This window comes from Microbacterium sp. MPKO10, assembly GCF_026107415.2.
GTDB lineage: Bacteria > Actinomycetota > Actinomycetes > Actinomycetales > Microbacteriaceae > Paramicrobacterium.
Window position 1 is genome coordinate 570,567 of the sequence record NZ_JAPCHX010000001.1, and the last position, 56,143, is coordinate 626,709.

At 65.2% G+C, this 56,143-nt stretch carries 57 protein-coding genes and 1 pseudogene (2 of these 58 only partly in view); 36 read left to right on the forward strand and 22 right to left on the reverse strand.

Going from position 1 to position 56,143, the window contains the following annotated elements:
* Positions 1-731, forward strand: partial view of an MATE family efflux transporter gene (locus tag OK352_RS02705; protein WP_265140267.1) — the 3' portion only. It extends 559 nt beyond the left edge of the window; the window shows 731 of its 1,290 coding nt (coding positions 560-1,290); the start codon falls outside the window, past its left edge; it ends in the stop codon at positions 729-731.
* A 9-nt stretch (positions 732-740) separates the two neighbouring features.
* On the opposite strand, the gene OK352_RS02710 is transcribed toward OK352_RS02705, so the two are convergent.
* From OK352_RS02710 to OK352_RS02720, 3 genes are all read right to left on the reverse strand, one after another.
* Positions 741-1,079: a DUF4333 domain-containing protein gene (locus OK352_RS02710; protein ID WP_265139851.1), complete on the reverse strand. Its 339-nt coding sequence runs from the start codon at positions 1,077-1,079 to the stop codon at positions 741-743.
* 142 nt (positions 1,080-1,221) lie between these two features.
* On the reverse strand, positions 1,222-1,932 hold the full coding sequence (locus OK352_RS02715; protein ID WP_265139852.1) for a hypothetical protein: 711 nt from the start codon (positions 1,930-1,932) through the stop codon (positions 1,222-1,224).
* Positions 1,933-1,980: 48 nt separating this feature from the next.
* Positions 1,981-2,592, reverse strand: a complete 612-nt coding sequence (locus tag OK352_RS02720) for a TetR/AcrR family transcriptional regulator (RefSeq protein WP_265139853.1) — start codon at positions 2,590-2,592, stop codon at positions 1,981-1,983.
* A gap of 44 nt (positions 2,593-2,636) precedes the next feature.
* Here OK352_RS02720 and OK352_RS02725 point away from each other — a divergent pair, with 44 nt between their 5' ends.
* The 5 genes from OK352_RS02725 (at position 2,637) to OK352_RS02745 (ending at position 6,758) form a co-directional block, all read left to right on the forward strand.
* Positions 2,637-3,029 carry a hypothetical protein gene (locus OK352_RS02725; protein WP_265139854.1) on the forward strand — a complete coding sequence of 131 codons (393 nt, stop codon included), beginning with the start codon at positions 2,637-2,639 and terminating at the stop codon, positions 3,027-3,029.
* 79 nt (positions 3,030-3,108) lie between these two features.
* The gene (locus tag OK352_RS02730; protein WP_265139855.1) at positions 3,109-4,023 is read left to right on the forward strand and encodes an ABC transporter ATP-binding protein; all 915 of its coding nucleotides are present in this window, start codon (positions 3,109-3,111) and stop codon (positions 4,021-4,023) included.
* Complete coding sequence (locus tag OK352_RS02735; RefSeq protein ID WP_265139856.1) at positions 4,020-4,847, forward strand: ABC transporter permease; 828 nt, start codon at positions 4,020-4,022, stop codon at positions 4,845-4,847. Before OK352_RS02730 ends, OK352_RS02735 begins: the two co-directional genes overlap by 4 nt.
* A 22-nt stretch (positions 4,848-4,869) precedes the next feature.
* Positions 4,870-6,114 (forward strand): sensor histidine kinase, encoded by a 1,245-nt coding sequence (locus OK352_RS02740; protein WP_265139857.1) that lies wholly within the window; start codon positions 4,870-4,872, stop codon positions 6,112-6,114.
* Positions 6,111-6,758, forward strand: a complete 648-nt coding sequence (locus tag OK352_RS02745; protein ID WP_265139858.1) for a response regulator — start codon at positions 6,111-6,113, stop codon at positions 6,756-6,758. Before OK352_RS02740 ends, OK352_RS02745 begins: the two co-directional genes overlap by 4 nt.
* 177 nt (positions 6,759-6,935) lie before the next feature.
* Here the strand turns inward: OK352_RS02745 and OK352_RS02750 are convergent, their stop codons facing one another.
* From OK352_RS02750 to OK352_RS02760, 3 genes are all read right to left on the reverse strand, one after another.
* Positions 6,936-7,469 (reverse strand): GNAT family N-acetyltransferase, encoded by a 534-nt coding sequence (locus OK352_RS02750; protein ID WP_265139859.1) that lies wholly within the window; start codon positions 7,467-7,469, stop codon positions 6,936-6,938.
* The gene (locus OK352_RS02755; RefSeq protein WP_265140268.1) at positions 7,466-8,740 is read right to left on the reverse strand and encodes an amidohydrolase; all 1,275 of its coding nucleotides are present in this window, start codon (positions 8,738-8,740) and stop codon (positions 7,466-7,468) included. The genes OK352_RS02750 and OK352_RS02755 overlap by 4 nt, the downstream gene beginning before the upstream one ends.
* A 78-nt stretch (positions 8,741-8,818) precedes the next feature.
* Positions 8,819-9,883 (reverse strand): LacI family DNA-binding transcriptional regulator, encoded by a 1,065-nt coding sequence (locus OK352_RS02760; RefSeq protein ID WP_265139860.1) that lies wholly within the window; start codon positions 9,881-9,883, stop codon positions 8,819-8,821.
* A 128-nt stretch (positions 9,884-10,011) separates the two neighbouring features.
* Between OK352_RS02760 and OK352_RS02765 the strand changes: the two genes are divergently transcribed.
* Positions 10,012-11,235, forward strand: coding sequence for an MFS transporter (locus tag OK352_RS02765; RefSeq protein ID WP_265139861.1), 1,224 nt, complete (start codon positions 10,012-10,014; stop codon positions 11,233-11,235).
* A gap of 17 nt (positions 11,236-11,252) precedes the next feature.
* On the opposite strand, the gene OK352_RS02770 is transcribed toward OK352_RS02765, so the two are convergent.
* Positions 11,253-11,969, reverse strand: coding sequence for a TetR/AcrR family transcriptional regulator (locus OK352_RS02770; RefSeq protein ID WP_265139862.1), 717 nt, complete (start codon positions 11,967-11,969; stop codon positions 11,253-11,255).
* Between the two features lie 145 nt (positions 11,970-12,114).
* Here OK352_RS02770 and OK352_RS02775 point away from each other — a divergent pair, with 145 nt between their 5' ends.
* The 3 genes from OK352_RS02775 to nucS all read left to right on the forward strand — a co-directional run bounded on the left by OK352_RS02775 (position 12,115) and on the right by nucS (position 15,263).
* Positions 12,115-13,545: an MFS transporter gene (locus OK352_RS02775; protein ID WP_265139863.1), complete on the forward strand. Its 1,431-nt coding sequence runs from the start codon at positions 12,115-12,117 to the stop codon at positions 13,543-13,545.
* Between the two features lie 46 nt (positions 13,546-13,591).
* Positions 13,592-14,446: an SDR family oxidoreductase gene (locus OK352_RS02780; protein WP_265139864.1), complete on the forward strand. Its 855-nt coding sequence runs from the start codon at positions 13,592-13,594 to the stop codon at positions 14,444-14,446.
* A 121-nt stretch (positions 14,447-14,567) separates the two neighbouring features.
* Entirely contained in the window at positions 14,568-15,263 is a 696-nt protein-coding gene (nucS, locus tag OK352_RS02785; RefSeq protein ID WP_265139865.1) for an endonuclease NucS, read from the forward strand.
* Between the two features lie 13 nt (positions 15,264-15,276).
* Here the strand turns inward: nucS and OK352_RS02790 are convergent, their stop codons facing one another.
* Entirely contained in the window at positions 15,277-15,441 is a 165-nt protein-coding gene (locus OK352_RS02790; RefSeq protein ID WP_265139866.1) for a PIN domain-containing protein, read from the reverse strand.
* 46 nt (positions 15,442-15,487) lie between these two features.
* Here OK352_RS02790 and OK352_RS02795 point away from each other — a divergent pair, with 46 nt between their 5' ends.
* On the forward strand, positions 15,488-16,153 hold the full coding sequence (locus OK352_RS02795; protein ID WP_265139867.1) for an HAD hydrolase-like protein: 666 nt from the start codon (positions 15,488-15,490) through the stop codon (positions 16,151-16,153).
* 52 nt (positions 16,154-16,205) lie between these two features.
* On the forward strand, positions 16,206-17,510 hold the full coding sequence (locus tag OK352_RS02800; protein ID WP_265139868.1) for a hypothetical protein: 1,305 nt from the start codon (positions 16,206-16,208) through the stop codon (positions 17,508-17,510).
* Between the two features lie 14 nt (positions 17,511-17,524).
* Here the strand turns inward: OK352_RS02800 and OK352_RS02805 are convergent, their stop codons facing one another.
* A complete protein-coding gene (locus OK352_RS02805; protein ID WP_265139869.1) occupies positions 17,525-17,920 on the reverse strand; it encodes a VOC family protein in 396 nt (131 codons plus the stop codon).
* A 102-nt stretch (positions 17,921-18,022) separates the two neighbouring features.
* Here OK352_RS02805 and OK352_RS02810 point away from each other — a divergent pair, with 102 nt between their 5' ends.
* From OK352_RS02810 to OK352_RS02825, 4 genes are all read left to right on the forward strand, one after another.
* A complete protein-coding gene (locus tag OK352_RS02810; protein WP_265139870.1) occupies positions 18,023-18,952 on the forward strand; it encodes a helix-turn-helix transcriptional regulator in 930 nt (309 codons plus the stop codon).
* Positions 18,953-19,045: 93 nt separating this feature from the next.
* Positions 19,046-20,011 (forward strand): DsbA family protein, encoded by a 966-nt coding sequence (locus OK352_RS02815; RefSeq protein ID WP_265139871.1) that lies wholly within the window; start codon positions 19,046-19,048, stop codon positions 20,009-20,011.
* Positions 20,012-20,150: 139 nt separating this feature from the next.
* The gene (locus OK352_RS02820) at positions 20,151-21,122 is read left to right on the forward strand and encodes a DsbA family protein (RefSeq protein WP_265139872.1); all 972 of its coding nucleotides are present in this window, start codon (positions 20,151-20,153) and stop codon (positions 21,120-21,122) included.
* Between the two features lie 53 nt (positions 21,123-21,175).
* Positions 21,176-21,520: a DUF488 domain-containing protein gene (locus tag OK352_RS02825; RefSeq protein ID WP_265139873.1), complete on the forward strand. Its 345-nt coding sequence runs from the start codon at positions 21,176-21,178 to the stop codon at positions 21,518-21,520.
* Here the strand turns inward: OK352_RS02825 and OK352_RS02830 are convergent.
* Complete coding sequence (locus OK352_RS02830; RefSeq protein WP_265139874.1) at positions 21,505-21,762, reverse strand: PLDc N-terminal domain-containing protein; 258 nt, start codon at positions 21,760-21,762, stop codon at positions 21,505-21,507. The genes OK352_RS02825 and OK352_RS02830 overlap by 16 nt on opposite strands.
* A gap of 135 nt (positions 21,763-21,897) precedes the next feature.
* On the opposite strand from OK352_RS02830, the gene OK352_RS02835 reads away from it, so the two are divergent.
* From OK352_RS02835 to OK352_RS02870, 8 genes and pseudogenes are all read left to right on the forward strand, one after another.
* The gene (locus tag OK352_RS02835) at positions 21,898-22,533 is read left to right on the forward strand and encodes a PadR family transcriptional regulator (RefSeq protein WP_265139875.1); all 636 of its coding nucleotides are present in this window, start codon (positions 21,898-21,900) and stop codon (positions 22,531-22,533) included.
* Positions 22,530-23,255, forward strand: coding sequence for an ABC transporter ATP-binding protein (locus tag OK352_RS02840; RefSeq protein ID WP_265139876.1), 726 nt, complete (start codon positions 22,530-22,532; stop codon positions 23,253-23,255). Before OK352_RS02835 ends, OK352_RS02840 begins: the two co-directional genes overlap by 4 nt.
* Positions 23,252-26,098, forward strand: coding sequence for an FtsX-like permease family protein (locus OK352_RS02845; RefSeq protein WP_265139877.1), 2,847 nt, complete (start codon positions 23,252-23,254; stop codon positions 26,096-26,098). Before OK352_RS02840 ends, OK352_RS02845 begins: the two co-directional genes overlap by 4 nt.
* Before the next feature lie 24 nt (positions 26,099-26,122).
* On the forward strand, positions 26,123-26,389 hold the full coding sequence (locus tag OK352_RS02850) for a hypothetical protein (protein ID WP_265139878.1): 267 nt from the start codon (positions 26,123-26,125) through the stop codon (positions 26,387-26,389).
* A 68-nt stretch (positions 26,390-26,457) separates the two neighbouring features.
* The gene (locus OK352_RS02855) at positions 26,458-27,816 is read left to right on the forward strand and encodes an MFS transporter (protein WP_265139879.1); all 1,359 of its coding nucleotides are present in this window, start codon (positions 26,458-26,460) and stop codon (positions 27,814-27,816) included.
* Positions 27,813-29,951: a glycoside hydrolase family 2 protein gene (locus tag OK352_RS02860; RefSeq protein WP_265139880.1), complete on the forward strand. Its 2,139-nt coding sequence runs from the start codon at positions 27,813-27,815 to the stop codon at positions 29,949-29,951. The genes OK352_RS02855 and OK352_RS02860 overlap by 4 nt, the downstream gene beginning before the upstream one ends.
* A 51-nt stretch (positions 29,952-30,002) precedes the next feature.
* Complete coding sequence (locus tag OK352_RS02865; protein WP_265139881.1) at positions 30,003-31,190, forward strand: DUF2804 domain-containing protein; 1,188 nt, start codon at positions 30,003-30,005, stop codon at positions 31,188-31,190.
* Positions 31,191-31,344: 154 nt separating this feature from the next.
* Positions 31,345-31,545: pseudogene (locus OK352_RS02870) on the forward strand (hypothetical protein); the annotation flags it as partial.
* Positions 31,546-31,640: 95 nt separating this feature from the next.
* On the opposite strand, the gene OK352_RS02875 reads toward OK352_RS02870, so the two are convergent.
* The 5 genes from OK352_RS02875 to putP form a co-directional block, all read right to left on the reverse strand.
* Positions 31,641-32,141 (reverse strand): DinB family protein, encoded by a 501-nt coding sequence (locus OK352_RS02875; RefSeq protein WP_265139882.1) that lies wholly within the window; start codon positions 32,139-32,141, stop codon positions 31,641-31,643.
* A gap of 301 nt (positions 32,142-32,442) precedes the next feature.
* Complete coding sequence (locus tag OK352_RS02880) at positions 32,443-33,366, reverse strand: putative protein N(5)-glutamine methyltransferase (RefSeq protein ID WP_265139883.1); 924 nt, start codon at positions 33,364-33,366, stop codon at positions 32,443-32,445.
* A gap of 25 nt (positions 33,367-33,391) precedes the next feature.
* Positions 33,392-34,432 (reverse strand): hypothetical protein, encoded by a 1,041-nt coding sequence (locus OK352_RS02885; protein WP_265139884.1) that lies wholly within the window; start codon positions 34,430-34,432, stop codon positions 33,392-33,394.
* Positions 34,432-35,466: an alpha/beta hydrolase gene (locus OK352_RS02890; RefSeq protein WP_265139885.1), complete on the reverse strand. Its 1,035-nt coding sequence runs from the start codon at positions 35,464-35,466 to the stop codon at positions 34,432-34,434. The genes OK352_RS02885 and OK352_RS02890 overlap by 1 nt, the downstream gene beginning before the upstream one ends.
* 96 nt (positions 35,467-35,562) lie before the next feature.
* Entirely contained in the window at positions 35,563-37,125 is a 1,563-nt protein-coding gene (gene putP / locus OK352_RS02895) for a sodium/proline symporter PutP (protein WP_265139886.1), read from the reverse strand.
* Between the two features lie 580 nt (positions 37,126-37,705).
* Here putP and OK352_RS02900 point away from each other — a divergent pair.
* The 3 genes from OK352_RS02900 (at position 37,706) to OK352_RS02910 (ending at position 40,073) form a co-directional block, all read left to right on the forward strand.
* A complete protein-coding gene (locus OK352_RS02900) occupies positions 37,706-39,379 on the forward strand; it encodes a sodium:solute symporter family protein (protein ID WP_265140269.1) in 1,674 nt (557 codons plus the stop codon).
* Between the two features lie 9 nt (positions 39,380-39,388).
* Positions 39,389-39,520, forward strand: coding sequence for a putative transporter small subunit (locus OK352_RS02905; RefSeq protein ID WP_265139887.1), 132 nt, complete (start codon positions 39,389-39,391; stop codon positions 39,518-39,520).
* Between the two features lie 112 nt (positions 39,521-39,632).
* Entirely contained in the window at positions 39,633-40,073 is a 441-nt protein-coding gene (locus OK352_RS02910) for a DUF2871 family protein (protein WP_265139888.1), read from the forward strand.
* A 509-nt stretch (positions 40,074-40,582) separates the two neighbouring features.
* Here OK352_RS02910 and OK352_RS02915 read toward each other — a convergent pair.
* Both OK352_RS02915 and OK352_RS02920 read right to left on the reverse strand, forming a co-directional pair.
* Positions 40,583-42,532 (reverse strand): HNH endonuclease signature motif containing protein, encoded by a 1,950-nt coding sequence (locus OK352_RS02915; protein WP_265139889.1) that lies wholly within the window; start codon positions 42,530-42,532, stop codon positions 40,583-40,585.
* Between the two features lie 110 nt (positions 42,533-42,642).
* On the reverse strand, positions 42,643-43,092 hold the full coding sequence (locus tag OK352_RS02920; RefSeq protein ID WP_265139890.1) for an NUDIX hydrolase: 450 nt from the start codon (positions 43,090-43,092) through the stop codon (positions 42,643-42,645).
* Positions 43,093-43,365: 273 nt separating this feature from the next.
* Here OK352_RS02920 and OK352_RS02925 point away from each other — a divergent pair, with 273 nt between their 5' ends.
* The 4 genes from OK352_RS02925 to OK352_RS02940 all read left to right on the forward strand — a co-directional run bounded on the left by OK352_RS02925 (position 43,366) and on the right by OK352_RS02940 (position 47,255).
* The gene (locus OK352_RS02925; protein ID WP_265139891.1) at positions 43,366-44,022 is read left to right on the forward strand and encodes a VOC family protein; all 657 of its coding nucleotides are present in this window, start codon (positions 43,366-43,368) and stop codon (positions 44,020-44,022) included.
* 90 nt (positions 44,023-44,112) lie between these two features.
* Entirely contained in the window at positions 44,113-44,949 is an 837-nt protein-coding gene (locus OK352_RS02930) for a MerR family transcriptional regulator (RefSeq protein WP_265139892.1), read from the forward strand.
* 246 nt (positions 44,950-45,195) lie between these two features.
* Positions 45,196-46,173 carry an ABC transporter ATP-binding protein gene (locus tag OK352_RS02935; protein WP_265140271.1) on the forward strand — a complete coding sequence of 326 codons (978 nt, stop codon included), beginning with the start codon at positions 45,196-45,198 and terminating at the stop codon, positions 46,171-46,173.
* Positions 46,170-47,255 carry an ABC transporter permease gene (locus OK352_RS02940; protein WP_265139893.1) on the forward strand — a complete coding sequence of 362 codons (1,086 nt, stop codon included), beginning with the start codon at positions 46,170-46,172 and terminating at the stop codon, positions 47,253-47,255. Before OK352_RS02935 ends, OK352_RS02940 begins: the two co-directional genes overlap by 4 nt.
* 16 nt (positions 47,256-47,271) lie before the next feature.
* On the opposite strand, the gene OK352_RS02945 is transcribed toward OK352_RS02940, so the two are convergent.
* Both OK352_RS02945 and OK352_RS02950 read right to left on the reverse strand, forming a co-directional pair.
* Positions 47,272-48,513, reverse strand: coding sequence for an MFS transporter (locus OK352_RS02945; RefSeq protein ID WP_265139894.1), 1,242 nt, complete (start codon positions 48,511-48,513; stop codon positions 47,272-47,274).
* A gap of 12 nt (positions 48,514-48,525) precedes the next feature.
* On the reverse strand, positions 48,526-49,062 hold the full coding sequence (locus tag OK352_RS02950; RefSeq protein WP_265139895.1) for a TetR/AcrR family transcriptional regulator: 537 nt from the start codon (positions 49,060-49,062) through the stop codon (positions 48,526-48,528).
* Positions 49,063-49,146: 84 nt separating this feature from the next.
* Here OK352_RS02950 and OK352_RS02955 point away from each other — a divergent pair, with 84 nt between their 5' ends.
* Complete coding sequence (locus OK352_RS02955; protein ID WP_265139896.1) at positions 49,147-50,070, forward strand: SDR family NAD(P)-dependent oxidoreductase; 924 nt, start codon at positions 49,147-49,149, stop codon at positions 50,068-50,070.
* On the opposite strand, the gene OK352_RS02960 is transcribed toward OK352_RS02955, so the two are convergent.
* Positions 50,012-50,518 (reverse strand): hypothetical protein, encoded by a 507-nt coding sequence (locus OK352_RS02960; RefSeq protein ID WP_265139897.1) that lies wholly within the window; start codon positions 50,516-50,518, stop codon positions 50,012-50,014. The two genes, OK352_RS02955 and OK352_RS02960, sit on opposite strands and share 59 nt — an antisense overlap.
* A gap of 104 nt (positions 50,519-50,622) precedes the next feature.
* Here OK352_RS02960 and OK352_RS02965 point away from each other — a divergent pair, with 104 nt between their 5' ends.
* On the forward strand, positions 50,623-51,228 hold the full coding sequence (locus OK352_RS02965) for a TetR/AcrR family transcriptional regulator (RefSeq protein ID WP_265139898.1): 606 nt from the start codon (positions 50,623-50,625) through the stop codon (positions 51,226-51,228).
* Positions 51,225-52,391, forward strand: a complete 1,167-nt coding sequence (locus tag OK352_RS02970; RefSeq protein ID WP_265139899.1) for an SGNH/GDSL hydrolase family protein — start codon at positions 51,225-51,227, stop codon at positions 52,389-52,391. The genes OK352_RS02965 and OK352_RS02970 overlap by 4 nt, the downstream gene beginning before the upstream one ends.
* A gap of 66 nt (positions 52,392-52,457) precedes the next feature.
* On the opposite strand, the gene OK352_RS02975 is transcribed toward OK352_RS02970, so the two are convergent.
* Positions 52,458-53,108 carry an FMN-dependent NADH-azoreductase gene (locus OK352_RS02975; protein ID WP_265139900.1) on the reverse strand — a complete coding sequence of 217 codons (651 nt, stop codon included), beginning with the start codon at positions 53,106-53,108 and terminating at the stop codon, positions 52,458-52,460.
* 73 nt (positions 53,109-53,181) lie between these two features.
* Between OK352_RS02975 and OK352_RS02980 the strand changes: the two genes are divergently transcribed.
* Positions 53,182-53,517, forward strand: coding sequence for a winged helix-turn-helix transcriptional regulator (locus OK352_RS02980; RefSeq protein ID WP_265139901.1), 336 nt, complete (start codon positions 53,182-53,184; stop codon positions 53,515-53,517).
* An 84-nt stretch (positions 53,518-53,601) separates the two neighbouring features.
* Here the strand turns inward: OK352_RS02980 and ilvD are convergent, their stop codons facing one another.
* On the reverse strand, positions 53,602-55,539 hold the full coding sequence (gene ilvD, locus OK352_RS02985; RefSeq protein ID WP_265139902.1) for a dihydroxy-acid dehydratase: 1,938 nt from the start codon (positions 55,537-55,539) through the stop codon (positions 53,602-53,604).
* A 76-nt stretch (positions 55,540-55,615) separates the two neighbouring features.
* On the opposite strand from ilvD, the gene OK352_RS02990 reads away from it, so the two are divergent.
* On the forward strand, positions 55,616-56,143 hold the 5' portion of the coding sequence (locus OK352_RS02990) for a helix-turn-helix transcriptional regulator (protein ID WP_265139903.1). The gene runs 306 nt beyond the window's last position; the window shows 528 of its 834 coding nt (coding positions 1-528); the start codon lies at positions 55,616-55,618; its stop codon lies off the right edge, out of view.

Here is a 56,143-nt window from a genome sequence, read left to right on the forward strand (position 1 = left end):
GGGGCATGGTTGCCGCATACCTCGTGGTCGTTCTGCGCCACGCACGACGGACTCACGCGACGATCAGACCGTCGCGTGAAGGACTGCGCGGCTCAGCGCTCTCCGGCGGCTGGCTGTTCATCCGCACCGCAAGCCTCCGAGCGGCGATGCTCCTGTCGATCTTCGTCGCCACGTCGCTCGGCACGAGTGAGCTCGCGGGCTTCCAGATCATGATGACCATCTACGGCACGACGGCGTTCGCACTCGATGCCCTCGCCATCGCGGCGCAGGCGCTGATCGGCAAGGGGCTCGGCGCGGGGAACGTCGACGAAGTGAGAGCCGTTCTCGTCCGCTGCCTCGTGTGGGGCCTGGGCTCTGGAGTCGCGATCGGTGCCCTCGTCGCCGGCCTGAGCGGAGTGCTCGGTCATGCCTTCACGGGCGACGCGGATCTGGCCGCCATGATGACGCCCGCGATGATCGTTCTCGGATGCAGCGTTCCGCTCGGCGGCTTCGTCTTCGTGCTCGACGGGGTGCTGATCGGCGCTGGCGATGCGCGCTACCTCGCGCTCACCGGCATCCTGAATCTGCTGTGCTACCTGCCACTGGCCCTCTGGGTGTATTTTGCGTCCCCCTCGGGCGCATCAGGACTGGCGTGGCTGACGGCGGCGTTCAGCTTCGGCTACATCGCAGCGCGTGCGCTCACGCTCGGCATTCGCTCGCGTGGGGCGGCATGGATGCGCACGGGAGCCTGACGCGAAAGGTCAGTCGTCGGCTCGCTTGTGATCCGCCACCTTGACGGCGACGTGATACCTGCCGTCCTTGATGTCGGAGAGCGTCACGCTGGTGTCGTAGATGTCGCCTGTTGCCTCATCGATCAAATCGCACGTGATCTCGGTGCCCTCCTCGAGCGGAATCGCCTCGTCACCGCAGTCGATGGTGGGGCGCTGACCGACTTCATTTTCGAGAGCATCTGCAGCGGCCTCCGCGACGTTTTCTGGGCTCACCGTGGGAGTGACCGTGCACCCGGTTACGAGCAACGGCAACGCTGCCGCCGATATCAGTGCGCCGACGAACGACAGACGTTTTGATGATGCAGACACGGTTTTCTCCCCCTTGTTACGACGTACGGCGACGTACGATTGCTGCGTTCCGTGCGGCCGTATGTGCCGCGCGATAGTGTCACGCTAACAGCGTGCGGTCGCGTGGCCCATGGGGAGTTCTGCCCCGCCATTGCGGGCGAGTTCAGCGACGCAGACGCTCGTCCATCCGGTGCCACGCACCGATCGGCATCTCGACGAGACCGGAGATATCGGTGCCCTTGTCAGTGATGAGACCGCGCTTCTTCAGCTCTTCGAGAACCATGGCGCGGTTGCCCAGCTGCACTTTCTGCTCAGCCGTCGCGGAGCGCCACTTCACTCGTGGGCCAGGTGCCATCGGCTTCGAGACGAAGAACAAGAGGACGAGCACGACAACACCGAGCACTGCTGACACAAGGGCGATCAAGGACGTCCACGAGGCGCCGGGAAGCGGACGCACCAGCAAGTAGGCGACGAGCGAGACGACGGTCACGGGGATGGTGGTGCCGATCAGCATCATCGATCGGTCGCGAGTGCTCACCCAGAGCGCCAACTGGACGATGATCAGGACCAGGCCGATCACAAAGAAGAAGTGCGCGGGGCCGATCATATCGTCGCGCTCGGAGGGCATGTCGGCGCCGATTCCGATGATCACCAGCACGAGTCCCACGACTGGTGCCAGCAGGTACGGCACCCAGAGAAGGTAGGCGACTGCCACATTCAGCGCTCCCGGACCACCCGGGACTTCCTCTGCATCTTTCACCTGCTCGTCGGTGACGGGAAACTCCAAGATCTGCTCTTCGAGTTCGCCCCAGCGAATCGGATCCGGTAGGTCGACGGTGCGCGCCCACTCCCTGACACCCGGCTGCTGCCCCATTGCTGCTCCTCCCGCTCGATCGTGCCGCCCAGCATACCGACCCGCGGGTCACGGACCGACAACGTCGCGCGTTACGAGCGCACGCGCCGCCGCAGCCATGTACTCTTCGCTCACCTGCGGCGTGATACCGAACACGACGCCCTGGCTCAGCCCGAGCAACACGGCTCGCAATGCCGGAACGAGACGTCGCGCCTGCCGTTCGGTCACGCGTGCACCCGCGAACCCTCGGCCGGAAAGCACCGCTACGAGACGCTCTTCTTGGTCGGCGACCGATGCCGCGAGTCGTCGCCCAAGGCCCTCGTCGCGCAGAGCGACGTCGTGAACGGTCATCTGGAACTGCAGAGAGTTCCGCGCATCCGGCTCATCGCACGTGCGCCGTATGTGGCGAGCGATGGAGGCGACGGCCTCCGACAGGTCGGCGTCGGGGGGAACAGCTGCGTCGATCTCGTCATAGTGAGGTGCGAGAAAGTCGGCCACAGTCTCGACGAGCAGACCGCCCTTGCTTCCAAACAGCGAGTACACAGCCCCCGTTGTCAGGCCCGCCCGCTCGACAATGTCCTCGAGACGCACGGCAGAGCCATCACGAGCCAGGAGGGCGCGCGCCGCCGTGATCAGTGCCTCACGATTGCGCCTTTTTGCTTCTTCTCGTATTGCAAGCATAATCACATTATACTAATAATCTCATTATCAGAATGGATCAGGACATGACCACACTCCCGTCCACGCCGCGTGGAGCCACGCGAGCGGGCGTCGTCGCAGACGGCTTCTTCAAGATGACGCTCGGTCTCGTCTACCTCGTCGCGTGCGTCCCACTCGCATCCGCATTGGGGGTCCCCGTATGGCTCGCCATCCTCGCTGGCATCACCGTCGCCCTCGTCGGAATGACAGAAGCCCGACTCGCCTCCCACCGGACCACGCGCAGTCTTCTCGTCTCGCTTGCTCTGTACGACGGACTCTGGGTTCTCGTCACCATCGCCGCTCTCCTCTTGGCATCGGGGGACAGCTCACTCGGTGGCGTCCTGTGGCTGGGGTACCAGATCATCGCGGCCGTGATCTTGACGGCGACGCTCGTGTCTGGCGTCGGGCGCGCGCGCTGACAGCCTCCACCGATCGGTGGAGGCAAAATCAGCCGGTCAGGCGCTGTCGCAGAACGAGCTGTGCAACGACGCTGGAAGCATGGCAACCACAGACACTCCAGACGACGCGAATGTCGTTGTCGAGGTGCATAACCTCCGCAAGACCTACGGATCCTTCGTTGCGCTCGACGGCGTCAGCTTCGACATCCACCGGGGCGAGACCTTCGCCCTGCTGGGGCCGAACGGCGCTGGCAAATCCACGACGATCGAGATTCTCGAGGGCTACCGGCAGCGCACATCGGGCGAGGCGCGGGTGCTCGGCGTCGACCCCGGCATCGGCGGTCTGCCCTGGCGGGCACAGCTCGGCATTGTGCTGCAGTCGACGGGTGAGACGGGAAATGTCACCGTACGCGAGCTCTTGACGCAGTTCGCCGGCTACTACCCCGCGCCGCGCGACGTCGACGAGGTAATCGCTTCCGTCGGTCTCAGGGAGAAGGACAAGACCCGCATCGGCAAGCTCTCGGGCGGGCAGCGACGGCGCGTCGATGTGGCACTCGGCATCATCGGCAACCCTGCGTTGCTGTTCCTCGATGAGCCGACGACCGGTTTCGATCCCGAGGCGAGGCGGCAGTTCTGGGGGCTGATCCGCTCGCTCAAGGCGTCGGGAACCAGCATCCTGCTCACCACCCATTATCTTGACGAAGCCGCGCAGCTGGGCGACCGGGCAGCCGTCATCGCGGGAGGACGTCTCATCGACATCGGCAAAATCGACGAGATCGGCGGGGCCGCGTCACGCATGCCGGTCGTGCGGTGGACGGATGCCACTGGGCGACGCCGTGAAGAACGCACACCCGAGCCGGGCCGCGCCGTCGCCGCGCTCGTCGCCGAGGCGGGCGGCGAACCGCGAGACATCGAGATCGCACGACCGACGCTTGAGGACGTCTACCTCTCGCTCATCGGGGCCGATTCTGATGACGCGTACGATTCCGAACCCGTCGAGGAGGTCCGCGCATGACCGCCACCGCCACACTGCCCACGTTCTCGCCCGCGCGATCGCTGGCCCTCGGCATCCGTCGTGTGCCGTTCGAACTGAAGATGTACTTCCGCGCGGGCGATCAGGTGTTCTTTACATTCCTGTTTCCCACACTGATCTACTCGCTGTTCGCTGCGGTGTTCAGCGACCAGGAGCTACCGGGAGAGCTCACCATGGCGACGTACTACTTGCCCGGAATGATCGCCGGCGCGATTCTGCTCTCCGGCGTGCAGAACCTCGCCTCAGACATCGCCGTCGAGAAGAGCGACGGCACGCTCAAGCGCCTGGGCGGCTCGCCGCTCTCACCCGTTTCGTACTTCATCGGAAAGCTCGGTCAGGTCGTCGTGACGAGCGTGCTGCAGATCGGGCTTCTTGTCGGTGTAGCGGTCCTGGCGTTCGGGGCGCAGCTGCCCACGACGGCTGAAGCGTGGGGAACCATCGCCTGGGTGTACGTGCTGGGGATCGCCGCATGCGCTTTCGCCGGCATCGCTCTCTCGGCCGTGCCACGCTCGGGCAAGACAGCCACAGCCGTCATCATTCCGATTGTGCTCGTGCTGCAGTTCATCTCCGGGGTGTACCTGCAGTTCTCGATGCTCCCGAGCTGGCTGCAGACGACATCGGGACTTTTCCCGGTCCGCTGGATGGCGCAGGGCCTCCGGTCGGCGTTCCTTCCTGAATCCTGGGCAGCACAGGAGCCAACCGGCAGCTGGGACCTGTGGCTCGTCGCACTCAACCTCGGGCTCTGGATCATCGCAGCCCTCGTGCTCTCGCGGCTCACATTCCGCTGGATCCACAAGGATCGCTGATGTGGCGTGAGAACCTAGAGGCGTGAACACTCGGCGCTGGTGGGACGTGGCGGTCATTCTGGTGATCGCCACGCTCTGCGTCATTGCACTCGCCGATTCTGACAGCACGACGGTCGAGCGCTGGGGGCCCGCTGGTCTTCTCATTGCCCTCGGCGTGCTGTACGCCGCGCTGCTCCGACGCTACGTTCCCGTGCATATCGGCATCACTGATGACGAGCCACCTCTCGGCATCGGAATCGCGGCGCAGTTCACGATGATCGCGCTTGCGGCAGCATCCATCGCTCTGAACGCCGACATGATGAACACACTCGTGATCGTCCTGCCGCTGATCTGGCTGTCATCGTCGGGGACGACACAGGCGATCGTCATGAACGTCGTGACGACTGCAGCGTTCGGGGCAGCATTCGCCCAGTCGCAGGGCTGGACTCCCGGGGGAACCGTGACGGCGTTGTCGATCGCCGGCATCTCCACCGCGTTCAGTGTCGCACTCGGGCTGTGGATCTCCAGCATCGCCTCGTGGGGAAGTGAGCGCGCACGCCTCCTGGCCGAGCTGACGGCGGCGCAGGGGCAACTCGAGGCGGCACATCGCGAGTCCGGGGCGACCGGCGAGCGCGAACGGCTCGCGCGGGACATCCACGACACAATCGCGCAGAGTCTGACGAGCATTGTGATGCTCGCCGAGCGTGCATCACGCGAGACCGATCCAACGCCCACGATCGCGCTCATCGAGGACACAGCACGCGAATCATTGGACGAGGCCCGCGGGCTCGTCGCGGCAAACGCGCCCGTGACAGCATCCGCCCCGCTCGAGAGGAGCCTGACACGCCTCGGCGAGCGCTTCGCCCGTGAGACTGGTATGCGTGTGGAAACGCGCGTCGAGCTGGCCGAGCCACTGCCGCGCGAACGCGAGGTCATGCTGCTGCGCTGCGTGCAGGAGGGCCTCGCGAATGTGCGCAAGCACGCTCGTGCCGATCACGTCGCTATCGCGCTGCGGCGGATTGACGATGAGATCCGACTGACGGTCACGGACGACGGCCGTGGTCTCGGCGGCGTCACGATCGATGACGAACGCGGATTCGGGCTGTCGGGGATGCGCGAACGCGTGGGCCTGGTCGGAGGAACGCTGTCGGTGACGGATGCCGCGTCCGGCCGCTTTCCATCGGGCACGATTCTCTGCGTGACTGTTCCCGCTGTCGACCGCACATCGACCGACGGTGCTGCCCCGATGCCCGCTTCCGCATCCAGCATCCGAAAAGAGACATCGTGATCCGCGTTCTCGTCGCAGACGACCACCCCATCGTGCGTTCCGGCATTGTCGGACTGCTCGCAAACGCCGACGGCATCGAGGTCGTCGGCGAGGCGGCGACCGGGGCCGAGGCCATTGCGCGCACGCGCGCCCTGCACCCCGATCTGGTGCTCATGGATCTGCGCATGCCCGAGCTCGATGGCACAGAGGCGACGCTCGAAATCGCCACCGAACTTCCCGATACCCGGGTTTTGATTCTCACAACGTACGAGAGCGACGATCACATCCTCGGGGCGATCGAGGCGGGAGCATCCGGGTACCTGTTGAAGGCGGCACCGTCAGACGAGATCGTCGCGGGCGTCCGCGCCGTGGTTGGGGGCGAGACCGTTCTGGGGCCGTCGATCGCGGCGGCGTTGGTCAAGCGGATGCGACACACCCCTGAGCCTCAGCCGCCAGCCCCCAGCCCGCGTGAACTCGACGTCTTGAGGCTCGTCGCCGCGGGCAAGAGCAATCCGCAGATCGCGCGCGAGCTGTTCATCGGCGAGGCAACGGTGAAGACGCACCTGCTGCATGCCTACGAGAAGCTCGGGGTCTCCGATCGAACACAGGCCGTGCTGCGGGCACTCGACCTCGGCCTCATCGAGCGCCGCGACAACACTTTCTGACATCTGCGGACGTGCTGCACTGCCGCGGAGTTACAGCACGTCCGCAGAGTTACAGCAATTCACTGAGTGCGAGTGATCGCACCCGTTCTGCGCACCCGTTCTGTGCTCCTGGTCAATGGAGCATCGTCCGTCAACAGCGCGTGGTCCCCACTACCAGCCGACACCACGAGGGTGCCGTTACCGCTGCTCTGCTGGCACGAGCGACACACGTGTGCTCAGCCAGTCGTTCGCGTCTGCCTCGGCGGCGGCCGTCGTGAGCGGTTCAAAGCCGGCGCGCTCGGCGACGGAACGTGATTTCGGGTTCTCGGGGTTCACACGCGTGATCGCCTCGGAGATGCCGGGGATCTGGTCGAGGAACGACACCACCAGCATCACGGCTCGCGTCGCGATGCCGCGCCCGCGCGTGCTCGGGTACAGTCCGTAGACGATATCCGCCTGGTGCGGCTGCAGCCCCTCGTGCCCGGTCTCCGCCGTAATGGTGCCCGCGAGGGCACCGTCGGCGATGATGGCAAACTCGTAGATCGGGCCACCCGCGGCCCATGCCTCCTCGGCAGCGGCGAATCGTCGCCGCTCGACGTCGTCGGCATCATCCGACGAGTCGATCCACGTCACGTACTCGGAGTCCCGCCCCGCGATATGCGCCTCGGCATCGGCGGTGGTGACAGGCCGAATCATGACGACGCCATCGTCGGAGTACAGCACCTTGATCATCGTTCCCCCTCAGGTTGCTCAGCCGCGCGGAGCCATTCGCGCGCGGCGGTGGTGAGTGCCGCGATGCCCACGCGCAGCGTCGGCTCGGGCACGGGTGCAAAGAACGGCGAGTGGTTCGACGGCACGCCGTTGGGAAGCGCCGTCAGGGTCTCCGGCTCCGGAAAGAGCGCGGGATCGGCACCGCCGAGAAGCCAGTAGACGATGGGCGCGTCGACCGGGATGGCGAGGTTTCCGATGTCCTCACTGCCCATCACCGGCTGCACCTCGCGCACCGTGACGCCCGAGAGCCGCTCGGCGAATGCGGCAACGGTGCGACCGGTCGCAGCGGGGTCATTGACGAGCACGGGGAACGAGTCACGGCCCGTGATCTCGGGGGCGCGGTCGACACCGGATGCTGCGGCCTCGGCGTTCACGATACGGTGCGCCGCCGCGATCACGCGGTCGCGCACTCCCGGATCGTAGCTGCGGATGTTGAGCCCGAGACGCGCTTCGTCGGCGATCACGTTGCTCTTGGAGCCGGCCTGCATCGTTCCGATGGTGAGCACGGCTGTCTCGCGCCCGGCGACCTCTCGCGACACGATGGTCTGCAGCCGCATCACCGTCGCCGCGGCCATCACGACGGGATCGATCGTCGACTCCGGCTGCGATCCGTGCCCGCCGCGGCCGAACAGGCGCACCTCGAGCTCATCCGTCGCTGCGAACGCCGGCCCTGTTGACACCCCAATGAATCCGGTCGGCAGCGGCATGACATGCTGGCCCATGACGACGTCCGGTGCCGGGACGATGTCGTACAGACCGTCGTCGATCATCACCTGTGCGCCGCCGCCGTTTTCTTCGGCGGGCTGGAAAACGAGCACGAGGGTTCCAGACCAGTCGCTCTGCGCGCCAGCCAGAAGCTCGGCAGCCCCGAGCAGCGCTGTGACGTGGATGTCGTGCCCGCAGGCGTGCATCACCGGCACGTCATTTCCATCGGGATCGATGCCCCGCTCGCTCGACGCGTACGGCAGCCCGGTCTGCTCTCGCACCGGCAGGGCGTCCATGTCGGCGCGCAGCATCACGACGGGGCCCTCGCCCACCCGCAGAACGCCGACGACGCCGGTGCGGCCCACGCCCTCGTGCACGTCGTACCCGAGTTCGGCAAGCCGCGCCGCGATGATTCCCGCCGTCCGCACCTCGTGGAAGGACAGCTCGGGGTACCGGTGCAGGTCCTCATAGACCGGCAGGAGCCGTGCGGCGACAGGTGTCGCGGCATCCAGCGCGTCCGAGCTCACCGTAGTCACGTTCAGGCCTTTCGATCGTGGTGCTTCCAGGGTATCCCGGGTGCCTGGCGTCGGCACCCGCCAGATCGCTCAGGAACGCGCGGGAGCCGTTGTCTCACCGGCCACGAACTCGACGTCGAACGATGTCGACTGCGGCTCACGGCCGTCGAGAAGCGCCAGCACCGCACGCCCCGCAGCCGCGCCCTTCGCATACGTCGGCTGGCGCACAGTCGTCAGTCGCATTCCCAGATGATCGACACGGATGCCGTCAAAGCCCACGACGCTCAGATCACCGGGGACCTCGAGGCCGAGCTCACGGGCGGCGGCAATGGCACCGGCAGCGATCAGGTCGCTCTGCGCGATGATGGCGGTCGGGCGCTGCGCCGGCGCGACGTCGAGCAGGGCAAGAGCCGCACGCCGTCCCGCGTCAACGCGGCTCGCACCCGCGACCCAGCCGCCGATCTCCGGATAGACGTCTCTCGCTCCCTGCAGTCGTTCACGCGCCGGCAGCACACTGTCATGCTCGCAGTCGGGCGTCAGTCTGCGCGGCTCGCTCGGCCGTTCGAGCCCAAGGGTGATGAGGCTGACGCGCTCGTGGCCGAGTTCGCGCAGGTGCTGCGCGAGCATCCGGGTTCCACCCCTGTTGTCCACGCTGATCACCGGGCTCTGCCCCGTCGGCTCCGCCTCGATCGCGACCATGGGGATTCCGCGGCGCCGCAGCACGTCGAGCGACTGCCCGGGGTCGATGTTGCAGCCGAGCAGCACGACAGCATCCACGGGCGCATTGGCGACAGTGACCTGACTCGCGCCCTCCACCGTCTCGCTCATGAGCAGGAGGCTGGCGTCCACCGAGCTGAGCTCCTCGGCGAGCCCGTCGAGGGTCTGGATCAACACCGGGTCGCGAAACGAGACGCCGATGCGGGATGCGAGCACGGCGCCCACGATTCCGCTTCTCCCCCGACGCAGCCCGGCCGCCCGTGGATCCGGACCGACGTAGCCCAGGGCGGATGCGGCATCGAGCACCTTCTTCTTCGTCGCCGCGGACACCGGTCCCTGGCCGCTGAAGGCGATGGATGCTGTCGAGGGCGACACCCCGGCACGCGCGGCGACGTCGGCAAGCGTCGGTCGCGCACTCGCGTTCTGCGGTGTCGGCATGACAGCCTCCTCTCCTCGCTCTCCGGCGGCTTGACCGCCGAGTCGTGTCTCGGCTAGCTTAGGCTGATGCCGTTCTCGAATCGATTCGATCGGCGTTCTCCGGCCCCTCAACTCGTCGAATGGCACTCATGACTGTGACGACTTCACGCAGCGAGACCGTCGCGTGGCGCAATGCGATCTTCGTCATCTTCACGATGGCCGGTCTCAGCATGGCCACGTGGGCAGCACGCGTACCGACGATCAAGGCGAACCTTGAGATCACGACGGGCTCCGTCGGGCTGCTCGTGCTCTGCATGTCTGCCTGCTCGGTCGTGGGTCTGATCCTCGCGCCGATGATGTTCGCGCGCCTCGGGCCGCGTCGCAGCATGCTTGCATCCATGCTGCTGGTCGCGGTTGGGCTCGTCGTCATCGGGCTCGGGGCCGCCGTGTTCTACACACCCGCCGTCGTGGGCGTCGGGCTGGGCCTGTTCGGGTTTGGAAACGGCAGCTGCGACGTCGTCATGAACGTCGAGGCAGCCGATGTCGAGAAGCACCTGAAGCGCACGGTCATGCCGCTCATGCACGCCTTCTTCAGTGGCGGCACCGTCGTCGGAGCCGGCATCGCCGCGCTGACCGAACTGTTCAACGTCTCGATGCTGGTGCACGCCGTCTTCATGGCTGTGCTTATTGCCGTCACGACGCTCATCGCCGTGCGTTTCGTTCCGGCGCGCACGACGACAGAGACGCAAGAACTGAAGCGCCAGAACACGAGCTGGAGGCAGAAGGTCCGCGACAGCCTGGCCGTCTGGGCCGACCCGCGCCTGCTCGCGATCGGCCTGATCATCCTGGGCATGGCGTTCGCCGAGGGCAGTGCCAACGACTGGGTCGCGCTTGCCGTCGTCGATGGGCACGGGATGCTGGAATCTTCCGGCGCCGCAATTCTCGCCGTCTTCCTCACCGCAATGACGGTGGGCCGCGTGATCGGCGGTCCGTTCCTCGACCGATTCGGGCGCGTCCGCGTGTTGATCGGCTGCGGCGTCTCGGCCGTCCTGGGGCTGCTGCTCTTCATCATTGCGCCGAGTCTTCCGCTGCTCGTTGTCGGCGCAGTCCTGTGGGGGCTGGGCGCTTCGCTCGGCTTCCCGGTCGGCATGTCCGCTGCCGCCGATTCACCCAAGGACGCCGCGGCACGCGTGAGTGCCGTCGCCATCATCGGCTACTGCGCGTTCCTCGTGGGACCGCCGCTCATCGGGCTTCTCGCCGACCACATCGGGCTGCTGAATGCACTCTTCGTAGTGCTGGGCCTGATCGCGATCGCGGGCATCGCCTCGCCGGCAGCCCGCGAGCGCTCGGTGCGCATCGAACCGACCGACTGACAGCCGGCCGAAGAACTTTACGGGCGACGCGGTTCGCTCAGCGACTCGGCGCTGACTGTGAGAACGGCGAGTTCTGTGTCGAAGAGAGCATCGGCATCCACGCCCATCGCGGCGTATGCTCCGCCGAGCTCCAAGCTGACGAACCCGTGCAAACGCGACCACACGCGCAAAGCAAGTTGGTACTCGGGCGACGATGCACGGCGTTCTCGAAGCACTTCCTCGCTGTCAAGAACGCCGTTCACTCCCGCGCCCTTTTCGTCGACACTCTTGGATGACTCCGCGCCCAGACGACCCGTGATCACTCCCAGAACAACACCCATGACTGATCGTCCGGCCTCGGAGATCTCTGCCGAATGGGCGTCGTATCCCGGCAACGGCGGCTTGAAGAGTAGTTCATAGCGGTTCGGCCGATCTTTCGCCCACGACCTGTAGGCCCGCGCTAGAGCCTTGACGCGGTCCTCACACTGGTCATCGCGCGCCCCGGGCGCAGCCAAGAGGGCATCGCGCAGGTCATGGTAAGCATCGATGACGAGACTCTTCAGCAACTCGTCGCGGTTCGCGTAGTACCGGTAAAGTGCGGGGCCTGAAACGCCGAGCTTCTTCGCTATGGCATTGAGCGAGATCGACTCCGCACCGCCGTCGGCGAGCTGCTCAAGCGCGACGACCTTGACATCGTCGCGCACTTGCTCGCGAAACCGCTCTCGAATCGATGTACGGCGAGGTTCCGATTCCATGGTGTGCTCCGTCCCGTCCCGCTGTCGCGTATGCCCTAACACTATCAGCTCAAACAAACGCTTGACGTTCTGACGTTTAGTAACGCATACTTGCTTCTGTTAGAACTTATAACTACTCAAGAAAGTTCCTCCGAAAGGGTCAGAAATGTCATTCAGTCACTCGGCGTCCGTCACGGCGAAAGGCTCACGGCCGCCACGTCGAGGCCTGGCAATGGCGGGGCTCGCCGCCGCCATGTTCGTCGTCATCCTCGATGTCTCGATGGTGAACCTGGCCGGGCCGACGATTCGCGCGGGGCTCGGTCTTTCGAGCACGGAGCTCTCGATCGTCGTCGACAGCTACCTTGTCGCGTTCGCGGGCCTGCTGCTGCTCGGCGGACGCATCGCCGATGTCCTCGGGGGCCGACGCGTCTTTCTCACCGGCCTCCTCGTCTACATCGCCGCGTCGCTGCTGTGTGCTCTGGCTCCGTCTGGCGAGTTTCTGATCGCCGGTCGCGTCATCCAGGGAGTCGGTGCGGCGATCATCACTCCGTCTGCCCTCTCACTCGTCGTCGGGCTGTATCCCGACGGCAAGGAGCGCGCCAAGGCCCTCGGCATTTGGGGCGCGGTCGCCGGGGCCGGAAGCCTGTTGGGAGTCGTTCTCGGCGGAGTCGTGACGCAGATTCTCGGATGGCAGTCCGTGTTCTGGATTCCCGTGCCGATCACCGTGATCGTCGGTGCCATCGTTCTCCTGTCTGTTCCCGCAACACGTCCGCGCCCGGGCACATTCGACTTTCCCGGCGCAATCACCATCACCCTCGGCATCTCGGCATTGGCGCTCGGCATGATCTCGGCGCCAGAGAACGGCTGGGACTCGCCCCTCACTCTCGCCGGCCTCGCCCTCGGCGCTGCTCTTCTGGCAACGTTTGTGATCATCGAGAAGAAGTCTCGCGGGCCGCTCGTGCCGCTCGGGCTTCTGCAGAAGAGCAATGTCGTCGTGGCCAACTCCGTGATGCTGCTCGTCGGCGGCGCTTCAGTGAGTCTGTTCTTCTTCCTCCCGCAGTTCCAGCAGAACGACCTGGGCATGTCGCCGGCCCTGACCGGTCTCAGTCAGCTGCCCATCGCCGTCATGATCGTCGTCGCCAGCCTCATCGCGCCCACGATCGCGAAGCTGCTCGGGCCCTCGCGAGCGATGTCAGTGGCCCTGCTGGTTCTCATCGGAGGGTTCCTGTGGCTGGCACTCGACCAGACAGCGAACGGATTCTCCCTCTCGCTTCTCGGCTCCTTCGTCCTCATCGGCATCGGCATCGGCCTCACCTCGGTCTACGCGACGACGACGGCAGTGCGAGACGCGGTTGCGGGCGAATCAGGTCTTCTCAGCGGGCTCATCAACGCATCGCGGCAGCTCGGCGGAGCGATCGGCCTTGCAGCGCTCGTCGGTGTCGCAACGACGAACGCGACGGCGGACGGCGCCATCGACTTCACCACCGCCTTCTTCGGACTCGCGACCTTCGCGCTGATTGCACTCGGGCTCTCGTTCATCCCCACATCGCGGCAACACTCGGAAAAGAGTGCACGTGTCGACACGCTCTCGCGCTGACACCAGCCCTTCCCATCTACGTCACACGCAAAGTTAGGAACTCAGAATGACAACAACAATCCTCGTCACCGGAGCAACGGGAACCATCGGCGCAGCCCTCGTGCCCGAGCTGGTGCGTAGAGGGGCAACCGTGCGAACGATGTCTCGTCGAGAGCACGAGCTCTCGGGAACGCAGAATGCCGTCGCCGATCTGCGCGACCCCGCATCCCTCGAACGAGCCGTCGCCGGGACGGACACCGTGTTTCTCAACAGTCCGTCAGAACCGGATGCCGCCATGCTGCAGTGCCGTTTCGCCGACATTGCCGCGGCGGCAGGCGTGCGCCGGCTCGTGCTCCTGTCGCAGTATGCGGCCGACGCCGACTCGCCCGTGCGCTTTCTGCGCTGGCACGCCGAAGTCGAGCACCACGTTCGTGAACTCGGCATCGACTCCACGGTGTTGCGCCCGAACCTCTATATGCAGGGCCTCCTGCCGTTTGCGGCGAACGCCGCCCGCACCGGTGCACTCGCTGCACCGATCGAGAATGCAAGAGTAAGCGCGATCGACACGAGAGACATCGCCGAGGTCGCAGCTGCCGTTCTCACTGAGAGCGGGCACGCGGGCGCGACATACACGCTGACCGGCCCCCGCGCGGTGACGCATGCTGAGATCGCGGCAGCTCTCTCGCAGGCAACCGGCCTCGGCATCAGCTTCGCGCCGGTATCCGCCGAGCAGTTCGCTGCCGCACTCGGATCCTTCCTGCCGTCATGGCAGGTCGACGGGCTCCTCGAGGACTATGCGCACTATGACCGGGGCGAAGCCGCCGAGGTGTACTCGACGGTGAGCGATCTGCTCGGCCGCCCCGCCCGCAGCATCGAGCAGTTCGCGCACGACCACGCGACGGCGATTTCGGCAGCCGACTAACGCACTAACACCGTTGGCGGCCGCAATCACCGCCCACCAATAATCGGGGACCAACTTTCGCTATCGGAGACATCCGTGGCGTCGTGAAAGTTGGTCCCCGATTGCTGTGTACACTCGCAGGGTGCGTTTGGTGATTGCGAAGTGCCAGGTCGACTACGCCGGTCGGCTGACCTCCCACCTTCCCGAGGCGACGCGGCTGCTCATGCTGAAGAGCGATGGCAGTCTGCTTGTGCACTCGGACGGCGGCAGCTACAAGCCGCTTAACTGGATGAGCCCGCCGTGCACCTTCGAGACCGAAGAGCCCAGCGACGAGCAGCGCGAGGCCGGCATCGTCGACGTCTGGAAGGTCACGCACAAGAAGACGAGCGACCAGATCGTCGTGTCGATCTTCGAGGTGCTTCACGACAGACAGCACGAGCTGGGCATCGACCCCGGTCTGCAGAAAGACGGCGTCGAGGCCCACCTGCAGAAGCTTCTCGCCGAACAGATTGAACTTCTCGGCGACGGTCACACGCTCGTGCGGCGCGAGTACATGACAGCGATCGGCCCCGTCGACATTCTGGCGAAGGATGCTGCGGGCGCATCGGTCGCCGTCGAGCTGAAGCGCCGCGGAGACATCGACGGCGTCGAGCAGCTCACCCGCTATCTGGAGCTGATGAACCGCGACCCTCTGCTTGCCCCGGTCGAGGGAGTTTTCGCGGCACAGGAGATCAAGCCGCAGGCTCGAACGCTCGCGGAGGATCGCGGCATCCGGTGTCTTGTTCTCGATTATGACGCCATGCGTGGCATGGACATCGCCGACGGCCGCCTGTTTTAGGCAGCCGATCCGGTTACACCGCAGCTGCCGGATGGAGCGGCAGCCCTCGTTCCCGAGACGCTGCGTTCAGGTCATTGTCGAATGCGAGAAACTCCGCCAGGTCGCCCGCGATGAGGAGGGCGGTGGCGAGGTGCAGCGCGTCGAGGCCACGCAGACCCGATCGCAGACGCATGGTCACGCTACGGACCCCGTCATCAGGGCGCTCGCCTACGATGGAGAGCACAATGACTACTTCTTCCCGCCCCTGGTCGTGCGTTCTCTTCGACCTCGACGGCACCCTCACCGATTCGGCCCCCGGCATCGTCGACCGCATCGACCGCGCCCTGAAAAAGCTCGGACGCCCCGTCGCCGACAAGGCAGATCTGTTCAGCTGGGTCGGGCCGCCCATGCTTGAGTCGCTCGAACAGTACGGATTCACGCCGAACGAGGCGATCGAGGCGCTCGACGTATACCGCGCGATCTCTGAAGAGGACGGCCCGTGGTCGGGCTCGCGCGTCTACGACGGCATCCCAGAGATGCTCGCTCGCCTGAACGCGGCGGGGATTCCACTCGCCGTGGCCAGCAGCAAGCCCGAGTACCAGGTGGCGCAGGTGATCGAGCACTTCGGGCTGAAGCGCTATTTCGGCATCATCTGCGGCGCATCGGCAGACGAGACCATCAGCGCAAAGGCGGACGTCATCGCCGAGGCGCTGCGCCGCCTGCACCACCGGGGCATCGACCTGTCGAACACCGTGTACGTGGGTGACCGGATCCACGACGTCGAGGGTGCAACAGCTCACGACCTCCCGGTGGTCATCGTCGGCTGGGGCTACGGAACAGAGGCCGAGGCTCAGGGCTCGCTCGCGCACGTCGACACCGTCGCCGAGCTTGAGAAGCACCTCGTCGGCTGAGCATCGCCTCGGAGCGGGCGCCCTCACAGCATCCGTTTTCTAGACTCTGACTATGTCTTCGCTCTGGTGGGTGCCGTCGCTTGTCGTGTTCGGCACGACCGCCCTCATCGTGATCGGCGTCGTATACGTGGTCAGGCTGCGACGTCGGCGGGCGATCGCCTCGGGGCGTATCGCCGATCCAAGACCTGAATCGATCGAGCAGCTCGAGATCCGTGCCGGGCAGGCGCTCGTTCAGGCGGACGAAGCGGTGCGGCACGGGGCCGAGGAGCTCGCGTTTGCCGTGGCGCAGTTCGGGCCCGACGCAACCGCCTCGTTTGCCGAAGCGCTGGAGAACGCCCGCGCGACGCTCAGCTCTGCGTTCGAACGGCGACAGCTGCTGAGCGACGTGACTCCAGACACCGACGCCGAGCGACGCTCGTGGTCCACAAGCATCCTCGAGGCCTGCGCCGAGATCGAGAGCACGCTGAGCGAACAGACCTCGGCGTTTGTCGACAGACGCACCGATGAGCGCACCGCTCCGGAGCGCCTGGCCGCCGTGCGCACTATGCGCGATGAGATTGAGGCGCGAGTACCGGATGCTGAAGCGCGCATTGCCCGACTGTCGAAGCTGTACGCGGCGCGAGCGTTCGCCGATCAGCGCGACGCTGTCCCGAAAGCCCGCGAACAGCTGGCGGTCGCCGATCGCGCCCTTGCCGACGCCGATGCCGCACTGGAATCTGCGGAACCCGCTGTACCGCATCTGGAGAAAGCGGAGAACGCGTGCGCTGCGGCGTCTGCTGCGCTCGATGCGCTCGCCCGTGCCGAAGACCGCCTCGCCTCTGCCGACGCAGAACTCAGGTCGACGATCTCTGACGCCGAACGTGCGCTGACCGAGGCCGCCGGGCTGCGTGACGCCAGCGAACTGCCCGATGCGGCCGAACACATCACGGCGCGCATGGCCGAACTGCGCGGCGAACTCGATGCGGTGGCGGCGGCGACCGGCCCGCAGACGCCACTGCTCAGCATTGACAGCATCCGCTCGGCCCACGCTGCGCTCGACGATGCGCTCGCCTCCGCACGAAGCGCGCAGCGGCGCATTGACACCGCGCGCGACGCCCTGACCGGAGCCCTCTTCTCGGCGAGAAGTCACCTCGAATCAGCGCGTGAATTCATCGCGGCGAACCGGGGGCGTGTGGGTGCTGACGCCCGCACGCGCATTGCCGAAGCCGAGCGGCAACTTGCTCTTGCCGAGGCGGCGAGCGATCCCGTCGAGGCCGTCGACATCGCCCGCGTGGCGGCGCGTCTCGCGCAAGAGGCCGGCGACCTCGCGCACTACGACGCGGGGCCCCGCACCGCGCCCATCATGCGCGGGCGCTGAGCGACAGCATCCGGTCACTGATGCGCCGCGGCCCAGTGTGGACTCTGGATCAGCCCGATCAGGTTGCCAAACGGGTCGACGACCGATGCCGTCCACCAGTCTTCGCTCCTCTGCATCACCGGGTCGAATTCGCGGGCCCCGCTGCGAATGAGCTCGTCGAATGACGCGGCGACATCATCGACGTGCAGATAGACGAGCGTGCCACCGGGCGCGTCAAGGGCGGGTCGAAACGCGGCGCTCATGAGAGCGAACTCGTCTTCGTCGTCCCCGAAGCGCCACTCGGCATACTGCGGCTCCCCGGTTTCTGGTCGCACAAAGTAGGGTGCCGCGTCGAACACACGGGAGTACCACTCGATGGCCGCGGGCATATCTGCGGAGACGAGGTTGACGTTGGCGATTCCTCTGAACATGATCTGTGACCTTTCTGCCGGCGATATCTTCGCGGCTTCTGAATCAAGTCTTTCGTTCAAAGTGCTCACGTTATGAGCACTTAAAGTGGCATTCTTGTCATCATGAGAGCCGACAGACTGATTCGCGTACTCTTCGTGCTACAGGCCCACGAGTCGGTGACCGCCGCCCGTTTGGCTGCAGAGCTCGAGGTCTCCGTTGCGACGGCGAGGCGCGACCTTGAGGCCCTGTCGATGTCCGGTGTTCCGGTGTATCCGCAGCCGGGGCGTGGCGGCGGCTGGCGACTGCTCGGCGGTGCGCGCACGAATCTGACAGGGCTCACCGAACCCGAGTCGACGGCGCTCTTCGCTCTGCTGGGGCAGACGCACGGGAACGCCGCGGAGGCGGCATCCGGAATTCGAAAACTGCTCGCAGCGTTGCCCACGACCTTTCGCTCCAGCGCCGAGCGCGCCATCGGCTCGACGGTGAACGATGGCGGTCGCTGGGGTGACGCACCGCGCACGACACCGCACGCCGTCTCGACGATTCAGCGCGCCATCGCGGCGGGCGCTGCAGTCGATGTCTGCTATCGCGACAGATCCGCTGTGGCTATGACCCCCCTCGGCGTTGCCGCGCGAAGCGGGCGCTGGTATCTGCTCGCCAGCCCTGGTGACAAACCGCGCCTGTACCGGGTCGACCGCATCACGGCGATCAGCATCCGCGCCGACGAGGCGAGAACGCCGCCCGATTTCGATCTGCGGGCGGCGTGGGCGGCTGCCGTTGCCGAGGTCGAGTCGTTGCGCGGCTCCTCCTCGGCAGACGTTCTCGTGAAGGACTTCGCCACGACTGCCCTTCTCGACCGCTTCGGGGTGCAGGCAAGCGTGCAGGACGCCGCGGCAGACGGCGGAGCGCGCGTTGAGGTGCGCGCACAGAGCAGTAAAGCACTCGCGGAGCAGCTGGCGGGATGGACGGCGGCGATCGAGGTAGTCGGCCCACCCGAGGTCCGCGCGGCTCTCGCCGAACTCGGGGCGCGGCTGGTCGATCGCTACGGCTGAGCAGCACCGCTGATGCCTCGAATCGGATTTGACGGCCTCGAGCGACTACACTTCGTGCGGAGACTCCCGCCACGACAAGGACGACGCACCCGCATGACGATCGATAAGAAGCAGCTCGAAGGCCTCACCAAGAAAGAGCGCCGCGAACTGCAGCGAGAGATGGCACGAATCAAGCGCGAAGCCGATCGCAAGCGGCGCAAACGGCGCAAGGCTCTGGGTATTTCCGGCCTGATTCTGCTGATCGTCGCGATCATCGCCGCCGTTGGACTCGTCGTCTGGACGCAGCTGCGCCTGGCGAACGAGGGCCCCGAGAACATGGCGAGCGATGGGCTCGTTCTGACCGGAGACGGGCAGGCGATTTCGGCTGTGCCCTCAGACGCACACGGGTGGCTTGAGCCCGCCGCGGCCGCGCCAGCGCCCAGCGAAGGTGTCGTTCCCATCACGATCTACGTCGATTACGGAAGCAAGGATGCTGCCGCATTTTTCGCCACCAACGGCGACCAGCTGCAGCAGTGGGCCACGTACGGGCTCATCCAGTTGGAGATCAAACCGATCGCCCTCGACCAGTACGATTCGGCGACGAACAACTACTCGACGATGGCTGCCAACGCGGCTGCCTGTGCCGCCAACTTCGCGCCGACGAACTTCCTGGCCGTCAACACGGCGCTGCTCGACGCCAATCCGCTCGTTACCAACACCCCAATCGACAAGGCCGGAGTATCGAAGGCCGTGTCCACGGCATTGGGCGGCGAGAACACGGACATTTCGACGTGTATCACCGATGACCGCTATGCCAACTGGGTGGCGACGGTCAGTCAGGCCGCCGCGAACGGCCCCCTGCAGGGAACCGACGTGAAGCTCGTGGCCCATTCGCCTCTCGTGCTGGTGCAGGGAGAGAAGTTCACCGGCAAGATGGACGAGTCGTCTGATCTTCTCGCGTTCATCTCGGAGGTGCTGGCCGAAGACAAGGCCGAAGATGACAAGGCGAAGGACGACGGCTCGGAGTCGTCGACGGAAACGCCTGCCCCGACGCCAACGGAGACCGAGGGCGCGAAGTAGCACGGCGACGAACGATGACGACGGATGCTGCGCGACTCTGCCGCGCAGCATCCGCTGTTTTCAGCACTCGCACATGCGACACATACCCTCCTGACGTATTGTTGCTGTGACAACCTCCCGCACTCGACCAGGATGAGCCGTGAGCAAAAAGCCCAACAATGCCCCCCAAGCCGGAGCGTCGAAGAAGCAGCGGCAGCAGCAGATTCGCGAACTCGCACGTCAGGAACGTGAGCGTCACGAGAAGCACGAGCGCCGCGTGCGGTGGGCATGGCAGGGCGGTATCGGCATCATCATCCTCGCGGTGATCGCCGTCGTCGTCTTCGTGATCGTCACCTCGATGAAGCCGACGACCACGTCGGCCGGCCCGAAGAACATGATCAGCGACGGCATCCTGTTCACCTCAAATGACAACAAGCCGGTACCTGTAGAAACTCCGGCGTTGGACGAGGGCGGTACGCCCACGCTCACGGACTTCTCGCAGTACTCGGATTCCGTGAGCGTCGTCGTCTATCTCGACTACATGTGCCCGATCTGCGGCCAGTTTGAGAACGCGAACGGTGAGATGCTCACACAGTTGACGGCGTCCGGCGACATCACACTTGAGCTCCACCCCCTCTCGTTCCTCGACAGACTTTCTCAGGGCACCGAGTATTCGACGCGTGCAGCAAACGCAATGGCGGCTGTCGCGAGTTACCAGCCGGAGGTATTCCTCGCCGCCAACACGGCAATGTTCACAAACCAGCCCGCTGAGAACACCGAGGGCCTCACCAACGACGAGATCTGGTCGATTCTGCAGTCGGCAGGCGTCACCGATGAGAACGTCAAAAAGGCCATGGACAACGAGACATTCTCGGGGTGGGTGGCCGATACCTCTGACCGCGCCATGAGCAGCGGCGACTACTCATACCTCGACACACCCGCTCCCGTCTCGGGAACACCCACTGTGGTCATTAACGGCACTCAGTACCAGGGTGGAGTCAGCGACACCGCGGCCCTCGCAAAGGCGATCCAGCAGGCCGCGAGCGAATCAGGGGGCTCGGACGACGACGGCGCAAGCACCGAGACCCCGGCGACGGACGAGCCGGCGGATGAGCCGTCGACCGAGGAGTAGCGACAGCCGCTGAGACCCTCGCTGCGCCGCGAGATGCGGCGTAGAATCGCCGTATGGGCGTGCAGATCAAGCGGGTGTATGAGGATGCCGCGAATGCTGACGGCTTTCGTGTGCTCGTCGACCGTTTGTGGCCGCGTGGCGTCAAGAAGGAGGCTGCGCAGCTCGACGCGTGGTTGAAGGATGTCGCACCGAGCCCCGATCTGCGCACTTGGTGGAATCACGATCCCGAGCGTGCTGACGAGTTCGCCACTCGGTACCGCAGCGAGCTTGATGACAATGACGCTGTCGATGAGCTGCGTGACATGGTGTCAGAGCACTCCACGGTGACGCTCGTGTACGGGGCGAAAGACCCGAAGGTCAATCACGCGCGTGTACTTCGGGACTACCTGACTGACTGACTTTCACGCTCGCTGTGCGCAGTGAGTGGCTGGCTCCTGCGGCGCCAATCAGCTGAGGCGAACCACGCGATGACGCCGACAACCGGTGCACAGACGATCACAATGACCCACAGCAGTTTGCTGCCCGGAGTCAGCGTCTGATCGCGCACGACCTTCACGCAAAAGAACACGGCGATGGCTACCCAGACGACGATGGACGCCGACCACGCAATATCGTACGCGACCGGAAGAGTCGGGTTCACTGCGTCATCCTCCATTCTGCGCCTCGCTCGTGCCGCCCACGGTATCAATCAGGGCGGAATCGCACCAGCATCCTGATTTAGTTTCTCGGTATGTATATAGTGATACGTACCGAGTACGCATTACAGGGGAATCGCATGAGCGTGAAGCACAGTCTGCTGGCCATTCTTGATCAGGGGCCCGCCTACGGGTACCAGCTGAAGGCCGAGTTCGACAGGCGAACCGGGTCGACGTGGCCGCTCAACGTCGGCCAGACCTACTCGACGCTCGAGCGTCTCGAACGCGATGGTCTCGTGATCAAGGGTGAGACGGATGCCGAGGGGCACCAGTTCTACGAGATCACCGAGACCGGGCACGACGCGGTGCGGGGGTGGCTCGGCACTCCCGTCGAGCGCGGGCGCATCACGCGCGATGAGCTGGCGATCAAGCTCGCGCTGGCGGCGACCCTGCCTGGCGTCGACATCACGGCGGTCGTGCAGGTGCAGCGCCGTGCCTCGCTGGCGAACCTTCAGACGCTCACACGCACGAAGTACGCGGGCGGTGACGCCGATGGGCCCGAAGAACTTGCCTGGCAGCTCGTCGTCGACAACCTGATCTTCCAGGCCGAGGCCGAGGTGCGCTGGCTGGATCACGTGGAGTCGCGACTTCGCCGTTTCGAGTCCCGGGCGATGCCGGTACAGGATGCTGCTAAGCTGCCGCGCCGTGGTCGGCCGACAGCATCCGCCGACGGCCCCACCGAACGCCCAGCTGCAACGCGCGGAGCGCGGCGATGACCGCCGAGCTGCTGCGCCTCGACGGCGTCTCGCAGCACTACGGTACAGGAGCAACATCCGTAACCGCGTTGGCCGGTGTCGATCTGACGGTGCACGCGGGCGAACTCGTCGCCGTCATGGGTGCCTCGGGGTCGGGAAAGTCGACGCTGCTCGCCGCCGCGGGTGGGCTCACGACTCCGACGAGCGGCGAGGTGATCGTCGAGGGGATCTACCTCAGCGAGGCGAAACCGGCCGACGTCGCACGCCTTCGACGTCGCACCCTGGGGTTCGTGTTTCAGGATTTCAACCTGATTCCGACGCTCACGGCACGCGAGAATGTGTCCCTTCCGCTGGAGCTCGACGGCTGGAAGGCTCGGAAGGTGCGCACCGCGGCGAACGATGCGCTGGCGAGTGTCGAGCTGACCGATCGCGCAGACCACTTCCCCGATGACCTGTCGGGCGGGCAGCAGCAGCGTGTCGCGATCGCGAGAGCGGTCGTCGGCCCCAGATCGCTGATTCTCGCAGACGAGCCGACGGGGGCACTCGACTCCGAGACCGGCGATGTCGTCTTGCGGATGCTGCGTGGCCGCGTCGATTCGGGGGCTGGCGGCATCCTCGTCACCCATGATGCGCGGCACGCAGCGTGGGCCGACCGCATCGTCTTTCTGCGCGATGGCCGTGTTGTCGACGAATCAACCGTCGACCCGATCGAGTCGCTGCTGACGGGAGCCGACGACCGATGAGCCGCCACGGCACCCGGCCAGGTCGCACAGCCAAGCCGCGTTACCAGCGCGGTGCGCCGGCCCGCGAAGAGTCCCGCTGGCGGCGTTCGCTGGCCGAATGGCGTCTCGCACTGCGCATCGCCCGCCGTTCGGTGTGGCGCTCGCGGGGCACGAGCATCATTGTCGCGCTCATGGTGCTGCTGCCGGTCGCAGGCTTCTCGGCCGCTGCCGTGATCCTGCAGAGCTCGATGCCCACGCCTCACGAGAAGGTCGCTGCCGAGCTGGGCCAGAACGAGGCGAAGCTGCTCGCCTGGTATGCACCCGATCCAGAGCTCGCACAAGATCCACTTGACCCCGGGAGCATTACCTCGATGAGTGAGGAGCCCGGTGATGCGTCGCCGCCGGACGAGGCAGCGGTGCGCGCGCTGTTCCCGGAATCGACGCGCATGATCATGATTGGCTCGTCGCAGGTCATCGCGAAGACCGAGCATGGTCTCGGTCAGATTCCCGTGACTGTCGGCGACCTTTGGGACGAGGCGTTCGCGGGCCGGACACACATCATCACGGGTGCGGCACCGGATGAGCCGACCGAAGCCCTCGTCACGCCTGCGACGCTCTCCCGTCTGGGAGCGAACATCGGAGACGTGATCGAGGTCACGGCACCCGACCCTGTGGAACTCACGATCACCGGGGTGCTGAACGATGCCCAGAATGCCTCCGATGCCGAGCGTATCTACATTCCCCACGGAGCTGTCGCTGACGCTCTCGGTACCGGGACGCCAGAGTATTTCCTTCCCGACACGACAATCGAAGCTGCCGACCTTCCGGAGCTTAATCACGCGGGCGTCACCGTTCTCTCACGAGACATCGTCTTACACTCGACGACTGCAGATCTGGCTGCATCGGCTGGGCTCTGGTCGTCATACGGTGTCGTTCTGCTCATGGTTGCCGTCTTCTCGGTCTTTGAAATCGTCTTGCTGGCTGGGGCGGCTTTCGCCGTAGGTGCTCGAAGACAGCAACGTGCCCTCGCCACGCTTGCGAGTGTTGGCGGCGAACGGCGGATGCTGTACCGCGTCGTGCTCTCGCAAGGCATCGTTCTCGGTGGCGTCGGCGGCATCGTCGGCCTTGCAATCGGCGTGCCCGCGGCGGCCGCATTTATGACGGCGACAGATGACGGAAGCGCAACGCAGTACTGGGGATTTCACGCCAACACCCTGGTTCTTGTCGGCATCCTCGTACTCGCGGTTGCCGTCGGCCTGATCTCCGCCATCGCGCCCGCTCGCTCGGCCGTCAAGTTCGATGTGCTCAGCGCCCTGCGCGGCAGCCGCAAGCCAACCACGCCGTCCCGATCCGCTCCGCGATGGGGGCTCGGCTTCCTCATCGCCGGCCTCGTCGCGTGCGTCGCTGGGGCGTTCACCGCCCGCTCGCTGTCGTGGGACGAATCCGCTGGTCTGAAGCTCGCGGCCATCTTGGCCCTTGTGTGCGGCCCCCTCATTTTCCAGATCGGCGTGATCATGTGCGGCGGCTTCGTGCTTCGCGCCGTCGCGCGTGTTCTCTCGCCTGTCAGCCTCGGCGCGCGAATGGCATCCCGTGACAGCGCAGCGAACACGAGTCGCGCGGTGCCCGCCTTCGCGTCGGTCATGGTGACCGCGTTCCTCGCTGTCACGGCGATCGTCGTGGGCTCTGCTCTCGCGACGCAGAGTGACACTGGGTACCAGTATCAAACGATGCCCGGGCAGGCGAAGATCTACGTGTCGTCAGACGATGATCCAGGCACCCTCGATGGGGTGTCCGGCGTAACTGGTGCCGTGGAATCCGATCTCGATGCCGCCGAGGTGAGCACGTTCCACACGCCCGAGATTCAGTGGGACGACGAGACGGGAACGGCGACCGCGGGCGACCTGATCGTTCCTGCGGTCCCGGCAGGCAGCCGGTGCCCCACAGATCCCCTGTCTCCGGAGTACACGGACGATACGAGCACGTACGCCGAGATCATGGATTCAGACCCACGCTGCGGCAGCCACGCGCAGCACGTCACGCTGAACCACGAACCGATCACGGTAACGGATACTGCCGGGCTCACTGCCTGGTACGGCGGGGATGTGCCGCAAGAAGCGCTCGAAGCGTTCCGCGCTGGCAGCATCATCGTCGGCTCCGACCTGCTGGTCACCGACGGTGAGATCACACTGGAATGGTGGGATCCGAACACTGATTGGAACACCGTCGTTGAGACAAGCGAGGAGCCCCAGAACGAGTCGACCTTCGATGCCTTCGTTCTCAGCCCGCCAAAGCCGCTGTGGACTCAGCTCCTTGTTCCGAGGGACACCGCGGAATCGCTGGGGATCGACCTCCAGCCCTCGTACGTTGTCGCCACTCCCGGTGCCGAGGCGTTCGCTCAGGCGCAGATCGACAAGCTGAACCTCGACCTGGAGGGAATGCAGACGTCAGCGTCGGTCGAAACCGGGCCACCTCAGACGATCTTGTACATCATCATCGCCACCTTCCTCATCGCCGGCGTGCTCTTCGTGTGTGCGAGCGCTGTCGCGATCGGCCTCTCGCGGGCAGACGGGCGTGCAGACGACGCCACTCTCGCCGCTGTCGGCGCCACTCGGCTTCTGCGGCGCTCGTTCGCGTTCTGGCAGGCGATCGCCCTTGTCGTGATCGGCACCATCGCTGGAACCGCCGCGGGTTTGCTGATTTCCTATGCGCTTTCACTCGCTGGTGCCACAGGAGGCGGAGCCTTTTCGCCGCCGATGTTCGTGATCGCCGCACTCGCGCTTGGCATGCCGCTCGTGATCGCGATCGGCAGCTGGCTCGTCGCGTCGAAGCCGGTCGCGCTGGTGCGTCGCGCCGCAATCGGGTAGACGCGACATGGCAGAGTTTATGACATGAAGCGGCCGGTGTGGACTCGAGTGCTCGTCGCGCTCTCTGTATGCGCCGTGCTCGCGGGAGGCATCACGCTCATCGTCACGTCGTTTCAGCCGAGGAGCTTTGGCTGGTTCGCATACCCGCCTCAATCGGAGTTCATCTTCACTCCGGGAGTCGGCAGCTTCTTCTCTGACCCATCGTTCATCGGCTGCCTGCTCATCGCGCTGGGCCTCATCGGCCTGGCGTTCTGGGCAGGGTTCTCTCTGGGGAGCCGCCGGCGCTTCTGAACACCGCGATTACCACGATGCAATGGGGCGGGCTACGATTCAAAGTACCCGAATCGTCAAGGATGTCGATGCCCACGCCTTCTCGCGCTACCCCGCGCACTCCCCCAGCCCGCCCGAAGCCGCCCGCCGTGGGCGCCCGCACGTGGACTGCACTCGTTGTCGTCGGCCTCGTCGGCCAGCTCGCCTGGACCGTCGAGAACATGTACCTCAACGTGTTCGTCTACAACACGATCACCGACGACCCCAACGTCATCGCACTGCTCGTGGCATTGAGCGCCATCACGGCGACGCTCGCGACAATGCTCATCGGTGCGGCATCCGACCGCGCCCGCCGCAGGCGCCCCTTCATCGCCTTTGGCTACATCCTCTGGGGGCTCTCGACTGCCGCATTCGGGTTCGTTCAACCGGATGCCGCACCCGGGGTTCAGCCCGCGGCCACCGCCGTGGTGCTCGCCGTTATCGCGATCGTACTTCTCGACTGCATCATGTCGTTCTTCGGCTCCGGCGCCAACGATGCAGCGTTCAATGCGTGGGTCACCGAGGCAACGGTTCCGGCCAACCGCGGCCGCGCCGACGGCGTGCTCGCGATCATGCCGCTCATGGCGATGCTGCTGATCTTCGGCGCACTCGATCCGCTCACGCAGGCGGGCCAGTGGAGGCTCTTCTTCGGCATCATCGGTGCTCTCACTGCAGTGATCGGAATCGCCGCGTGGTTTCTCATCCGTGATTCCGACAGCATCCAGACCACCACCGATGGCTACCTTACCGCCACGCTGCACGGCCTGCGCCCGAGCACCATTCGCGCGAACCCGCGCCTGTACCTCACGCTCGTCGCGTGGGCGATCGTGGGCACGTCGACGCAGATCTTCATTCCGTACCTCATCATCTACCTGCAGCGATACCTGCGAATCGATGGATACGCGCTCATTCTCGGCAGCGTCCTGACGCTTGCCGCAGTGATCAGCGTGCTCGGAGGCCGCGTCATCGACCGCATCGGGAAGCGCCGCGCTATCGTTCCGGGCACGGCGCTCATGATCGTCGGGCTCATCGGCATGTTCTTCGTGCGCGACATGCTGCCGATCATCGTGTTCGGCACCCTCATGATGGGCGGCTTCATGGTGTCAACGGCCGCCATCTCGGCGACGGTGCGCGACCATACGCCCGCCAATCGCGTCGGCATGATCCAGGGCCTGCGCATGATCTCGGCGATTCTCATTCCCATGGTCGCCGGCCCGTTCATCGGTGCCGCCGTCATCACGGGCGCCAACGAGACCTACGTTGACCTCGGCGTCGTCAAGCAGGTGCCGACCCCGTGGATCTTCGTCGCCGCGGCCGCCGTCGCGGTCTTCGTCGTCATTCCCGTCGCGCTCCTGAAACGCCGCGACAACGCATCACACGGCACTCACACGGGAACGGTGGACGCATGACTCTTCTGACGCCCTGGGGCGAAGCGCTCGACGCCGACAAACCGCTCCCGGAGTATCCGCGCCCGCAGCTTGTGCGCGACAGCTACGTGAACCTCAATGGTCGCTGGCAGCACGCGTTCACCTGTGCACAGACCTCGACACGACCGGCGAGACAGGATGCCACCGCGGCAACCGGGCCTCTCGCCGTCGCCGACCCGACACACCCGCCCGCGACGTGGGAGGGCGAGATCATCGTGCCGTTCTCGCCCGAGACACCGCTGTCTGGGGTCGAGAGGATGCTGCAGCCAGACGAACTGCTCTGGTACCGCCGCACATTCACACTGCCGCGCGGCTTCGGCGGCGAGCGCGTTCTGCTGCACTTCGGAGCCGTCGACCAATCGTGCGAGGTCGCGGTGAACGGCGTCCGCGTCGGCGGTCACACAGGCGGCTTCCTGCCGTTCGCGCTCGACATCACTGCGGCTCTGATCGAACGCGAAGACGACACAGCTGCAGCCGCGGGTACGAATGCCGCTGCCGGTGGGGGTGCCGGTGCGAGCACGGGCGATGACGGCGAGAGCACGGGTGACGGCGGCGCAGGCGACGACGACGCGGGCGACGGCACAGTCACGCACGAGATCGTCGTCGCGGTGCGCGACGTCACCGACGCATCGTGGCTCTCGCGCGGAAAGCAGGCGCGCAAACGCGGCGGCATCTGGTACTCGCCGCAGTCGGGAATCTGGCAGACGGTGTGGCTCGAGGCGCTGCCGCGCGTCGCCGTCGACGGCCTCGACCTGACACCGCGTCTCGACGAACGCACCATTGACGTGTTGGTGCGTAGTGACGCCGCCACCACCGCGCACGCGCACTCTGCGCACCACCGAACGGAGAACTCGGACCAGGCGGCAATCGGCGCAGCGACGGCACGAGCGCTGGGCCCCACCGGCGCTGACGCCGACAGCGGCTCAGCGCCCGACGCTGCGGAGGGACACCTCGCGACAGTGACGGTGCGCGCGGCCGGCGACGTCGTGGCGACAGCATCCATCACCCCTAACATCGTGACGCGCATCACGCTCGACGACGCCCACACGGTGCGTCCGTGGTCGCCGGAAGACCCGTTCTTGTATGACGTCGATGTGACGCTCGGCGATGACAGCGTCATTAGCTACGTCGGAATGCGCTCGTTCGAGATCGGCCCGGATGCCGAGGGCACTCCACGGCTGCTGCTGAACGGCGAACCGTACTTTCACGCGGGGCTGCTCGACCAGGGGTACTGGTCTGACGGCTGGCTCACCGCGCCGAGCGATGCCGCCCTCGAGTACGACGTGCAGCTGGCGAAAGACCTCGGCTTCACGATGCTGCGCAAGCACATCAAGATCGAGCCGCTGCGCTGGTACTACCACTGCGACCGCCTCGGCATGCTCGTGTGGCAAGACATGGTGAACGGCGGCACGAGCTACAACCCGCTCATCATCACCGTGCCGTCTGTGGGCACGGGGCAGGTGAGCGACCACCGATACAAGGCGTTCGGGCGAGCGGATGCCGCGGGGCGCGCGAGCTTCAGGCATGAGCTGCGGGCCACAGTTGACCACCTGCGCAGCGTCGTGAGCCTCGCACTGTGGGTGCCGTTCAACGAAGCGTGGGGGCAGTTCGATGCCCTTAAGGTCGAACGCGAGCTGCGCGCGCTCGACGACACGCGGCCGATCGATCATGCGAGCGGCTGGCACGATCAGGGCGGCGGAGACCTGAAGAGCCTGCACGTGTACTTCCGCGCGTTCCGCGTGAAAGACGCGTGGCGCCGTGATGTGCGGGTGCTGGCTCTCACCGAGTACGGCGGGTACAGCCATCGCGTCGAGGGGCATTGCTGGAACGACCGGGAGTTCGGCTATCGCAAGTATGCGACGGATGCTGCGCTCGAGGCGGCGTTCGCGTCGTTGCACGACGAGCAGATCGCTCCCGCCGTGCCGCGCGGCCTGGCGGCATCCGTGTATACCCAGCTGAGCGACGTCGAAGACGAGGTGAACGGGATGGTGACCTACGACCGTCGCGTGGTGAAGATTCCGGCCGAAACCGTGCGCCGCGTCACTGCGCAGCTCACGGCCGGCAACCACTCCACCGGGCAGTCGTCACGAAAGGCGAAGAATCATGCCGAAAGTTGACCATTTGTGGCGACAGCCCTCCCCCGAGATCCGAAAGGACGGAAGCACACGGTGAGCCAGGCGAACGGGAGCGCGCGGCACGGCGACGGCCTCGAACGCGAGATCACCACGCCCACGCCGCTGACCGACGGGCGCGGCCGCCTCAATCACGAGGCCGTTGGGTGGATGCGCCGGCCGCTTCTCGACACCAGCGGCATCGACGGGCGGCGCTCGTGGGGCCGCAACAAGCGCTGGGAGTACTGGTGCGTCATGACGCCAACGCACATCATGGCAGCCACAGTGTCGTCGATCGACTACGCCGGCGTGCACGAAGTGTGGGTGTTCGACCGCGAGACCGAGGAGTCGATCGGCCACGGCGCCACTGTGCCATTCGCCCGCGGAGTCGAGCTGCCGGCGAGTCTCGGTGACGGGCCGGCGCGTGCGGGCACACGCGAGATGCGCATCGAGATCACGGATGCAGTCCAGGCTGCTCCGCCGGGGTCCGGTTCTGCCGCGAGCCACAACGCCGGCACGCGCGCGGCTTCCCCCGGCACGCGCGCAGCCGATTCGAATCAGGATGCCGCGGTCGAAGACTCCGCACCGGGCGCGGCCGAGGCCCAAGGAATGGATGCCGCGGGCACGCGGCTGCGCGCCTCGGCACCGCGCGTGCGATTCGATGTGACCGCCGAAACTCCGCCGGGCCACGAGTGCCTCGGTGTCGTGGTGCCCTGGAGCGATACGCGGTTTCAGTACACCGTGAAAGACGTCGCGCGGCCGGCATCCGGAACCCTCTGGATCGACGATGTCGCGTACGACGTTCCCGCCGGGCACTCCTGGGCAGTGCTCGATCACGGGCGGGGGCGCTGGCCGTACAACGTGCGCTGGAACTGGGGTGCGGGTTCGGGCGAATGCGACGGCCACGCGATCGGAATTCAGATCGGCGGTCAGTGGACAGTGGGAACGGGGTCGACCGAGAATGCGTTCGTTCTCGACGGGCGCCTGCACAAGATCAGTCACGAGCTGCGGTGGCAATACGACACCGCCGACTACCTGCAGCCGTGGCGCATCACGGGCGACGACATCGATCTCACGTTCGAGCCGTTCTACGACAAGGTCACGCGCACGAACCTGGGCGTTCTGCAGTCGCACACCGATCAGTGCTTCGGCACATACTCCGGCTGGTTTCGAGACGCAGACGGCGATGCCACCGAGTTCGCCGGCATCGAGGGCTGGGCCGAGAAGGTGCACAACCGCTGGTGACCGACCGGCGATCGCATCACGTGTTGGGGCCTCGCATGCGACGTCGCGTGTGCACGGCGGCGGCGCTGAGCAGCGCCCCGAGCGCGAGCGTGACGCCGAGAAGCATGTAAACCACGATCGTCGCAGTTGAGGGTGTAGTCCGGTCGGCGCGTCGGTGGCCGGGTCGGGGTCGAGGTCTCCAGATGATGAAGGTGATTATGGTCTCGGGCTCGAAGTGCTCGGGCAGCGGTTGGAACCCGATCGGATGATTCTCCGGTGGCGTGTTGTCGAGCCCGTCAGCTGGTGTCGTCGCTGCGGATTCCAGGGCACGGCCAGGGACACGGTGGTCCGGCGATTGACGCATGAACCGTTCGGGTAGCGGCCCACGGACGTGGAGGTCAGCCTCCGCCGATACCAGTGGAATGCCGCCTCCGACGACCGGAACACGGACCGACGACGCGCCCCGAGCCGTCAGTCACCGACGCTGCCGTCGATCGTCTCGCGCAGGATGTCGGCGTGGCCCGCGTGCCGTCCGGTCTCCAGGATCACGTGCAGGTACACCCACCGCAACGTCAGCCCCCGCGGTGCATAGTCGAGGCTGTGCTGGGCGGCGATCTCGCGGGAGCGGTCGCACTCCGCCTGGTAGGCACCGATGACATCGTCGAGCTTCTCGTTCGGCTCCAGCCGCAGGTCGGCCTCCGGGTCTGCGTCGTTCCAGGGCGGCGTGGGCAGCTCCGCGGCGGGGATCTGCCCGATCTGCTCGGCGAAACCGCCCAGTTCCACCCACCGCAGGTGTTTGATCAGGCCGCCGAGGTTGGTGCCGGTCGGCACCGGGCTGCGCCGGGCGTCCTCCTCCGACAGCCCACGGGCCTTGCGCACGACGGCGTCGCGCAGGTAATCCAGGAACGTCTCGAGCTGCTCGCGCTCGCTGGCAGCGACCACACTGCCGAGGATCTCACTCGGTCGAGTCATGGCCCGAACGTAACACGCGGGCCGACCCTCGCACCAGGGGCTATTTTGCTCATCGCGCTGGGCCCCATCGGCCTGGCCTTCTGGGCAGGATTCACCCTCGGGAGCCGCCGGCGCTTCTGAACTCTGCGGTCTATCTGCATGGCCGCGGCGTTACAGCGAGACCGCAAAGTACAGACGAACAGGGCGTGAGGCATTACAGGGCCGGACGCCGCGGTGCAGGACGCCGGTGCAGGACGCCGGTGCAGAACTCCGCAGGGCAGGATACTTCGCTTTCGCGCGAGACCCTCACCGTGCACGGCTCCTAAGGGCGGGGCTGCTCGGAGAGAGTCCCGATCACGATCGTCGTCTCGCGGTCGTCGTCGTACACCGTGCGGCCGCGCAGGTTCGCCGCGGAGCACGCTGCGAGCGCAGCATCCACCTGCCCGTCACTGATTTCACTCAGGGTGCTGCCGCCAGGCGCCAGCCACTCGGCAGCCGCGCTGGTGAGGCGGCGGAAGACGTCGAGCCCGTCGGAACCGCCGTCGTGCGTCGCGCGCGGTTCGTGATCCCGTGCCTCCGCCGGCATGAGGGGCAGGGCGGCGCTCGGCACGTAGGGCACGTTGGCGACCATCACATCGATGCGGCCTCGAAGTGCATCGGGGAGAGCGTCCGTGAGATCCCCAGCGGAGGCAGTGCCGACTCCAGCGAGATTGCGCACGGCACACGCGACGGCGAGAGGGTCGGAGTCTGCGGCGTGCAGAGTGATGCCGGGAACGCGCTCGGCGATGGCCCGGCCCAGGGCGCCGGAGCCGCAGCACATATCGACGACGACGCTGTCGGCGCGGCAGAGTAACGCAGCCTGATCGACGAGCGCCGCCGAACGCTGCCGCGGAATGAACACTCCGGGAACGACGGCGATGCGCAGCCCGCAGAACTCGGCGAAGCCCACGATGTGCTCGGGCGCTTCGCCCGCGACGCGCCGCTGAACCATGCGCTCGAGGTCGTGCTCGTCGCGAGCGGCGTCGAGAAACAGTGCAGCCTCGTCTTCGGCGAACACGCAGCCGGCCGCCCGCAGGCGGAGCGTCAGCTCACCGGCATCCCGCCCACTGGCATCCTGCCCAGCAGCATTCTGCTCACTGGCATCTTGGCTACCAGAGCCTTGTCCATCAAAACTCTGGCCACCATCGCCCTGTCCATCAAAACTCTGCCCACCAACGTTCTGGCCACCGACACTCTGGGCCGTCACGAGGGCATCACCACCGAGAGCACCATCACGTGAGCTGCACCACCAGGCCGATGATCCAGCCCACCGCGAGAACGACGAATGTTCCGATCAGCCACGGCAGCAGATTGACACGCTGCATGCGCACGCCCTGAGGTGCGACGCTTCCGTCGAGCGTGCGATCGTCGCTGTACCGACCGGCGCGCCGCGCCATATCTGCGGCGACACGCTGAAGCAGCCGGTTGATCACCATCCACTCCCGTTCGTTCGCCAACGCGAGACCGAGCGGCTTGTAGAAGATGATGCGATCGTCGACGATCTCGACGTCGAATGCCGACCCCGAGTCGATGAGGTCGACCATGAGATCTGGTGTCAGCAGGTAGCGCACGTCTGCGTTATACCCGACGGGGCACAGCAGCTTGAAGTGCTTCGGAAAGTCGCCCTCGAGCTGGATCGCGCCGCTGACGTACGGATTCGGAAACGCCTGACCGCTCAGCCCGTTGTTCGTCGTCGAATCGAGGATGGTGTGCGGGAAGCTGCGCTCGAGCTGAACCGAGATGAAACCCCAGCGGTGATCGATGGCGCCACCGCGGCTGGTCTCCTGCTTGTAGGCGAGATTGCCGATCACGATCTGCGGTGCAGAGCCCGTGGCGATGACGTCGTAGATGCGATCGCTCATGCCGAGCAGAAGCCCCGGTGCGTCGGGCCGAGTATCGGCAACGGGCGTGTACGTACTGCCGTTTGCCTGGGCGAAGCGCGCGAGGATCAGCCGCTCACGCCACAGGCGTCGCCCCGATCGCGGAAACCGCACGCGCCCGACGATGAGCACGGTGCCCAACAGCATGAAGAGCGTGACGATCGTGAGCCCGATCGTGGTGCCCGAGACACCATCGATGCTGAACCCCGCAATCGTGAACAGCACCATCAGAAGCGCGAACGGCACGATGAGCAGAACCGTGCACCCGCCGCGCAGACTCGGAGCCGCAGGATCGGTGCGAGGCACACCCCTCGCGAGCGCATCACGCCGAAACGCACGCCGCTCGGCACCGCTCGGCCGGTACCGCAGCCACGCGGTATCGAATCGGCGCATCAACGGCCTTCCACCGTGATCCGATCGAGAAAGGCGATCGTCGTGTCGTACGTCGCCTTCGCATCGTCGAGGTCGAGGTGGAACTGGTACTCGTGCGGCAGCGCCGGCTCGTGGTCGGCCTGAAAGAAGAGCTCGGTGACGCTCACGCCTTCATCACGCAGCGTCTGCGACATCGGCAGCGACTGAATCCAGGCGAGGCCGTCGCCGTTGCCGCCGGAGATGAACGTGTCGGGAAAGTCTTCGGTCACCCACTGCTGGGTGGACATCAGAGAGCCCGCTGCCATCTCTGACCAGCGCTTTGTGCCCGTATATGCCCAGAGCGCCGTTTTCAGGCCCCACGCGTCGAGCCCGGTGAGATCCGCCATAGCGTCGAGGTCGTAGACGCCGCAGTGCAGGATCACCGCATCAAGCTGCGATGCTTCGATCGCGGGCTCGATGCCGGTGAAGTGCGCGTAGTGCGGGTTCGTGACAAGTACGGCCAGCTGGCTCGCCAGCTGTGCGCCCGCGGAGTCGCCCGCAAGCACGATGCGGTCGGCATCGACGCCGAGTTCATCGGCGTGGGCCTCGATGTATCCCAGCGCGTTGTTCAGCTGCTCGAAGGCCGTGGGGTATGAGGCCTCAGGGCCGGGCGTGTAGTCGACACCGATCGCTGCGTAACCGTCATTCGCGATCATCTCAAGATAGGGTGCGACATCGTCTTTGCTCCCCGAGATCCAGGCACCACCGTGTATCCAGACGACGACCGGGGGCGGCTCAGTCGCTGACGACGGCAGGAACACGTCGAGAGTGGCGTCGCTGTCGCTCGGTGCATAGCTGAGATCACGTTGGGAATCGATCGCGAGCTCCGGCTGGTTCCGCTCCATCTCGGCAACCGTGGCTGCCGCGCCGCCTTCGAACGTCCAGCGGATGAACATCGCCGAAGGCACCGGACTGACAGAGAATGCCAACGCGATCACAACGAAGAGGGCACCGACGCCGAGCAGAACCTGGCGTCTGATGTGCTGGCGCCCTCGGCGCACGTCTGATGAGCTCACGGGCAGAGCCTAACGGGTGAGACTGACCCCAGTTTCAGCGTAATGAAGCGGGGCAGGAAGATTCCTGCCCCGCTTCATGCTGTGTCGTGCGTTGGCTTAGCCCTCCGTCGTGGTGGTCTCAGCCGGTGCGTGGTACTTCGGCATCGAGATCTCTGCCGTCCGGCTGAACTCCTGCGTGATCGCATCATTCTGCTTGAAGGTCATCAGGCTGACGACAATCGCAACGACGAGGTTCGCGATGAAGCCCGGGATGATCTCGTAGGTCTGCGCGACCCACGACTCAGCGCCGAACCAGGTGGCTCCGAACTGACCCCACAGGTACGCCACAACAGCGCCCGTAATCAGGCCGGAGAGCGCACCCCAGTTGCTGAGCTTCTTCCAGAACAGCGCCAGCAGGATGACCGGGCCGAATGCTGAGCCGAATCCTGCCCACGCGAACCCGACGAGGTCGAGAATGCTCTTGGAGGGGTTGAGCGCGAGCAGCACGGCGATGATGGCGACGACGAGAACGCCGAGGCGTCCGAATGTCACGTAGGTCTTCTCCTTGATGCGGTTCACACCACCGGTCTTCTCGGCGACCATCTTGTAGAGGTCCTCGACAAGAGCGGATGACGTGACGACGAGCTGGGAGGAGATCGTTGACATGATCGCCGCAAGCACCGCAGCCAGCACCAGTCCCGCGATGAACGGGTGGAACAGAACCTGCGCGAGATCGAGGAATACAGTCTCGCCCGATTTCGCGTCCGTCGGTGCCCCTCCGGTGTTGTGGTAGTACGAAATACCAATCAGCGCTGTGGCAATGGAGCCGAGAACCGTGAGGATCATCCAGCCGATGCCGATCCGGCGACCAGCTGTGGCGTCTTGAGGGCTCTTCAGCGCCATGAACCGGACGATGATGTGCGGCTGACCGAAGTACCCGAGGCCCCAGGCTGCGGCGGAGATGATCCCGAGCGCGGTTCCGCCCGACACGAGGTTAAGCAGGTTCGGGTCGATGTCGACGATGGTGTTAACAACGGTTGACGGACCGCCGGCGTTGATCACGGCGACAATCGGAACGGCGATCAGCGCCGCCAGCATCAGCACCCCCTGCGCGACGTCGGTGAGTGTCGCACCGAGGAACCCGCCGAACAACGTGTAGATCATGGTGATCACGGCGACGAGGAGCATGCCCCAGACGTAGTTGACGCCGAAGCTCGACTCGAAGAACTTGCCGGCAGCGACCATTCCGCTCGAGACGTAGAAGGTGAAGAACACCAGGATGATGACACCGCAGACGATCCGCAGTGCACGAGAATTGTCTCGCAGGCGGTGTTCGAGGAAGCTCGGGATCGTAATCGAGTTTCCCGCGACTTCCGTGTACGCGCGCAGACGCGGTGCGACGAACTTCCAGTTCAGCCACGCTCCGATCGTGAGACCGATCGCGATCCAGGCCTCGACAAGGCCAGAAATGTAGATCGCCCCCGGCAGGCCCATGAGCAGCCAGCCGGACATATCCGAGGCGCCGGCGCTCAGCGCCGCGACCCCCGGTTTCAAGCCTCGGCCAGCGAGCATGTACTCGTCGAGATTGTTCCTGGTCTTGCGATACGCGAACCAGCCGATAGTGAGCATTCCCGCGAAATAGAGAATGATGGCGATTGTCTGGAACACTTGATCCGACATATTGCTCCTCGGGTTGTGCACCTCACGCCAATGTGAGGATGTCTCCACTATGCCAGAGGAATTCCCGAGTGCGGGCCCTCAAATGGGTGTCATCTCCACGTTTTCGACGCAAGTCTCGTGGTGTGGTGGCGGCGCGCGCGTGTCAGAATCTCGCCGTCATCAGGTGCTCGATAACGTCGGGCCTCTTCACACGCAACACATTAGCCTAGCGAGAACCTGAGAATTCACGAAACTCTCCGTCAATTAGCAAGCGATTTCCAGGTTTGCTATGGTTGCCGAGGCGCGTGGGTTCGCAGTCGGATGCCGTCACCAGCCGGGTGGCGTGAGCAGACTGCTGAGCCGCGCAGCGCACACCCGCTCTGACACTCGGGTCGTGCTGATTCGCGACGCCGGAATGCGAATCCCTCCGTCAACGACGGATGATCAATGCTGCTCGCCCATGGGCAAGCACAGAACTCAGTGCGGTCCCGGCACCGCAGCGGAAGGAATGACACGACACGTGGATGACCTGGACATCAATCAGCTCGGAGGGTCGCTGACAATCGGCCTCCTGATCCTCTTCTTCGGCGGCACACTCGTCATGTCAGTAGCGATCAGCCGCAAGAAGGAAAACGCCGATGGGTACATGACGGCGGGCAACAAGATCGGCTTCGGCATCTCAGCGGCGTCAATGACGGCTACCTGGATCTGGGCCTCCTCGATGTACGCCTCGGCGACGTCCGGTTACACCTACGGCATCTCGGGCCCCATCCACTACGGACTCTGGGGCGCCCTCATGATCCTGCTGATCTACCCGTTCGGTCGCCGCATTCGTGCCGTCGCCCCGCGCGCACACACCATGGCCGAGGTCATGCACGCCCGCCACGGACGCTCGAGTCAGCTCATGCTCGCGGGGTCGAACGTGCTTGGCAGCCTCATCAGTCTGACCTCCAACTTCATCGCCGGCGGTGCGCTCGTCTCAATGCTCTCTCCCTTCTCATTCGGGCAGGGCATTCTGATCATCGCCGCGGGCGTGCTGCTCTACACCCTGTGGTCCGGGTTCCGCGCCTCTGTGCTGACGGACTTCGCCCAAGTACTCGCGATGCTCGGCGCCGTGGTCATCATCATCCCTGCCGTGTTCTTCCTCGCCGGCGGCCCATCGATGTTCGTCGAGGGCGCGAAGAACCTCACCCCGCAGCAGGGCAACTTCTTCTCCTCCGACGCCTTCCTCAACCAGGGCGCGCCCTACATTGCCGCGGTTCTTGCGTACGCGATCGGCAACCAGACGATCGCGCAGCGTCTCTTCGCCGTCCGCGAGGATCTCATTAAGAAGACCTTCGTGACGGCGACCGTCGGTTACGGAGCGACCATCATCGGTATCGGGATGCTGGGGGTCATGGCCCTGTATTTGGGCATCGAGCCCCTCGGCGGCGACCCGAACAACCTGATCCCGCAGATCGCGGCGACGTTCCTCGGGCCGGTTCTGCTCTGCCTGTTCTTCGTCATGATCATCGGATCGCTCGCCTCAACCGCAGATTCCGATCTCGCCGCGCTGTCGTCGATCATGATGGCCGACGTCTACGGTCAGAATGTCGCGGGCAAGAAGAAGGCGAACCCCAAGACGATGCTGCTCGTCGGCCGCATCACCATGATCGTCGCGACGGGTGCCGCGCTGTACTTCGCCAGCGGGCAGATGAACATCCTCGACCTGCTCGTGTTCGTCGGCGCACTGTGGGGCGCTCTCGTCTTCCCCGTGATCGCGAGCTTCTACTGGAAGAAGGTGACGAACCTCGCATTCTCGGTGGCCGTGATCACGGCGCTGGTCGTGTTCATTCCCGTGCGCTTCGAATGGATCTCGATGGCGGGGGTCACGGGCATCCTCTTCGACATCCTGTCTGTCATCGGCATCGGCATCGTGCTCGGGCTCATGGCGTTCGGGTTCTTCGGCAAGAAGACGGCGTTCATCGTGGCGATTGTCGCGATCGCGGCATCCGCCCCCTTCGGCATCGGGTTCCTGCACAACTACGCTGTGCTCTCGGGATCGCTCGTTGCATACTCGGTGAGCACGATCGTCTGCGTGCTTCTCTCGTTCCGCAGCTCGATGAACTTCGACTTCGATCTCATCAAGGTGCGCACGGGCGACTTCGATCCGGAGGATCCGGCGGCGGAGATGCTCGACACGGTGACCCCGGTCGCCGATGACGGGCACGACGCCGACGCTTCAGGTACTGCCCCCGATTCCGACGACGAATCCGCCGACACGGCGCGACGCTAAGGAGCCCTCATGGACATCGTTCTGCTCACCATCTACGTTTTGATCTGGCCGCTCATCGTCGCCGGAGTTCTGTACTACATCGCCAGTGCGTTCTTTCGCGAGTGGCGGGAGGCTCGCCGTGAAGGCCGCCGCCTGATCTAGCGAGACTCGCACTTCGACGGCGCCGCCGTCATCGACGAACTCAAACTTTCGCTCGATGACGGCGGCGCTTTCGCTTGCGAGAGTGGGGGTATCGCACACGTTGAGGAGCATCATGAAGCGTTTGTTCTGGGCCGCCGCAGCATCCACTTTTCTGGGTCTCGCCTCGGGACTCTTTTACCGGGAGTTCACGAAGGAGCTCGGGACCACGGCCGATTCGCAGCTCAGCGTGGTGCACACGCACCTGCTCGCGCTCGGCGCTCTCGTCTTTCTCATCGTGCTCGTGCTCGAGAAGGTCTTCACGCTCTCAGCGAGCCCGCTGTTCGGCTGGTTCTTCGCGGTCTACAGTGCAGGGCTCATCATTTCGACGAGCGGGATGCTGGTGAACGGCGTCGTGACGCTGACGGGCGGCGACGCGGGAGCAGCGATTGCGGGCGTCGCGGGGATGGGCCATGTGATTCTGACCATCGGGTTCGGACTGCTCTTTGGGTCGTTAGGTTCTCGCATCCTCATGCGGAAGGATGCCAAGCACGACGCTGAACTGCAGCACAGCTGAGCCGTAGCGTAGCTGATCGGTGGCGACGTGACCGGGAAGGGCGTCGCCGCACAGCGGCACCGTTCGCCGAGTGCCCTGGCGAGTTTCAATGCACCGGTGGCCAGGGGACGTGCGATGCACAGGTGCCCTAGCGACGTTCGATGCCGGGGTGCCCAGGGGAGGTTCGATGTCGAGGTGCCCAGGGGTCGTTCGCTGCCGAGGCGTCCTGGGGAGGTTCGATGCACAACGGTGCTCGGCCGAGGGACACCAAGCCCAGGGGAGGTCTGGGCGCTCGGACGGCCTGACACACGAGCAATTCCAATGCGCGCCAATCCGATGCGTACTAATCCAATGCGCACCAACAGCTCGGCCCAACAGTTCCGTGACACGGATTCCGACCGGCAATTCTGTTAAACGGGTACCGGCAGGCATTTCAGTTACGCGGGTTCTGACCGACGATTCCGTCACTCGTGAGTCGTCCAATGCGCACAGACTATCCAATGCGTACGAGCTGTCGGACGCTCCGACCGTCAGAACGGCGGGTCGTCGTCCTCGTATTCGGGACTCGCCTCCAACGATTCCTCACGATGTGATTCAGGAGAAGGAGAGCCGTCTCGAGTTGGGCCGTCACGCGGAGGGTCTTCACGCGGACGGTCGTCGCCGGACGGCAGCCCATCATCAGAGGGCCCGGTGCGTTGTCGGGCGAGCGCAACGTCAGGCTCGGTCACGAACGTATTGCCCATCGGGCTGGTCCACGTCAGGCGCCCTTCAGCATCTTGCTCAGCACTCCATAGGGTGCTGTGTTTGAGCGTGTGGTGTTTTCGACAGAAATACGCGAGGTTCGAGATCTTCGTCTCGCCGCCGTATTGCCAGTCTTCCGTATGGTCGATGTCGCACCACACTGCCTTGCGGTTGCACCCGGGAAATCGACACGTGCTGTCACGCACGTGGAGCGCACGCGCAAGGTCGGCAGGAACACGGTAGCTGTCGCGCCCAACCGACATAACAGCTCCGGTCTCGGGGTGAGTGAGCAGCCTCGAAAACGACGGCGCGTTGGCAGCGAGCGCCTTCGCCATCTCGGGATCGATCGGGCCATAGCCGTCAAGGTTCGCAGCGTCACTTGTCTGATCCAGAAGACTGAGCACAGGTACGGTAACCAGCACCGTCGGGCGGATGGAACGACGACGGTCACCGACTCCAAGCGCAGAGCGGAGGCCGCGTCCGGCGAATACATCGACACGACATGCACGAACGTGAGCTCTGGCGGATGTCACGACATCGTGAAGCAGCACCTCAGCAATCGATTCGTTCGTGTCCAGCTCAACTCCGCCGGCGCGTCGTCTCTCAGCGACAGCAAGCCTGAGGGCACGGTCGAACGTTACCTCTTCAGCGGCTGTGCCCTGGCTCAACGAACCGTTATCGGGGTCGACCGAAACCGGTAGACCTTCGGAACGACGTTGCTTTCGGTGACGCTTCCGCTGCTCACGCCGCCACGCTGAGATCTCATTCCGCCTTCGGGGAGGACGCGTGTAGAAGACTGAGCCTCGCATGCGGACGGCATCGATGCCTCGCATCACCGTGATGGACTCACGAGCACCATTCGCCTCATTCGGCCCACCCTCGTCTTGCTGCTCGTCGTTCGACGGCGCTTCAGGAGTGAGTGGCGGAGTATCGACGCCCGGCCGCGGGTCGATGAATCCCGACACCGTGGCATCGGCGAACACGTCCGCCGCGATCTGGGGTAGAGAGCGTGTTTCACCGGCCGCCTGCAACCCTCTCGCTGTCTCCATCGTGGCGTTGTAGATGGCCGTCGCAACATCTGCTGTGTGAACGAGCTCGACGGACGCCATGCCATCGTGCAGCGGCTGATAGGTGACATTCCGGCCGTCTTCAGCCCTCTTCCGGCGAACCACAATCGACTCGGGGTGCATTTTTTCACGCGTGACGCGCGCAGTTCGCGAGAACTGAGCCGGGGTCTGCGTCTTTGCACGTGGCACAACCGCTGCTTCGAAACCAGCGGCCGCATCACGCGGCAGTGACCACGACTGATCAACAATGCGACGTGCGTGATGGTGCGAAATATCACCGACGGCGAGCGCCGCTCGCGTCTGCGGAAGATCGCGCTGCAGCGTGGTCGCCTCTTCAATCTGTGTGCGCATCGTCGACTCGGGAACGCGCATCATGACGGCCGCCTCGGCGACGAATGCCCGAAATCCGAGCTCGTCGACCCGTGCAGGTGTTTTCGACTCAGAATCGAGAACGACGACCTCGGCTGCTGACTCGGCGAGCTTCCGTGCAGCGTCGAGGACTGCCGTGCGGCGCTCCTGCGCCCGGGCGATGTCGCGATCGATACGCGCCACTTCTTCGAGCGCAAGGCTCGACAGGCTCAAGCGGTCAGCCCCCGCAGAGCGCCCTCGTGCATGAAAAAGAGGGGCATCGTCGGGCTTGTCGCCCTCAGGTGCAGCATCCTCGTTTTCCATGCCTCAATTGTAGCAAGTTTCGAAGCTTTGTTCGAGTATTTATGAGAAATTTTTCCTTTTCTGGTCGCATTCTGGTCGCGAAACCACCTCGACCCGCGGAGACTCTGTTTTTATTCGACCACTGCCGCCAGCAGGCCCATTACCTCGGCTGGGTAAAGGGGAAGCCGCTCGCCGCTGTCGTCGAACGGGCGCCAGACGACGGGAACAACCGAACCGTCGCTCTCAGTGAGGGTCGCATCCATGGCCGCCGGCTCGGGATCAAGACGGCCGGTATACACGAAGACAATTTCGTGGCCGGCTTCGCCGTCGATCTGAAAGATGTTCTCCACCACACCGAGGTACCGCAGATCACGAATCGTGGCCGAGAGTTCTTCGCTCACCTCACGCTCAACAGCAGCTCTGTGTGTCTCGCCAAACTCGACGCTTCCGCCGATGAGCCGATGGAATCCGCCCGGATTCTCCGCCGTCGGTGCATTGAGACTGACCGCGTGAGCTGTCCCCTCGCCATTAGGAGCGATGAGCATGGCCTTGACCCGGATGTAGCTTCGATCGATCGACATTCGATCATGGTATTCCGACTGGGCAATCATGACGACTGCTGCGGCAGCTCGCTGAGCCCGTGACGCACGTCCACATCACCTTCGGACGAATCTCGCTCTCACCCTCACCTCTACCCAGCCCCGAGGGCATCCCAACGTTTCAATTTATTCGTATATCTCTTCGAGTTATTCTCGTCAGCCCTATCTGTCCCGCGTTCGATGCAGAGCCGTTCGATCTCTCTGCGAAGATCGTGCCTTGACCGTGACGCGGCGTCAGGGTTCACGATTGTGCCTATGACCAACGCCACTGACGCCACCGACAACAACACTGGAACTGGAACTGGAACTGGAACTGGAACTGGAACCGGAACCGGAACCGGAACCGGGACTGGGACTGGGACTGGGACCGGCACCGAAACCGACAACAACGAATCCGCGCCCTTCTACAGCGCATTCGAGATCAGCCCTGTGCCGGAGCCAGGTCCTGATGCCACACCTCCCGAGGTGTATCGCGGCATCTACGGCATGCCCATGTTCGTCACGATTCCGACGGCTGATCTGACAGCATCCGTCGATTTCTGGACTCGCGGGCTTGGCTTCATCGACCTGTTCTCCCTCCACGGCCAGCTCTCGCATATGCGCCGCTGGGCGTTTCAAGACGCGCTTCTCGTCGCCGGCGAACCCGCTGCTGGAACGCCCGCGATGACCGTGAGTTTCTCGTGCGTGCTGAGCGAACTCGACGGGATTTCAGAGGCTTGCGAAGAGCTCGCCCCGGGCTGCACCACCGGGCCGCGCGCCATGCCCTGGCCAACCGTGGACCTCGAGGTGCGCACACCGGAGAACACACGCGTGATCGTCACGGCAGCCCGCGGTGTCGAGCCAGCCAGCAGGGAAGCATCCCAGTTGGCATCCGAGGGGTACCTTATTCCGGACGCGGGTGCGAACGGGTAAGAACGAGTAAGACTGGATGCTGTGAGAAGAACGCCACACGATGGCTCCGGGGTTCCGCCCAGAGAAGTGACACACACGAGACCGGATGCTGTGAGCAGACACACTGACAACGACCACGCCGTGCAGGGCGACGATGAGCAGCGCGAGGGCCTGACCATCGGTGCCGTCGCGCGGCGGACCGGTGTGACGGTGCGCACGCTGCACCACTGGGAGGCCGTGGGTCTGGTGAGCGCGAGCGAACGTTCGCCCGCCGGATACCGTCTGTACACCGCCGCCGACGCCGCTCGCATACACCGCGCTCTGATCTATCGCGAACTCGGCCTGCCCCTCGAAAGAATTCGCGAGGTGCTCGATTCCGGGGCAGCGCCCACAGCCCAGACCCTGCGCGATCAACGCAACCAGCTTGACGAACGCATCAGCGAGCTGCAGCGCATGCGCCATGCACTCGACCGCATGATCGAGGTGATCGACGCCGGACTCCCCCTGACCGCCGACGAGCAAATACGGATCTTCGGCGACGACTGGAACCCGGACTGGACGCGCCAGGCTCGCGAGAAGTGGGGAGACAGCAAGCAATGGACGCAGTATGCCGAGCGTGCCGTCGGCCGCGACCTGACCGACTGGGAGCAGATCGCAGAACAGACACACGCGCTCGACGCAACGCTCGCCTCAGCGTGTGCTCGCGGCGTTCTCGCAGGCAGCTCAGAGGCAAACGCCCTTGTCGATGCGCACAGAGAATCGATGAATCGATACTTCGAGTGCACGATCTCGATGCAGGTGTGCATCGGGCACATGTACGCCAATGATCCGGGTTTCCGCGCACACTTCGACGGTGCGGCGCCGGGCCTCGCCGTCTGGCTGCGTGACGCGATCGATGCGAACGCCCGAGCGCATGGCATTGACCCCGAGACGGCCACGTGGGAATGAGCCTGTCGACGAGGCGAGCCCAGGTCCGAGAATCACCTGGGACCGGATGCTGGAGCACCCCGCCCTGCGTCGAGGCCACGATACGCTGACTCAGAGTCCGCGAAAGACGCGCAGGCAAACGCCGCGGCGCATCGCACGGCAATGCGGCGCAACGCACCGAGTTGCGGAACACTGAGCCTTTGCCCCGCAGAGTCTTCGCCCGCAGAGTCTTCGCGCCCCAGAGGAAGGATCCCCGTGACCGAGTCGATGACCGATTCGCCGCCTGCCGACGGAGTCGTCGTCGACGGCGTCGCGCGATCCTTCGGCAGCGTGCACGCTGTTCGCCAGGCAAGCTTCACGGCACGCTCAGGCAGCATTACCGGTCTTGTCGGCCCGAACGGCGCGGGCAAGACCACCCTTCTGCTGATGCTCGCAACCCTGCTGCGGCCGGATGCGGGCAGCATCCGCATTGCCGGAATCGACCCGGTCGCCGACCCCGTCGCCGTGCGCGCTCTCATCGGGTGGATGCCGGACACACTCGGAACCTGGTCGTCACTGAGCCCACGCACCGCACTCACCACGATCGGCCGCATGTATAACCTCGACGTGCAGGCAGCCCGCCGTCGCGCCTCTGAACTTCTCGCCACGGTCGGGCTCACCCACCTCGCCGACCGGCCGGCCCGCGTGCTCTCACGGGGGCAGAAGCAGCGCCTCAGCCTCGCTCGCGCGCTCGTGCATTCCCCGCGCGTTCTCCTTCTCGACGAACCCGCCTCGGGCCTCGACCCGGCAGCGCGCACCGAGTTGCGCGCCCTGCTGCGCCGCATCGCCGATGACGGGGCGACCATCCTCATCTCCAGCCACGAGCTCGCCGAGCTCGAAGTAATCTCGGATGCTGCCGTCTACATGTCCGCCGGGCTCACGGCGTCGAGCGACGCCCTGACCCACGCGGCGACCACAACGCGACAGTGGCGTATTCGCGCGCTGGGCGACGCTCCGCTCGCGACGGCGCTGCAGCAGATCGGCGTCGCACCCGAGAACATCGCCACAGACAACCGCGGAACCCTCGTGAGCGTCACGGGCGACGCCGACGCCGCCCAGCTCCTGTCCGCGCTCGTCGCCGCCGGCACCGCGGTCACATCGTTCGCGCCCGCGGTCGGCGACTTCGAGCACACCTTCCTCGACCTCACGAAGAACAGCGCAGCTGACCAGCATCCTGAACCCGGCCCCGAGGGAGCAGCACAGTGAACCTCTTCCGCGGCCTCGGCCTCATCATCGGTCTTGAACTTCGTCAGCGTGTGCGCGGTGTCGCCTGGTACGTGCTGATCGGCGTCTTCGTCGCACTCGTCGCCATTGTCACGCTGCTGCTGTGGTTCACGACGCACACCTGGTCAACCGACGGAGCCGATGGCGCCGGCGGGTGGCTGTACTCGCTGATCATCTACTTCGTGCTGCTGCTCGGCACGCTCGCGACACCGGCGCTCAGCGGCAATGCCGTCAACGGCGAGAGGGATGCTGGAACACTCGCGACCACGCAGGTGACACTCGTGTCCACGACGCAGATCGTGCTGGGCAAGTTCGTTGCCGCCTGGATCGCCTCGCTCGCTTTTCTCGTCGCGAGCCTGCCGTTCGTCATCGTCGCGTTCGTGCTCGGCAACCTCGATGTCGGCACCGTCGTCGTCTCGTTCCTCGTGCTGGCAGCTGAGCTGGGCGTTCTCGCGGCGATCGGCGTGGCCCTGTCGGCTATCGTCACGCGCCCGCTGTTCTCGATTGTGCTCAGCTATCTCGTGGTCGCCGCCCTCAGCGTGGGGACGCTCATCGCGTTTGGGCTCTTGGGATCGGTGACGACGTCGACGGCGACCGAGACGTACATCGGGTTCGAGGCCGACGAGTACGACGATGCGACGGGCGAGCCGATCGATCCCGTCTGCCAAGAGCCCCGAACACACACGTATGACGTGCCACGCTTCGACTACTACTGGGGAATTCTCGCGGCGAACCCGTATGTCGTGATCGCGGATGCTGCGCCCGGAGGCTTCGACACACACGGCACACCGACAAACCTGTTCAGCGCGTTGTCGAGTGGCGTTCGCTCTCTGCAGACGCCGCCCGTCCTCGACAGCGTCCGCGATATCTGCAATGGCGGCGCACCCGGGGCGACATATCTCGCCGATCAGCCGACGCCCGAGGAGGTGCACGATGCCGCGGTGCCGAGCTGGTTCGTCGGCCTCGGCATCCACGTTCTTGTCGCCGCGGGTGCCCTGTGGTGGGCGATCGCGCGCACACGAACACCGGCGAAGCGCCTCCCGACGGGCAGCCGCGTCGCCTGAGCGCGCACTGTTTAGGTCAGCAACGCTGCTCGAACACGCCTTCCTCAAGCTCATCGATGCGTGGAATCGTCCGCAGAGAGCGGGTCATCCACATCGTGACTGCCGCGAGGCCCGCGGTTGTCGCTGACACTGCGAGTGGCACCACAGCGCCGAATCGGTCGTAAAGCACCCCCGCAGCGAGCGACCCGACAGGCATGAGGATCATTCCCGGCACCCCTGTTGCCGCGACAATGCGCCCCACGAGGTGCTCGGGAGTGATCGCCGTCGTATAGGCACCGACCGCAGCATTGAACGACGGAAGCGGCAGCGCCGCAAGAACGAGCACGGCGCAGGTCACCCAGAAGGAGGCGTGCGTGACGACGATGGCGACCTGCCCCATCGCGAAGACGCCAATGCCGAAGATACCCAGCGCTCCGAGCCGAAAGCGAGACGACAGCGGGCCGGCGAGGGCGGCTCCACACAGCATCCCCACACCAAACGCACTCGAGAAGATGCCGATCAACAGCGGGCTCACGCCGGTGTCTTGGTAATACGCGATGAGCGTGAGCGGCAGTGCGACAACCGGGAAGTTCGCGATTCCGGTGACGATGGCGATCCCGCGCAGCCCCGAATCGCGAATGACGATCCGAAACCCCTCGATGACGTCGCCGAGGAACGTCGCGTTTCGATGCTCGCGCTCCTGTGCCGGACGCCGAGGAGTCACGATCGTCGCCAGCAGGTGAAGCATCGTCTGGATCGCAAACGGGACGAAAGATGCTGCGGCAACAAGCGCCCCTGCGACAGGGCCGCCGGCCAAGCCTGCCGCGGCTTCGCGCCCCTGCCCCACCGCCGTGGCGCGCCCGAACTGCTCCTGAGGCACGAGGGCCTTTAACAGGGCGAACTCGCTGGGGCCGTCCAACCCCGAAGCGGCACCGGCAACGGTCGCCCCGACAAGCACAAGCGGCACGAGAAGGTCTGGGGTGAGGGTGGCTACGAGCACGAGCGCCCAGCCGCACGCCTGAACGAGCGACGACAGTCGCAGAGTGCGGTCGGCACGCAGCCGGTCAGTGATCGCACCGCCAATGACCTGCATCACGACGAGCGCGGCGGACGAGCAGAACAGTGCCGCACCAGCGAGCGTCGCTGATTCGGTCGAGAGGAGCACGACAAGCGGAAGGGCGACAGTCCCCATCGCCGACGACAGCTCGTTCGACACCTTGGCGACGACAAGCCTCTGAAACTGTCGATTTCGACGCAGCGGCATCTGCTCTGAGCCCATACCAGCCGTATTTTAGGCGCGCAGCCCAGCCATCAGCACATCGAGAAACGTGCCGCGATGCTCGGGCGACCCCAGGCGCACGGCGTGCTCCATGCCGCAGATGAGGTGCTCGATCTGCTCGACCGACAAGTCTGGTCGCACCACACCACTCCGCCTCGCACGATCGAGAACCGTCGTGAACGTCGCAAAGATCTCGCGCTTCATCTCGCGCACAGACGAATCTTCATCGTCGGGCGAGAGGAGCACAGCCTGCAGACCGCCGTTCTCAAGCTGAAGCTGGAGAGCGGCGCCCACGAATGCCCGCAGAGCCGTCGCGTCATCCGACTCGGCTGCAGCGTCGCGGCTGATCGTCACCATCGCACTCAGCGTCTCCGCCGCGAGCGCCTCGGTGAGCGCATGCGCAGTGGGGAAGTGTCGGTAGACCGTTCCGACCCCGACGCCGGCTTCGCGCGCGATGTGATTGAAACGAAGATCAGACGGATCCTCACGGCGAGCTACATCGAGAATGCGCTCCCTGCTGCGTGCAGCATCCGATCGAAGTGCGGCCATGCCCCAAGCGTACAGATAAGCGGATGAAGTATCCAGTTTGTGTTACGTTAAACGGATACTTCATCCGCTTCACGAGGAGGCGTCATGCCCTGGAACCCCGAACGCATCCCCGACCAGACCGGTCGCACCATCGCCATCACCGGCGCGACCGCCGGCATCGGCTACTTCGCCGCCGAGCAGCTGGCCGAGGCCGGAGCCCACGTCGTTCTCGCCTCGCGGTCCGCAAAGAAGCTCGGCACGGCAACAGCATCCATTCACTCTCGCGTCCCCGATGCCCACCTGGATTCCGTCGCCGTCGACCTCACATCGCTGGACTCGATCGCGAACGCCGCGGATGCGCTGGCGGCGCTGCCTCGTCTCGACGGCATCCTGCTCAACGCTGGCGTGATGACCGCCACGCGAGGAGAGAAGACGGTTGACGGGCTTCCGGTCATGATGGCCAGCCACGCCATCGGGAACTTTGCCCTCATCGCCCGACTTCTGCCCACGCTTGCTGACGCGCCGGACGGGCAGAATGCTCGCATCGTGCACACATCAACCGGTTTCGTGCGTCGCGTCCGCCTGTCGGTTGATGACCTCACGCGCGCACCCTGGCCGTCGATCGCCGCCTATACCCAGGCGAAAACCGCGACAGAAGTGTTCGCGTTCGAGCTCGATCGCCGACTGCGCGCTGCCGGGCTCCCCGTGTCGTCGCTGGTCACGCACCCCGGGGTTGGTGTGGACGCGAAGACGCCGATCCGCCCCGGCATTCGAGATGCGACGACCCACTACCAGCGCAACCCCTATACGCCATGGGCGCAGGGAAAGGATGCTGCCGCATGGTCGGCCGTGCGCGCGCTCACCGACCCCGCGGCAGCCGGCGGCGAGTACTACGGCCCTGAAGAAGGCATCCGCGGGCTTCCGGTTTTGCTCGAGCCGCTGGAACGGACGGCTCGGCCCGAGGGAGATCTCAGCGCCCGCGTGTGGGACCAGCTCGAACGGCTCTCTGGGGTGCACGCGCTCGTGTGACGCGGGCACGGGACCGCGTGACTCGGGCGCGCTGCCTGCGCTCGCACAGCGTCAGCCCGATCGACGCGAGCACGATGACGAGAAGTGCACCGGCGCCGATCAGCGCCACGTTGTGCTCGATCGAGCTCATGGCACCGAACATCCACGCGAGCACGGCCGTTCCTGCGACTGCGGCGGCGACCGTCGCCCACCCGATACGCGCACGCGAGCGAGGCGAGTGACGCAGCGGACCGACGACGAGTGCCGCGGCTACCCCCGCCACAAGCCCGATGATTGCGCCGGCGGCAGAGCCGATCAGTCCGTAGATGATCGCGATGTCGGGCACCAGCTCGGCATGCAGCATCATGCTTTCGATGAGCGTGCCGACAAGCACATACAGACCTGCCGCCACAGCTCCGCCGATCATCGCGCCGAGCACCATAGTCACGATTCGCAGGGGCCGCCACATGCCTCAAGTATGCGTGGAGCTGCTGACAGTTCATGCTCACGCGTTGCCGACGACCCGCTAGCCTAATATGATTAGGTAAATGCCAATGAAGTGAAGGTATCCTCATGCGCATCGGACTCACGCCCGAACGAGTGGTTGATACCGCTCTCGAGCTCGCAGACGCCTCGGGGCTACAGAACGTCACGATGACAGGCGTCGCACAGTACGCGGGAGTCAAGACGGCGAGCCTCTACGCTCACGTTCGCGACCTCAACGATCTGAAGACGCGGATGGCCCTGAGCTCACTTGACGAGTTGGCCGACCACGCCGCAGAAGCACTCGCTGGGCGAGCGGGAAAGAACGCGCTCGCGGCACTCGGCAACACCTACCGTGACTATGCGCGAGCGCATCCTGGCCGCTATGCCGCAACACGCATTCCACTCGACCACACGTCGGCGGCGACCGGAGGCGGGCCGCGAAACACCGACCTCACCGGTGCCGTGCTGCGCGAGTACCAGCTGCCCGAGGCGGAGCGGCCGCATGCCACACGTGTGCTGGGCGCCACATTTCACGGCTTCATCTCACTTGAGCAGAGCGGCTCATTCAGCCACAGCTCCCCGGGCAGCGACGTTAGTTGGCAGCGCACCATCGATGCGCTCGACGCGATGCTGCGGCACTGGCCGGAACCCTCGCACACATTGAACGCCTCACACAACGAAAACCCAGCATGACAACAGCAGATCACACCACCACCGCACCGATCTCAACGCCGATCGCCGCTCCACTCGTGCACGGCGCGCACGCACTGGAGCCCGGCACGCACGGGCTGCGACCGCACCGCCTGCCCGCGTGGGCACGACGCCAGGCGGCGGACCCTCAGCTCTACATGGTCGAAGCGCAGCCTTCGGGCGTGCGACTGGTGTTCGACACCGTGGCGACGAACATCACGCTCGAGGCGAGCGCCACTCGATTCGGCTATCGGGGCGTACCAGCACGCCCGCACGGCATCTTCGATCTCACGGTCAACGGTGCCCTCACGGCCAGCGCATCGCTGACATGGGCGACGGTCGTCACAATCGATATGCAGACGGGCGAGCGCAGTGTTGACGAGAGCACGCCCGAGCGCATCCGGTTCGAGGGGCTGACCAAGGGCGAGAAGCGCGTCGAGATCTGGCTTCCGCACAACGAGACTGTCGACCTCGTCGCTCTGCACACGAACTCCCCAGTGCGAGCAGTGACAGACGAGCGACCGGTCTGGCTGCATCACGGCAGCTCGATCAGCCACGGGTCGAACGCGACGCACCCGACGGGGATCTGGCCGGTGATCGCGGCGCAGGCCCTCGACCTCAACCTCGTGAACCTCGGGCTCGGCGGCAGCGCGCTGCTCGACCCGTTCATCGCCCGCACGATCAGGGACGCCCCTGCAGACCTCATCAGCGTGAAGCTCGGCATCAACATCGCGAATGCCGATCTGATGCGAATGCGCGCCTTCAGGGCTGCAGTGCACGGGTTCCTCGACACGATCCGCGACGGTCACCCCTCGACTCCGCTGCTCGTCGTCTCGTCTGTCGCCGCGCCGATCCAGGAGAACACGCCAGGGCCCATCAGCTTTGACCTCGAGGCGCTTGCCAGCGGCGACATGCAGTACCGCGCCCTCGGCGACCCAGCCGAGGTTGCGGCCGGCAAACTCACGCTCACCGTGATCCGAGAGACGCTGGCCTCGATCGTCGCCGAGCGCTCCATCGACGACCCGAACCTGCGCTACATCAACGGTCTCGATCTGTATGGACTCGAGGATTCTGACGAGCATCCTCTGCTCGATAATCTGCATCCGGATGCCGCGACACACCGCCTCATCGGCGAGAGATTCGCGACCCTGGGATGGCCGAACTGAGCGCTGACCCGACTGCCGCTGGCCAATGAGATTCAGGGGCGGCAGTCGGGTCATTTCTCGTCGCCGTCAGCCGACGAGGGCGTGCCGTTGAGCGGCGATGGCGCGACCGTGCTCGATCGCCAGCTGCTCGGCGCCGGCCTTGATCTCTGCAGCCTGGTCGGCGAACTGATCCATCGCCGGGTTGACGCCGACGAGAGTGAACGGCCGGTGTACAACACGCAGATCGGCACCCCAGACATCGCGGAAGACGCGCTCGAGCCACGGCGTGGAGTGGTCCCAGCCCTCCTTGGGCGTGCCGGGGTTGTAGTTGCCTCCGAGCACCGTCGTGAGCACGGCAGGCTTGCCCTTCAGCGCTCCCCCGGCGATGCGCGGGTCTGCATAGGTGACGTCGTACCAGCTCTTCACATGAGCGGCGACTCCCCAGTTATAGAGCGGAATCGCCAGCAGCAGGGCATCCGCGCTAATCAGTTCGTCAGCGAGTTCGGCCGAACGGGCCAGTGCGTCGTTGTGCGCCGGGCCGCGCTCGCCCTCGGGAATGAACCCGCTGGTCACAACATCACGCCATAGGGTGGCGGGCAGCGGTTCGCTGCCGATATCGCGACGCGTCACAACCGAGTCGGGGTGCTCCGCAGACCACTCCGCTTCGACCAGGTCGGCCAGAGCTCTGCTCTGGGATGCGGCGGGCATGATGCTGGCGTCAAGGCGAAACAGCGTCATAATTAGTTTCCAACTCCTCTGAACTAAGAAAAACAAAGTGACTTGGAAAACAATAGCACGTAAGATGGGGTGCATGATCGACGCCGAATCCGAGACCCGCATGTGCGACGCCGCGATCACGCTTGCCTTCTCTGTGCTGGGCAAGCGCTGGAACGGCATGATCCTCGCCGTGCTCGGCCAAGGCAGCTCATCGTTCGTCGGGTTGCGCACAGCCGTCAGCGGCATCAGTGACACCGTGCTCTCGGATCGCCTTGCTCAGCTCGTCGGGGCCGGAGTCGTGAGCCGGAATGTCTCAAAGGGCCCGCCGATATCGGTCAGCTATCAGCTCACAGACGCGGGCATGGAGATCGTGCCGATCATCGAATCACTCGGCGACTGGGCGATGCGCAATCTGCGACCGCACCGCTGAGCGGCTCGACTGCGGCGCGGCGGCCGGACCACCGAGCGCCCTCGCTCCCAAAGAAGCCAGTGCCAGCAACACCGGCGACAGCTCTCATGCCGGCGTGACTGTCGACTCCGCACCAAGCGCCTCCTGCGCTTCCATGAGACGCAGGGCCCGCTCGACCTTGTCGACGTCACGCACAGCACCCTTGTCGGCAGACAGCGCCATCGCGGCATAGGCACGCAGCGCCGGCGAGACGACGCGCTCGCGATCACGGGGCGCGAATCCGCCAGTGGCCAGCAGTGCACGGCGGCGCTCGGCAAGAACGTCATCAGAGACATCGAGCGACATCGCCCGGTTCGGAATGTCGATCGAGATCGTGTCGCCGTCTTCGACAAGCGCAATGAGACCACCGGATGCTGCCTCGGGCGAGATGTGCCCGATCGAGAGCCCCGATGTTCCGCCCGAGAAACGTCCATCGGTGATGAGCGCACACTGCTTGCCGAGCCCGCGGCCCTTCAGGAACGACGTCGGATACAGCATCTCCTGCATGCCGGGCCCACCCTTGGGGCCCTCGTAGCGAATCACAACCACGTCGCCGGCGCCCACCTCTTTCGCGAGGATCTTCTGCACGGCCTCGTCCTGCGACTCGCACACCACGGCGGGGCCAGAGAACGTCCAAATCGACTCGTCGACCCCCGCCGTCTTCACAACAGCCCCGTTCACAGCGAGATTGCCGCGCAGAACAGCGAGCCCACCGTCGGCCGAATACGCGTGCTCGATGTCGTGGATGCAGCCCTCGAGCGCATCCGTGTCAAGATCGGCCCAGCGCTCCGACTGGCTGAACGCCGTCGACGAGCGCTTTCCGCCCGGCGCCGCGTACCAGAGGTCAAGCGCCTCCTGTGTCAGGCCGGCCCCATCGGATGCTGCGCCACCACGCACATCCCACGCATCCAGCCACTCGGCCAACGAGGGAGAGTGCACGCTGTGCACGTTCTCGTTGAGGAGCCCGCCGCGGCGCAGCTCGCCGAGGATCGCCGGGATTCCGCCCGCGCGGTGCACGTCTTCCATGTAATAGGTGCGGCCGTTCGCAACGTTGGGCGCCACCTTCGCCAGACACGGCACGCGCCGCGACACCGCATCGATCTGGTCGAGACCGAACTCAACTCCCGCCTCGTGCGCCGCCGCCAACAGGTGCAGGATCGTGTTTGTCGACCCGCCCATGGCGATGTCGAGCGACATGGCGTTCTCGAAGGCTTCGGGGGTTGCTATGGCACGCGGCAGCACCGACTCGTCGTCGCCGTCGTAGTAGCGCGTCGCGATGTCGACGACCGTCTTGCCGGCGTTCTCGTACAGTGCCTTGCGCGCCGTGTGCGTGGCCAGCACCGACCCGTTGCCTGGCAGCGAGAGGCCCATGGCCTCGGTGAGGCAGTTCATCGAGTTCGCGGTGAACATTCCCGAGCACGAACCGCATGTGGGGCACGCGCTCTCTTCGATGCGCAGCATGTCGGCATCCGAGATGTTCTCGTTGACGGCATCCGAAATCGCATCGACGAGGTCGAGCGAGCGCACCGATCCGTCGACGAGCGTCGCGCGGCCCGACTCCATGGGGCCACCCGAGACGAAGACAGTCGGAATGTTGAGGCGCAGCGCGGCCATCAGCATCCCCGGGGTGATCTTGTCGCAGTTCGAGATACACACGAGCGCGTCGGCGCAGTGCGCGTTGACCATGTACTCGACCGAGTCGGCGATGAGATCGCGGCTGGGCAGCGAGTAGAGCATGCCCGAGTGACCCATGGCGATGCCGTCGTCCACAGCGATCGAGTTGAACTCGCGTGCGATGCCGCCCGCGTCGTTGATCGCCTGCGACACGATGCGCCCGACCGGCTGCAGGTGCGTGTGCCCGGGAACGAACTCGGTGAAGCTGTTCGCGACGGCGACGATCGGCTTGCCGAAATCGCTTCCCTTCACGCCGGCAGCGCGCAGCAGTGCGCGGGCCCCGGCCATGTTTCGCCCGTTGGTGACTGTTCGTGAACGCAGGTGTGGCATGAGACCATGTTGGCCGCGGATGCCGCCGCGCGGAAGTTGCCGTTGGCACTAGTACTGACACTACTAGTATTGAGCAATGGTCAACGATGCGGAAAGACGCCGCGAGCTCGGTGCATTCTTGCGCGCGCGACGCAATCAGCTGTCGCGCAGCGCCGTGGGCCTGCCGCCGCGGACCCGTGGAGGCGATCTCGGCCTGCGCCGCGAAGAGGTCTCGTACCTCTCCGGCGTCAGCGGCACCTGGTACACCTGGCTTGAGCAGGGGCGAGACATCAATCCGTCACGGCAGGTGGTGGATGCTGTCGCACGCACGCTGCGCCTCGACTCGTCAGCGCATACCTACGTGCTCGCGCTGCTCGGCTATTCGAACCCGCTTCCCGCGCACGCTCCCCCGGTGCCCGAGGCGCCTGCGAGTCTGCAGCGGCTGCTCGACTCGTGGGCCGACCCCGCGTTCGCCCTCGCGCCCGACTGGAGTGTGCTGGCGTGGAACACCACCTACCAACGGCTGTTCCCCGGCATCGCCACCGTCGACGATGCCGACCGCAACCTCCTCTGGCTGGTGTTCACCGACCCGTATGTGCGCGCACTGCTGCCGGACTGGGACGGC

What these genes read in the sequence shown, in the direction of transcription:
- OK352_RS02795 (WP_265139867.1), top strand. Translation starts at nt 15,488, where the DNA reads ATGACTACTTCTTCCCGCCCCTGGTCGTGCGTTCTCTTCGACCTCGAC.
- OK352_RS02735 (WP_265139856.1), top strand. Translation starts at nt 4,020, where the DNA reads ATGACCGCCACCGCCACACTGCCCACGTTCTCGCCCGCGCGATCGCTG.
- OK352_RS02855 (WP_265139879.1), top strand. Translation starts at nt 26,458, where the DNA reads ATGCCCACGCCTTCTCGCGCTACCCCGCGCACTCCCCCAGCCCGCCCG.
- putP (WP_265139886.1), bottom strand. Translation starts at nt 37,125, where the DNA reads ATGTCGGATCAAGTGTTCCAGACAATCGCCATCATTCTCTATTTCGCG.
- OK352_RS02715 (WP_265139852.1), bottom strand. Translation starts at nt 1,932, where the DNA reads ATGGGGCAGCAGCCGGGTGTCAGGGAGTGGGCGCGCACCGTCGACCTA.
- OK352_RS02965 (WP_265139898.1), top strand. Translation starts at nt 50,623, where the DNA reads ATGCGCATCGGACTCACGCCCGAACGAGTGGTTGATACCGCTCTCGAG.
- OK352_RS02775 (WP_265139863.1), top strand. Translation starts at nt 12,115, where the DNA reads ATGTCATTCAGTCACTCGGCGTCCGTCACGGCGAAAGGCTCACGGCCG.
- OK352_RS02845 (WP_265139877.1), top strand. Translation starts at nt 23,252, where the DNA reads ATGAGCCGCCACGGCACCCGGCCAGGTCGCACAGCCAAGCCGCGTTAC.
- OK352_RS02950 (WP_265139895.1), bottom strand. Translation starts at nt 49,062, where the DNA reads ATGGCCGCACTTCGATCGGATGCTGCACGCAGCAGGGAGCGCATTCTC.
- OK352_RS02750 (WP_265139859.1), bottom strand. Translation starts at nt 7,469, where the DNA reads ATGATCAAGGTGCTGTACTCCGACGATGGCGTCGTCATGATTCGGCCT.
- OK352_RS02935 (WP_265140271.1), top strand. Translation starts at nt 45,196, where the DNA reads ATGACCGATTCGCCGCCTGCCGACGGAGTCGTCGTCGACGGCGTCGCG.
- OK352_RS02770 (WP_265139862.1), bottom strand. Translation starts at nt 11,969, where the DNA reads ATGGAATCGGAACCTCGCCGTACATCGATTCGAGAGCGGTTTCGCGAG.
- OK352_RS02925 (WP_265139891.1), top strand. Translation starts at nt 43,366, where the DNA reads ATGACCAACGCCACTGACGCCACCGACAACAACACTGGAACTGGAACT.
- OK352_RS02885 (WP_265139884.1), bottom strand. Translation starts at nt 34,432, where the DNA reads ATGCGCCGATTCGATACCGCGTGGCTGCGGTACCGGCCGAGCGGTGCC.
- OK352_RS02860 (WP_265139880.1), top strand. Translation starts at nt 27,813, where the DNA reads ATGACTCTTCTGACGCCCTGGGGCGAAGCGCTCGACGCCGACAAACCG.
- OK352_RS02970 (WP_265139899.1), top strand. Translation starts at nt 51,225, where the DNA reads ATGACAACAGCAGATCACACCACCACCGCACCGATCTCAACGCCGATC.
- OK352_RS02840 (WP_265139876.1), top strand. Translation starts at nt 22,530, where the DNA reads ATGACCGCCGAGCTGCTGCGCCTCGACGGCGTCTCGCAGCACTACGGT.
- OK352_RS02765 (WP_265139861.1), top strand. Translation starts at nt 10,012, where the DNA reads ATGACTGTGACGACTTCACGCAGCGAGACCGTCGCGTGGCGCAATGCG.
- OK352_RS02815 (WP_265139871.1), top strand. Translation starts at nt 19,046, where the DNA reads ATGACGATCGATAAGAAGCAGCTCGAAGGCCTCACCAAGAAAGAGCGC.
- OK352_RS02910 (WP_265139888.1), top strand. Translation starts at nt 39,633, where the DNA reads ATGAAGCGTTTGTTCTGGGCCGCCGCAGCATCCACTTTTCTGGGTCTC.
- OK352_RS02780 (WP_265139864.1), top strand. Translation starts at nt 13,592, where the DNA reads ATGACAACAACAATCCTCGTCACCGGAGCAACGGGAACCATCGGCGCA.
- OK352_RS02835 (WP_265139875.1), top strand. Translation starts at nt 21,898, where the DNA reads ATGAGCGTGAAGCACAGTCTGCTGGCCATTCTTGATCAGGGGCCCGCC.
- OK352_RS02800 (WP_265139868.1), top strand. Translation starts at nt 16,206, where the DNA reads ATGTCTTCGCTCTGGTGGGTGCCGTCGCTTGTCGTGTTCGGCACGACC.
- OK352_RS02900 (WP_265140269.1), top strand. Translation starts at nt 37,706, where the DNA reads ATGTCAGTAGCGATCAGCCGCAAGAAGGAAAACGCCGATGGGTACATG.
- OK352_RS02825 (WP_265139873.1), top strand. Translation starts at nt 21,176, where the DNA reads ATGGGCGTGCAGATCAAGCGGGTGTATGAGGATGCCGCGAATGCTGAC.
- OK352_RS02805 (WP_265139869.1), bottom strand. Translation starts at nt 17,920, where the DNA reads ATGTTCAGAGGAATCGCCAACGTCAACCTCGTCTCCGCAGATATGCCC.
- OK352_RS02980 (WP_265139901.1), top strand. Translation starts at nt 53,182, where the DNA reads ATGATCGACGCCGAATCCGAGACCCGCATGTGCGACGCCGCGATCACG.
- OK352_RS02920 (WP_265139890.1), bottom strand. Translation starts at nt 43,092, where the DNA reads ATGTCGATCGATCGAAGCTACATCCGGGTCAAGGCCATGCTCATCGCT.
- OK352_RS02875 (WP_265139882.1), bottom strand. Translation starts at nt 32,141, where the DNA reads ATGACTCGACCGAGTGAGATCCTCGGCAGTGTGGTCGCTGCCAGCGAG.
- ilvD (WP_265139902.1), bottom strand. Translation starts at nt 55,539, where the DNA reads ATGCCACACCTGCGTTCACGAACAGTCACCAACGGGCGAAACATGGCC.
- OK352_RS02945 (WP_265139894.1), bottom strand. Translation starts at nt 48,513, where the DNA reads ATGGGCTCAGAGCAGATGCCGCTGCGTCGAAATCGACAGTTTCAGAGG.
- OK352_RS02760 (WP_265139860.1), bottom strand. Translation starts at nt 9,883, where the DNA reads ATGCCGACACCGCAGAACGCGAGTGCGCGACCGACGCTTGCCGACGTC.
- OK352_RS02725 (WP_265139854.1), top strand. Translation starts at nt 2,637, where the DNA reads ATGACCACACTCCCGTCCACGCCGCGTGGAGCCACGCGAGCGGGCGTC.
- OK352_RS02955 (WP_265139896.1), top strand. Translation starts at nt 49,147, where the DNA reads ATGCCCTGGAACCCCGAACGCATCCCCGACCAGACCGGTCGCACCATC.
- OK352_RS02730 (WP_265139855.1), top strand. Translation starts at nt 3,109, where the DNA reads ATGGCAACCACAGACACTCCAGACGACGCGAATGTCGTTGTCGAGGTG.
- OK352_RS02850 (WP_265139878.1), top strand. Translation starts at nt 26,123, where the DNA reads ATGAAGCGGCCGGTGTGGACTCGAGTGCTCGTCGCGCTCTCTGTATGC.
- OK352_RS02915 (WP_265139889.1), bottom strand. Translation starts at nt 42,532, where the DNA reads ATGGAAAACGAGGATGCTGCACCTGAGGGCGACAAGCCCGACGATGCC.
- OK352_RS02720 (WP_265139853.1), bottom strand. Translation starts at nt 2,592, where the DNA reads ATGCTTGCAATACGAGAAGAAGCAAAAAGGCGCAATCGTGAGGCACTG.
- OK352_RS02905 (WP_265139887.1), top strand. Translation starts at nt 39,389, where the DNA reads ATGGACATCGTTCTGCTCACCATCTACGTTTTGATCTGGCCGCTCATC.
- OK352_RS02810 (WP_265139870.1), top strand. Translation starts at nt 18,023, where the DNA reads ATGAGAGCCGACAGACTGATTCGCGTACTCTTCGTGCTACAGGCCCAC.
- OK352_RS02975 (WP_265139900.1), bottom strand. Translation starts at nt 53,108, where the DNA reads ATGACGCTGTTTCGCCTTGACGCCAGCATCATGCCCGCCGCATCCCAG.
- OK352_RS02960 (WP_265139897.1), bottom strand. Translation starts at nt 50,518, where the DNA reads ATGTGGCGGCCCCTGCGAATCGTGACTATGGTGCTCGGCGCGATGATC.